Origin of the sequence: Christiangramia sabulilitoris, from assembly GCF_007050985.1 — a bacterium.
Lineage (GTDB): Bacteria > Bacteroidota > Bacteroidia > Flavobacteriales > Flavobacteriaceae > Christiangramia > Christiangramia sabulilitoris.
In genome coordinates, this window is sequence record NZ_VHSF01000001.1 from 57,672 (window position 1) to 115,342 (window position 57,671).

General features: G+C 38.0%; 55 protein-coding genes (2 of these 55 cut by a window edge). 32 read left to right on the top strand and 23 right to left on the bottom strand.

Annotated features, from left to right (window positions below; all coding sequences use genetic code 11):
• On the top strand, positions 1 to 1,188 hold the 3' portion of the coding sequence (capB, locus tag FGM01_RS00230) for a cysteate-C-fatty acyltransferase (RefSeq protein WP_143409115.1). It extends 75 nt beyond the left edge of the window; 1,188 of the gene's 1,263 nt are visible here — the last part of the coding sequence; its start codon lies beyond the left edge, outside the window; the stop codon is at positions 1,186 to 1,188.
• 69 nt (positions 1,189 to 1,257) lie between these two features.
• On the opposite strand, the gene FGM01_RS00235 is transcribed toward capB, so the two are convergent.
• Positions 1,258 to 2,244 (bottom strand): transporter, encoded by a 987-nt coding sequence (locus tag FGM01_RS00235; protein ID WP_243735737.1) that lies wholly within the window; start codon positions 2,242 to 2,244, stop codon positions 1,258 to 1,260.
• 82 nt (positions 2,245 to 2,326) lie between these two features.
• Here FGM01_RS00235 and FGM01_RS00240 point away from each other — a divergent pair, with 82 nt between their 5' ends.
• From FGM01_RS00240 to FGM01_RS00255, 4 genes are all read left to right on the top strand, one after another.
• On the top strand, positions 2,327 to 2,608 hold the full coding sequence (locus tag FGM01_RS00240) for a DUF4834 family protein (RefSeq protein WP_143409117.1): 282 nt from the start codon (positions 2,327 to 2,329) through the stop codon (positions 2,606 to 2,608).
• Positions 2,609 to 2,683: 75 nt separating this feature from the next.
• Positions 2,684 to 5,098, top strand: a complete 2,415-nt coding sequence (locus FGM01_RS00245) for a YfhO family protein (RefSeq protein ID WP_143409118.1) — start codon at positions 2,684 to 2,686, stop codon at positions 5,096 to 5,098.
• Positions 5,099 to 5,118: 20 nt separating this feature from the next.
• On the top strand, positions 5,119 to 6,402 hold the full coding sequence (locus FGM01_RS00250) for a glycosyltransferase family 4 protein (RefSeq protein WP_143409119.1): 1,284 nt from the start codon (positions 5,119 to 5,121) through the stop codon (positions 6,400 to 6,402).
• A 1-nt stretch (position 6,403) separates the two neighbouring features.
• Positions 6,404 to 7,861 (top strand): polysaccharide biosynthesis C-terminal domain-containing protein, encoded by a 1,458-nt coding sequence (locus FGM01_RS00255; protein ID WP_143409120.1) that lies wholly within the window; start codon positions 6,404 to 6,406, stop codon positions 7,859 to 7,861.
• 80 nt (positions 7,862 to 7,941) lie between these two features.
• Here FGM01_RS00255 and FGM01_RS00260 read toward each other — a convergent pair whose 3' ends face one another.
• Complete coding sequence (locus FGM01_RS00260; RefSeq protein WP_143409121.1) at positions 7,942 to 9,228, bottom strand: splicing factor U2AF large subunit; 1,287 nt, start codon at positions 9,226 to 9,228, stop codon at positions 7,942 to 7,944.
• 134 nt (positions 9,229 to 9,362) lie between these two features.
• Positions 9,363 to 12,152, bottom strand: coding sequence for an excinuclease ABC subunit UvrA (uvrA, locus tag FGM01_RS00265; RefSeq protein ID WP_143409122.1), 2,790 nt, complete (start codon positions 12,150 to 12,152; stop codon positions 9,363 to 9,365).
• 234 nt (positions 12,153 to 12,386) lie between these two features.
• Here uvrA and FGM01_RS00270 point away from each other — a divergent pair, with 234 nt between their 5' ends.
• Positions 12,387 to 12,971: an RNA polymerase sigma factor gene (locus FGM01_RS00270; RefSeq protein ID WP_143409123.1), complete on the top strand. Its 585-nt coding sequence runs from the start codon at positions 12,387 to 12,389 to the stop codon at positions 12,969 to 12,971.
• A 250-nt stretch (positions 12,972 to 13,221) separates the two neighbouring features.
• Here FGM01_RS00270 and FGM01_RS00275 read toward each other — a convergent pair whose 3' ends face one another.
• Positions 13,222 to 13,881: an endonuclease III domain-containing protein gene (locus tag FGM01_RS00275; protein WP_143409124.1), complete on the bottom strand. Its 660-nt coding sequence runs from the start codon at positions 13,879 to 13,881 to the stop codon at positions 13,222 to 13,224.
• 31 nt (positions 13,882 to 13,912) lie between these two features.
• On the opposite strand from FGM01_RS00275, the gene bcp reads away from it, so the two are divergent.
• Complete coding sequence (bcp, locus tag FGM01_RS00280) at positions 13,913 to 14,365, top strand: thioredoxin-dependent thiol peroxidase (RefSeq protein WP_143409125.1); 453 nt, start codon at positions 13,913 to 13,915, stop codon at positions 14,363 to 14,365.
• A 37-nt stretch (positions 14,366 to 14,402) separates the two neighbouring features.
• Here the strand turns inward: bcp and FGM01_RS00285 are convergent, their stop codons facing one another.
• The 6 genes from FGM01_RS00285 to porX all read right to left on the bottom strand — a co-directional run bounded on the left by FGM01_RS00285 (position 14,403) and on the right by porX (position 19,107).
• Positions 14,403 to 14,783 (bottom strand): DUF4258 domain-containing protein, encoded by a 381-nt coding sequence (locus tag FGM01_RS00285; RefSeq protein ID WP_143409126.1) that lies wholly within the window; start codon positions 14,781 to 14,783, stop codon positions 14,403 to 14,405.
• A gap of 3 nt (positions 14,784 to 14,786) precedes the next feature.
• The gene (locus FGM01_RS00290; RefSeq protein WP_143409127.1) at positions 14,787 to 15,989 is read right to left on the bottom strand and encodes an alanine dehydrogenase; all 1,203 of its coding nucleotides are present in this window, start codon (positions 15,987 to 15,989) and stop codon (positions 14,787 to 14,789) included.
• 57 nt (positions 15,990 to 16,046) lie between these two features.
• Complete coding sequence (locus FGM01_RS14635) at positions 16,047 to 16,361, bottom strand: hypothetical protein (RefSeq protein WP_243735739.1); 315 nt, start codon at positions 16,359 to 16,361, stop codon at positions 16,047 to 16,049.
• 232 nt (positions 16,362 to 16,593) lie between these two features.
• Positions 16,594 to 16,740, bottom strand: coding sequence for a hypothetical protein (locus FGM01_RS14475; RefSeq protein WP_166435165.1), 147 nt, complete (start codon positions 16,738 to 16,740; stop codon positions 16,594 to 16,596).
• Between the two features lie 282 nt (positions 16,741 to 17,022).
• Positions 17,023 to 17,427 (bottom strand): tRNA (adenosine(37)-N6)-threonylcarbamoyltransferase complex ATPase subunit type 1 TsaE, encoded by a 405-nt coding sequence (gene tsaE / locus FGM01_RS00300; RefSeq protein WP_143409129.1) that lies wholly within the window; start codon positions 17,425 to 17,427, stop codon positions 17,023 to 17,025.
• Positions 17,428 to 17,556: 129 nt separating this feature from the next.
• Positions 17,557 to 19,107 (bottom strand): T9SS response regulator signal transducer PorX, encoded by a 1,551-nt coding sequence (porX, locus tag FGM01_RS00305; RefSeq protein ID WP_143409130.1) that lies wholly within the window; start codon positions 19,105 to 19,107, stop codon positions 17,557 to 17,559.
• A 119-nt stretch (positions 19,108 to 19,226) separates the two neighbouring features.
• Here porX and FGM01_RS00310 point away from each other — a divergent pair, with 119 nt between their 5' ends.
• The 10 genes from FGM01_RS00310 to sucD all read left to right on the top strand — a co-directional run bounded on the left by FGM01_RS00310 (position 19,227) and on the right by sucD (position 28,666).
• A complete protein-coding gene (locus FGM01_RS00310; RefSeq protein ID WP_143409131.1) occupies positions 19,227 to 20,456 on the top strand; it encodes an HD domain-containing protein in 1,230 nt (409 codons plus the stop codon).
• 24 nt (positions 20,457 to 20,480) lie between these two features.
• Positions 20,481 to 21,506, top strand: a complete 1,026-nt coding sequence (gene lpxD / locus FGM01_RS00315; RefSeq protein WP_143409132.1) for a UDP-3-O-(3-hydroxymyristoyl)glucosamine N-acyltransferase — start codon at positions 20,481 to 20,483, stop codon at positions 21,504 to 21,506.
• A complete protein-coding gene (locus FGM01_RS00320) occupies positions 21,499 to 22,896 on the top strand; it encodes a bifunctional UDP-3-O-[3-hydroxymyristoyl] N-acetylglucosamine deacetylase/3-hydroxyacyl-ACP dehydratase (protein ID WP_143409133.1) in 1,398 nt (465 codons plus the stop codon). The genes lpxD and FGM01_RS00320 overlap by 8 nt, the downstream gene beginning before the upstream one ends.
• 5 nt (positions 22,897 to 22,901) lie before the next feature.
• The gene (lpxA, locus tag FGM01_RS00325; protein WP_143409134.1) at positions 22,902 to 23,687 is read left to right on the top strand and encodes an acyl-ACP--UDP-N-acetylglucosamine O-acyltransferase; all 786 of its coding nucleotides are present in this window, start codon (positions 22,902 to 22,904) and stop codon (positions 23,685 to 23,687) included.
• Positions 23,688 to 23,695: 8 nt separating this feature from the next.
• A complete protein-coding gene (gene efp, locus FGM01_RS00330; RefSeq protein ID WP_143409135.1) occupies positions 23,696 to 24,262 on the top strand; it encodes an elongation factor P in 567 nt (188 codons plus the stop codon).
• 10 nt (positions 24,263 to 24,272) lie between these two features.
• Positions 24,273 to 25,205, top strand: coding sequence for a UDP-3-O-(3-hydroxymyristoyl)glucosamine N-acyltransferase (locus FGM01_RS00335; RefSeq protein WP_143409136.1), 933 nt, complete (start codon positions 24,273 to 24,275; stop codon positions 25,203 to 25,205).
• Positions 25,206 to 25,208: 3 nt separating this feature from the next.
• Positions 25,209 to 25,604, top strand: a complete 396-nt coding sequence (locus FGM01_RS00340) for a nuclear transport factor 2 family protein (protein WP_143409137.1) — start codon at positions 25,209 to 25,211, stop codon at positions 25,602 to 25,604.
• 116 nt (positions 25,605 to 25,720) lie between these two features.
• Positions 25,721 to 26,086, top strand: coding sequence for a BlaI/MecI/CopY family transcriptional regulator (locus FGM01_RS00345; RefSeq protein ID WP_143409138.1), 366 nt, complete (start codon positions 25,721 to 25,723; stop codon positions 26,084 to 26,086).
• A 106-nt stretch (positions 26,087 to 26,192) separates the two neighbouring features.
• Positions 26,193 to 27,626 carry a M56 family metallopeptidase gene (locus tag FGM01_RS00350; protein ID WP_166435166.1) on the top strand — a complete coding sequence of 478 codons (1,434 nt, stop codon included), beginning with the start codon at positions 26,193 to 26,195 and terminating at the stop codon, positions 27,624 to 27,626.
• 164 nt (positions 27,627 to 27,790) lie between these two features.
• A complete protein-coding gene (sucD, locus tag FGM01_RS00355) occupies positions 27,791 to 28,666 on the top strand; it encodes a succinate--CoA ligase subunit alpha (protein ID WP_143409140.1) in 876 nt (291 codons plus the stop codon).
• A gap of 68 nt (positions 28,667 to 28,734) precedes the next feature.
• On the opposite strand, the gene FGM01_RS00360 is transcribed toward sucD, so the two are convergent.
• Positions 28,735 to 29,592: a glycerophosphodiester phosphodiesterase gene (locus tag FGM01_RS00360; RefSeq protein ID WP_143409141.1), complete on the bottom strand. Its 858-nt coding sequence runs from the start codon at positions 29,590 to 29,592 to the stop codon at positions 28,735 to 28,737.
• Between the two features lie 189 nt (positions 29,593 to 29,781).
• Between FGM01_RS00360 and fabG the strand changes: the two genes are divergently transcribed.
• The 12 genes from fabG (at position 29,782) to hisIE (ending at position 41,734) form a co-directional block, all read left to right on the top strand.
• Complete coding sequence (fabG, locus tag FGM01_RS00365) at positions 29,782 to 30,528, top strand: 3-oxoacyl-[acyl-carrier-protein] reductase (protein WP_143409142.1); 747 nt, start codon at positions 29,782 to 29,784, stop codon at positions 30,526 to 30,528.
• Positions 30,529 to 30,599: 71 nt separating this feature from the next.
• A complete protein-coding gene (locus tag FGM01_RS00370) occupies positions 30,600 to 32,633 on the top strand; it encodes a VWA domain-containing protein (RefSeq protein ID WP_143409143.1) in 2,034 nt (677 codons plus the stop codon).
• Between the two features lie 16 nt (positions 32,634 to 32,649).
• Complete coding sequence (locus FGM01_RS00375; protein WP_143409144.1) at positions 32,650 to 33,465, top strand: prohibitin family protein; 816 nt, start codon at positions 32,650 to 32,652, stop codon at positions 33,463 to 33,465.
• Between the two features lie 214 nt (positions 33,466 to 33,679).
• Positions 33,680 to 34,543 (top strand): ATP phosphoribosyltransferase, encoded by an 864-nt coding sequence (gene hisG, locus FGM01_RS00380; RefSeq protein ID WP_143409145.1) that lies wholly within the window; start codon positions 33,680 to 33,682, stop codon positions 34,541 to 34,543.
• A 21-nt stretch (positions 34,544 to 34,564) separates the two neighbouring features.
• Positions 34,565 to 35,848: a histidinol dehydrogenase gene (gene hisD, locus FGM01_RS00385; protein ID WP_143409146.1), complete on the top strand. Its 1,284-nt coding sequence runs from the start codon at positions 34,565 to 34,567 to the stop codon at positions 35,846 to 35,848.
• Position 35,849: 1 nt separating this feature from the next.
• A complete protein-coding gene (hisC, locus tag FGM01_RS00390) occupies positions 35,850 to 36,902 on the top strand; it encodes a histidinol-phosphate transaminase (RefSeq protein WP_143409147.1) in 1,053 nt (350 codons plus the stop codon).
• Positions 36,895 to 38,034: a bifunctional histidinol-phosphatase/imidazoleglycerol-phosphate dehydratase HisB gene (gene hisB, locus FGM01_RS00395; protein ID WP_143409148.1), complete on the top strand. Its 1,140-nt coding sequence runs from the start codon at positions 36,895 to 36,897 to the stop codon at positions 38,032 to 38,034. The genes hisC and hisB overlap by 8 nt, the downstream gene beginning before the upstream one ends.
• The gene (gene hisH / locus FGM01_RS00400; protein WP_143409149.1) at positions 38,034 to 38,642 is read left to right on the top strand and encodes an imidazole glycerol phosphate synthase subunit HisH; all 609 of its coding nucleotides are present in this window, start codon (positions 38,034 to 38,036) and stop codon (positions 38,640 to 38,642) included. The genes hisB and hisH overlap by 1 nt, the downstream gene beginning before the upstream one ends.
• Positions 38,643 to 38,881: 239 nt before the next feature.
• Positions 38,882 to 39,607 carry a 1-(5-phosphoribosyl)-5-[(5-phosphoribosylamino)methylideneamino]imidazole-4-carboxamide isomerase gene (gene hisA / locus FGM01_RS00405; RefSeq protein WP_143409150.1) on the top strand — a complete coding sequence of 242 codons (726 nt, stop codon included), beginning with the start codon at positions 38,882 to 38,884 and terminating at the stop codon, positions 39,605 to 39,607.
• A 78-nt stretch (positions 39,608 to 39,685) separates the two neighbouring features.
• The gene (locus FGM01_RS00410) at positions 39,686 to 40,033 is read left to right on the top strand and encodes a four helix bundle protein (protein WP_208012697.1); all 348 of its coding nucleotides are present in this window, start codon (positions 39,686 to 39,688) and stop codon (positions 40,031 to 40,033) included.
• Positions 40,034 to 40,099: 66 nt separating this feature from the next.
• Positions 40,100 to 40,855, top strand: a complete 756-nt coding sequence (hisF, locus tag FGM01_RS00415; RefSeq protein ID WP_143409152.1) for an imidazole glycerol phosphate synthase subunit HisF — start codon at positions 40,100 to 40,102, stop codon at positions 40,853 to 40,855.
• Positions 40,856 to 41,113: 258 nt separating this feature from the next.
• The gene (gene hisIE, locus FGM01_RS00420; RefSeq protein ID WP_143409153.1) at positions 41,114 to 41,734 is read left to right on the top strand and encodes a bifunctional phosphoribosyl-AMP cyclohydrolase/phosphoribosyl-ATP diphosphatase HisIE; all 621 of its coding nucleotides are present in this window, start codon (positions 41,114 to 41,116) and stop codon (positions 41,732 to 41,734) included.
• A gap of 86 nt (positions 41,735 to 41,820) precedes the next feature.
• Here hisIE and FGM01_RS00425 read toward each other — a convergent pair whose 3' ends face one another.
• From FGM01_RS00425 to FGM01_RS00460, 8 genes are all read right to left on the bottom strand, one after another.
• A complete protein-coding gene (locus FGM01_RS00425) occupies positions 41,821 to 42,675 on the bottom strand; it encodes a pirin family protein (RefSeq protein ID WP_143409154.1) in 855 nt (284 codons plus the stop codon).
• Between the two features lie 9 nt (positions 42,676 to 42,684).
• Entirely contained in the window at positions 42,685 to 43,419 is a 735-nt protein-coding gene (locus FGM01_RS00430; protein WP_143409155.1) for an NYN domain-containing protein, read from the bottom strand.
• A 113-nt stretch (positions 43,420 to 43,532) separates the two neighbouring features.
• On the bottom strand, positions 43,533 to 44,687 hold the full coding sequence (locus FGM01_RS00435; protein WP_143409156.1) for a baeRF7 domain-containing protein: 1,155 nt from the start codon (positions 44,685 to 44,687) through the stop codon (positions 43,533 to 43,535).
• Positions 44,688 to 44,824: 137 nt separating this feature from the next.
• The gene (locus FGM01_RS00440; RefSeq protein WP_143409157.1) at positions 44,825 to 45,703 is read right to left on the bottom strand and encodes a cation diffusion facilitator family transporter; all 879 of its coding nucleotides are present in this window, start codon (positions 45,701 to 45,703) and stop codon (positions 44,825 to 44,827) included.
• Between the two features lie 32 nt (positions 45,704 to 45,735).
• The gene (locus FGM01_RS00445) at positions 45,736 to 46,491 is read right to left on the bottom strand and encodes a sulfite exporter TauE/SafE family protein (protein WP_143409158.1); all 756 of its coding nucleotides are present in this window, start codon (positions 46,489 to 46,491) and stop codon (positions 45,736 to 45,738) included.
• A gap of 32 nt (positions 46,492 to 46,523) precedes the next feature.
• Positions 46,524 to 47,474 carry a DUF1853 family protein gene (locus FGM01_RS00450; protein ID WP_143409159.1) on the bottom strand — a complete coding sequence of 317 codons (951 nt, stop codon included), beginning with the start codon at positions 47,472 to 47,474 and terminating at the stop codon, positions 46,524 to 46,526.
• A complete protein-coding gene (locus FGM01_RS00455) occupies positions 47,377 to 47,868 on the bottom strand; it encodes a GyrI-like domain-containing protein (RefSeq protein WP_143409160.1) in 492 nt (163 codons plus the stop codon). The genes FGM01_RS00450 and FGM01_RS00455 overlap by 98 nt, the downstream gene beginning before the upstream one ends.
• Before the next feature lie 10 nt (positions 47,869 to 47,878).
• Positions 47,879 to 50,059: a S9 family peptidase gene (locus tag FGM01_RS00460; RefSeq protein ID WP_143409161.1), complete on the bottom strand. Its 2,181-nt coding sequence runs from the start codon at positions 50,057 to 50,059 to the stop codon at positions 47,879 to 47,881.
• Between the two features lie 144 nt (positions 50,060 to 50,203).
• Between FGM01_RS00460 and truA the strand changes: the two genes are divergently transcribed.
• Complete coding sequence (gene truA / locus FGM01_RS00465; protein WP_143409162.1) at positions 50,204 to 50,992, top strand: tRNA pseudouridine(38-40) synthase TruA; 789 nt, start codon at positions 50,204 to 50,206, stop codon at positions 50,990 to 50,992.
• Between the two features lie 11 nt (positions 50,993 to 51,003).
• On the opposite strand, the gene recQ is transcribed toward truA, so the two are convergent.
• Positions 51,004 to 53,115: a DNA helicase RecQ gene (gene recQ / locus FGM01_RS00470; RefSeq protein ID WP_143409163.1), complete on the bottom strand. Its 2,112-nt coding sequence runs from the start codon at positions 53,113 to 53,115 to the stop codon at positions 51,004 to 51,006.
• A 147-nt stretch (positions 53,116 to 53,262) separates the two neighbouring features.
• Between recQ and corA the strand changes: the two genes are divergently transcribed.
• The gene (gene corA, locus FGM01_RS00475; RefSeq protein WP_143410315.1) at positions 53,263 to 54,342 is read left to right on the top strand and encodes a magnesium/cobalt transporter CorA; all 1,080 of its coding nucleotides are present in this window, start codon (positions 53,263 to 53,265) and stop codon (positions 54,340 to 54,342) included.
• 17 nt (positions 54,343 to 54,359) lie between these two features.
• A complete protein-coding gene (locus FGM01_RS00480; RefSeq protein ID WP_143409164.1) occupies positions 54,360 to 55,502 on the top strand; it encodes a lactonase family protein in 1,143 nt (380 codons plus the stop codon).
• Positions 55,503 to 55,570: 68 nt separating this feature from the next.
• Here FGM01_RS00480 and FGM01_RS00485 read toward each other — a convergent pair whose 3' ends face one another.
• The 3 genes from FGM01_RS00485 to FGM01_RS00495 all read right to left on the bottom strand — a co-directional run.
• Positions 55,571 to 56,440 carry a DUF6268 family outer membrane beta-barrel protein gene (locus FGM01_RS00485; RefSeq protein WP_143409165.1) on the bottom strand — a complete coding sequence of 290 codons (870 nt, stop codon included), beginning with the start codon at positions 56,438 to 56,440 and terminating at the stop codon, positions 55,571 to 55,573.
• Between the two features lie 221 nt (positions 56,441 to 56,661).
• Positions 56,662 to 57,561, bottom strand: a complete 900-nt coding sequence (locus FGM01_RS00490) for a sterol desaturase family protein (protein ID WP_143409166.1) — start codon at positions 57,559 to 57,561, stop codon at positions 56,662 to 56,664.
• 56 nt (positions 57,562 to 57,617) lie between these two features.
• Positions 57,618 to 57,671 carry the 3' end of a DUF6134 family protein gene (locus tag FGM01_RS00495; protein WP_143409167.1) on the bottom strand. Its footprint extends 552 nt past the window's final position, so the window shows 54 of its 606 coding nt (coding positions 553-606); the start codon falls outside the window, past its right edge; it ends in the stop codon at positions 57,618 to 57,620.

Genomic DNA, 57,671 nt, shown 5'->3' on the forward strand with positions numbered 1-57,671 from the left:
TTCGTTTTTCCGAAACTGGAAGGACCAATTTCTAACCGCATGAAATTCCGTGGAAAGGAAGTGATCACATGGAGTATTAATGATTACCTGGGTCTGGCCAATCATCCTGAAGTTCGTAAAGTAGATGCAGAGGCAGCAGCCGAATACGGTTCTGCTTATCCTATGGGAGCTAGAATGATGAGTGGTCATACAGACCTTCATGAAAAGTTGCAGGATGAATTAGCATCTTTTGTACATAAACAATCTGCTTACTTGTTAAATTTTGGATACCAGGGAATGGTATCTACTATAGATGCTTTGGTTTCCAAACAGGATGTGATCGTGTATGATGTAGATGCACATGCCTGTATCATTGACGGAGTTAGATTGCATTTAGGTCAGAGGTTTACCTATAAGCATAACGATATGGAAAGTATCGAAAAGAACCTGCAACGTGCCACCAAGATCGCTGAACAGACCGGCGGAGGTATTCTTCTTATTTCTGAAGGTGTTTTTGGAATGCGTGGTGAGCAGGGGAAATTGAAAGAGATAGTTGAGCTTAAGAAAAAATATAATTTCAGATTATTTGTGGATGATGCCCACGGTTTTGGAACTCTTGGTAAAACAGGAGCCGGGGCAGGCGAGGAGCAGGGTGTTCAGGACGAAATAGATGTATATTTCGCCACTTTTGCTAAATCACTGGCAAGTACCGGTGCCTTTATCGCTGGTGATAAGGAAATCATGGATTACCTAAAGTATAACCTTAGATCACAGATGTTCGCCAAATCTCTGCAAATGCAGTTGGTCGTTGGGGCACTGAAACGTTTAGAAATGCTAAGAACTATGCCTGAGCTTAAGGAGAAGCTTTGGGAAAATGTAAATGCACTTCAAAACGGATTAAAGGAAAAAGGATTCGATATTGGAACTACGCAGAGTTGTGTTACTCCGGTTTATCTAAAAGGTAGCATTCCAGAGGCTATGGCTTTGGTGAAAGATCTTCGCGAGAACCATGGTGTTTTCTGTTCTATCGTGGTTTACCCGGTAATTCCAAAAGGATTGATCCTGTTAAGGATGATCCCAACAGCGACACACACTATGCAGGATATTGAAGAAACTCTGGTCGCTTTCTCAGCAATTCGTGAAAGACTTGAGAATGGTACTTATAAAAGACTTTCCGCTTCTGTAGAGGCAGCTATGTCTAATAAGTAATCAACAAAACAATATAAAAGAAAAGGTCCTGCAAAATGCGGGACCTTTTTTATTGGAGGTTAATGCCGTTTAATTTCCGTCGCCGTCATCGGTTTCTTCCCGCTCCCGGCTTAATTTTCTGCTTCTCTGCCTTCTTTTATTTCCTTCGTTGGATTCCTCCAGAAATTCATCAACTTTATGCAGGTCTAATCTATAGGATACTCCCGCAGCAACCTGCCATTTGGAAGGTGTGTCTTTAAAATTAACCAGTCCGGAGATGTCGAATTGAAAATTTTTACCAATTAAATAAGCTCCACCCGCTCTTAATATATCATCTGCATATATATCGCTCTTAATGGTCTGGTATTCTCCAAAAATAGCCAGGTTCTGGCTTAAAGTATGGGTAAAGGTAATAATACCTGTATACGACCTGAATTCTTCGGTCAATTTATCGGCAATAAAATTCAATACCAGAACCCAGCGACCCCAGTTATTTTGAGTAATCAGCGCTGCCTTGGGGCTGAACTTGTTTTCTCCTTCATACAGGTAGGGATTATCTCCTAAAGAGAAATTTGCTCCCGCATAGATAGAAACAGCCGGTATAAGAGTTTTCCATTTGAACCGCTGATTTGCCTTCCAGCTATATAAATTCGGTTTGTCTGGTTCCAGACTTCGGTATGGATCAAAGATCAAATACTTGGCGCCAATAGTATTTGCCCTAAAATTACTGATCTTGCCTTCGCTGGTAGTACCGAGAAAATTCCTGAAAATATCCTGTGATTCATAAGCGCCGGTGAGATTCAATTCAAGATTTTCAAACAGCAGTCCATAGCGCAATTGATAGTCAATACCCCAGAGATCTGTATCTGTACCTAATCCCGAATGTTCTTCATTACCAAAATAAAGACCAGATTCCAATTGAATTACATTAGTTCCTACGGCGAAGGCCCCCTGAGACTGTCCGGGGCGGTTTGAATTTATGGTTTCGGTATATTGAGCGTGCAGGTTGGAAGCAATAATTAGAAATAAGCTAAATATGGCTGTTTTACGCATGATTGGTTGGCTTGTTTCTCTCAAAGATAGAAGATTTATTATAATTTTATAGCCGAAGCTTCTTTCATTCTGAAGGCTTCTTTTTATTTTTGCAAAAAGATTTAGAATGTTAGAAGCATCATTATCCGGGGTTTTAAAAACGGTACTTATAGTTCTGTTAGTATACTTCGGTCTAAAAATATTCTTTCGTTTTTTTGGTCCGCTTATTCTGAAATGGTTTATGAAAAAGATGGGACAAAAATTTGAAAAGCAATTTAATCAGCAATTTGGAGGAGCTCAAAGACCTCCTGAAAAAAATGGTAAGGTCACTATCGATAAAAAACCTAAGGGAAATAAGGAATCCAATAAAAATGTTGGGGAATATATCGATTACGAAGAAATTGATTAATTTCGGATTTTAACAAGCTCCGGTACGGGGCTTGTTCGACACAAAAATTGTGGTTTAAAATCAAAAGTCCGATTAATGGCTAAATTGAAGCAATTCTTACCTCACCTGTTAGTTCTGGCAGGTTTTATTCTATTATCCCTATTTTATTTTAACCCCGTTCTTCAAGGCAAGGAAATATTCCAGAGCGATATTATCCAGTACATTGGGATGGCCATGGAGCAAAATGATTTCCGAGCGCAAACAGGAGAAGAGCCATACTGGACAGATGCAGCCTTTGGAGGTATGCCAACCTATCAATTAGGGGCCTACTATCCCCATAATTATGTGAAAAAACTTGATTCCGCCTTGAGGTTTCTTCCCCGGCCGGCAGATTATCTATTCTTGTACTTTATAGGGTTTTATATCCTGTTGCTTTGCATGAAGGTAGATTATAGACTGGCTTTTCTTGGATCTATTGCCTTCGGTTTCTCAACCTATTTAATTATTATCCTGGGTGTAGGCCACAATGCCAAGGCGCATGCGATTGCGTATATGCCCATGGTTATTGCAGGTATAATTGCGATCTTCAGGAATCGTAATATCTGGAGCTTTTTATTGTTAACGGTGGCCATGGCCCTGGAGATACAGGCTAACCATTTCCAGATGACCTATTATTTGTTACTGCTAGTAATAATATTAGGAATTGCCTACCTGGTAGATGCCTATCGTAAAAAGCTGTTTCCGCAGTATTTCAAATCTTTAGGAATTATGGTAATTGCGGTTGTTCTTGCTATAGCCGCAAATGCAACCAATTTACTTGCCACAAGTGAATATGCCCGATTTAGTACCCGTGGAGAATCAAACCTTACTATACAGCCAGATGGCAGTCCCAAACAAAATGATGGCTTAAGTTTCGATTATATTACGGAATATAGTTATGGTATCATTGAAAGTTTTAACCTGATGGTTCCCAGGTTCATGGGTGGAGGAAGTTCAGAAAATATAGGTAAAGATTCCAACCTTTATCAAGCATTGAGAGAAATTGGCGCTTCTCCAGTACAGGCCCAGGGTTTTGCTGAAAATGCCCCAACCTATTGGGGAGATCAACCCTTTGTGGGTGCACCTGCCTATATTGGAGCATCAGTGATATTTTTGTTTGTTTTTGCCTTATTCCTGATAAAGGGAAGGTTAAAATGGTGGGTCGTCGGGGGCAGTATACTGGCTTTAACGTTAAGCTGGGGAAAAAATTTCGGGTTTCTTACAGACTTCTTTATCAGTTATGTTCCCTTGTATGATAAGTTCAGGGCCGTCTCATCGATACAGGTTATACTGGAACTATGCCTCCCATTGTTCGCTGTAATCGGTCTCCATAAATTGTTTTCTGAAAAGATTGAGGACGACCAGAAATTATATGCTTTAAAATGGTCTGCAGCTACAACCAGTGGAATATTGCTGGTTTTTCTGTTATTTAAATCCGTCTTATTTGATTTTGCCGGGGCAAATGATAGTATGTATGCCAGCCAATTTGGGATGGACTTTATGAATGCTTTGGAGGAAGACAGAAAAAGTATATTCAATTCAGATGTAATTAGATCCCTGGTATTAGTACTGCTTTCCGCCTCACTCATTTGGGGGTATCTCCAGAAAAAGCTCAATCAAAACCTGGTAATCGCTGGTTTTTGCATAATGATCTTAATAGATCTGGTTAGTGTAGATCGCCGGTATGTAAATAATGATGACTTTGTGCAGGCCCGTGAAATGCAGCAACCATTTCAAAAGCTGGCAGCAGACGAGGCTATTCTGCAGGATACTACTCATTTTAAAGTTTTCGATGTTTCAGGAAGTCCTTTTAATACTGGTAGAACTTCTTACTATCACAATGCGATAGGGGGGTATCACGCCGCCAAACCGGGCAGGATCCAGGATCTGTATGATTTCTATATTTCTACCAATAATATAGAGGTCCTAAGTATGCTTAATGTAAAGTACTTTATCATTCCTACAGAAGATGGAACCCAGGCCCAGCAAAATCCGAATGCTTTTGGTAATGCCTGGTTCGTGGAAAATGTAAAGTGGGTGGAAAATCAGGATGAGGAAATTCTTTCCCTTAAAGAGGTTAATCTTAATAATACGGTCGTGATCAATACCGAATTCAGGGAAAAGGTAAACATGAATTTCAATTTTGATCCTGATGCCAGTATTGATCTGGTTGGTTATAAACCGAATGAATTAAAGTATAAATATTCAGCAGATAAGCCTCAATTTGCGGTATTTTCTGAAAATTATTACCAGCCGGGTTGGCAGGCATACCTTGATGGCAAACCTGTATCACATGTTAGGGTTAACTATGTGCTAAGGGGAATGAATCTGCCAGCAGGAGCGCATGACCTGGTTTTTAAATTTGAACCCCAGGTTGTGAAAACAGGAAGTACAGTCGCTTTAGTGAGTTCGATAATAATAGGGTTGGTTCTAATTGGTGGATTAGGTTACGAGCTTAAAAAGAGAAATTGATCTCCAGATTAAATAACTGAATGAAGAAAGTTCTCATTATCACATATTACTGGCCTCCAGCAGGTGGTCCCGGAGTTCAGCGCTGGCTGAATTTTGTAAAATATTTGGGTGATTTTGAGGTAGAGCCGGTAGTTTATGTCCCCGAGAACCCCCATTATCCAATAATAGATAAAAGCTTTGTAGAGGAGATCCCCAAAGGTGTTCGGGTGATCAAAAATAAAATTTTTGAGCCCTATTCAATTGCGGGAATTTTTTCCAGGAAGGATACAGAAACTATTAGTTCTGGAATAATAAAAGATGAAGAAGAGCAAACTGCTTTGCAGAAAGCCATGCTTTACATCAGGGGAAATTACTTTATTCCAGATGCACGTAAATTCTGGATAACTCCATCTGTAAAATTTTTAAAAGAAGAGATTAAAGATGGGAATTATGATGCGATCATTACCACAGGGCCACCTCATAGTTTACATTTAATAGCCTTAAACCTTAAAAAAGTTATGGGCCTAAACTGGATCGCAGATTTTCGCGATCCCTGGACTCAGATTGGTTACCATGACAAACTAAGACTTAATTCTACTGCCAGGAAAAAGCATGAAGATCTGGAAAAAGAAGTTCTAAATACAGCCGATCAGATCATTACCACCAGTTTTACTACCAGAGAGGAATTTGTAAATAAAACATCAAAGCCAGTTACTGTAATTACAAACGGATATGATGAGGCTGGAGGAAATAAAGATGTGAAAAATCCTAAATTCCAGGTGGCACATATCGGTTCTTTATTGGCCGGTAGAAATCCTGAAAATCTTTGGAAGGCTTTTCAGGATTTGCTCGAGGAGGATAAAAGGTTTCAGGAATATTTTGAATTTAGTCTCGCCGGGAAAGTAAGTGAGACAGTTTTAAAAAGCATTGGATCTTATGGATTAGATAAATTCCTGGTTAATGAGGGTTATGTAGACCATTCCAGAGCATTAGAAAAGCAAAAGGAAGCGTCTGTTCTACTTCTTATCGAGATAGATTCAATTGAAACGAGAGGTATCATCCCGGGGAAGCTATTTGAATATATGGCATCTGGGAATCCCATTTTAGCCGTTGGACCTGAACAATGGGATGTTGAAAAGATCATTCAGGAAACAAATTCAGGGCACTGCTTCACGTATCAAGATATTTCAGGTATAAAAGATCATTTAAAAACTTTATTTCAGAAATACATGAATGATGAGCAAATGAGTGCTTCCAAGAATATTGAAAAATATCACCGTAAAACATTAACCGGTGAGCTTGCTCAATTAATTAAGCAGTTCTAAAATGGGAATAATAATTAATCAGTCCTTAAAAAATATGTTGACCACTTATGTTGGTTTCGGGATCGGGGCGGTTAATACCTTATTTCTTTTTACCTATTTTCTTAGTAAGGAGTATTACGGCCTGGTAAGTTTCCTCCTTTCTGCGGCAAATCTTATCTGGCCATTTCTGGTTTTCGGGGTGCATAGTACCCTAATCAAGTTTTTTACTTCTTATAAAACGAGAGGAGATCAGGACAGGTTAATGAACTTTGTTCTGGTTACGCCAGCGATAGTTGGTGGTTTATTGGGAGTTGCAGGGTTGATCTTTTACGAATATTTACTGAATTATTTCGAAGGAGAAAATTCCCTGGTTCAGCCATATGTCTGGCTTATATTTATTGTTGCAATGGCTACGGCCTACTTTGAAGTCTTCTTTTCATGGTCTAAGATCTATTATAAAAGTGCTTTTGGAAACCTTATGAAAGAGGTTTTTCACCGGTTTTGCATAAGTGTATTACTGCTGGCAGTTTCATTCAATTGGATAAATGTCCAAACTTTTATATATAGTATTTCTGGGGTATTCGTTTTTCGGACTGTGCTAATGGCTATTTATGCATTTTCTCTACACAGACCCAGATTCAGTTTTAAATTTCCAAGGAACCTTTCCCCGGTAATTAAATATTCATCCCTCATTCTCTTAGCAGCTTCTGTGGCCACGGTCTTACTGGATCTTGACAAGGTAATGATAGAATACTATCTGCCTATTGAAAATGTCGCTATATATGGTATAGCCATTTATATAGCTACGGTAATTTCGGTTCCTCAAAAGGCCATGCACCAAATCACTAATCCACTAACTGCCGAGATGCTCAATAAAAAAGACAAGGCCGGCCTCAGGGAACTTTATGAGAAGAGTTCTTTGAATCTTTTGATCGTAAGCGGACTTATCTTTATCTGGATAATTTCCAATGTAAATTCATTATATGAATTAATTCCAGATGATTACGAAATAAGTCTGCTCATCATCCTGCTTATCTCTCTGGTCAAACTCTATGATAATATTCTTGGCAATAATAACAGTATATTATTTAATTCAGATTATTACCGGATAGTACTCGGGGTAGGGGTAATACTTGTAATCCTGGCGTTTATTCTGAATATGTTATTCATTCCCGAATTTGGAATTGAAGGAGCAGCACTGGCCAGTTTTATAGCATTTGGAATATATAATACCTCTAAGATCTTTATTGTTCTGAAAAAATTTAAAATTCATCCTTTTACTGCAAAAACGAGATGGACTCTTCTGGTAATCCTGATTTTTAGTCTGGGTTTTTATTTTATAAGCCTCCCGTTTCATCCGGTTTTAAACATTCTTATTAAAGGGATCCTCGCAGGTATTTTATATATATTTATTGTTTATTATTTCCGTTTCTCACGGGATATAAACCTTTTAATTGATCGGTTTACAGATAGGGCCTAAAACGAGAAAACCCTATCAGCTTGGGAGCTTCAAGGGTTTTCCAACTAACCAACCAAAAAATTAAATTATGAACTTGTCATCTATAATCTATTATCCATATTTCGTGCCGAACTTCTCCTGGAAGTAGATTTTTTTGATCTAACCGACTCATTTCTTGTACTTCCTGCAGAAGTTCTTTTATTAACATGAACATCACTTCGCCTTTTTTGACGATTTACAGTTGAATTCCTTTCAGAATTTCTGGAACTTTTTTCAACCGTTCTGCTTCTTTGAGCAGGAGCTGTTTTGTTAACCCTGGTATTGCTCCCGGATTGAACAGATCTTTGTCCAGTTCTTGGAGAAGCCTTTTCAAGCCTACTTGATCTTCTGTTCTCAACGGTAGCAGAAGGTTTTCGCTCACGCCTTTTTTCATACCTGTCGCTATTCGATGTTTGTTTAGTTCTGGTTGAATTGTCAACTCTATTCGCTCTACCCTTAGAATTAGTACTGCGTTCAGTTCTGTCACTGTAGATACGCTGATTTCTGTCTGAGGTATTTCGTTTTTCAATTCTTCTGCTATCAGTTCTTACCTTATTTTTTCGGTCAGAATAAGAACGTTCTCTGGCAACACCTTTCCTGGTAGCAGGCGCATTATACTCATTTCTACTTCTAACATGAGCGATATCCCTCCTGGAATCGGTCCTTCTTCCATAGTTATAAGATTTTACCCGTTGCGAAGGCCTGTAAAAATTTCTTTGCCTTCTTTCTTTCACATAATAATTATTGTAAACCGTCACATATTGATTATAAGATATCCTGCGAGGTTCATAGAATGCTCTGTAAGGCCTTCCAAATACAACACTAACATTTACATGGGGACGCCTGTAGTAATCATGCCATGGTCTGTAAACATAATGCCTGTTATAATGATTAATAAACCCTGAATAATGCGTAATGCGATGAGCGTGATTATAATGTATGTGTAAATTTCCTACCCTGGCAAGTCTTCCAAAATTATTATAGTTAAGGAATATATTTCCTGCCTGTATAATTCTACCATAGTAATCGTAGTAGATAGGAACATTTTCAATCTGTATAACCGCGCCATAATCGTCATACTGTACATATGGCTCATAGTTATAGCCGGCATTATAACTAATATTCACATTGGGAGTTGAAATATGAACTGAATTACCTCTCCTGAAATCCGGGTTAAAGTAAAAATCAAATTCACCATTCGGGTAAATCGCGAATTCTACTCCACCCTCAACGAAAATGAAAGAATCGTTATAATTATAATAATTAAAAGTGGCAGGTTTAGATATAACAGAGGCCGATACTGACCATCCGATAAAAAAGAGTGCGAAAATAAGGGTCAGGTTTCTCATGGTAGTAGTGTATTTAATTAAGAACATTTTTCTTAAGAAATACAAAGCACGTGCCAAAGTCTGAAAAGCCAGATAATTGGGCAGTTACCAATGATTCTGAACAGTATTAAAACATTGAGATACAGTTAATAACGTTAATTAAGTTTTTCCTGTAGATATTTTGAAGTATAGGAATCCTTATTTTTTCCAATTTCCTCTGGTGTACCCTGTGCGACTAAGTATCCGCCATTTTCCCCACCTTCCGGTCCAAGATCTATCACGTAATCTGCACATTTTACAAGGTCCATATTATGCTCAATCACTATTACAGTATGCCCTTTAGATATCAATGCATTGAAAGATTTCAGAAGCTTTTTGATATCGTGAAAATGTAAACCTGTGGTAGGCTCATCAAAGATAAACAGAGCTTTAGTTTTAGTAATTCCCTTTACCAGGAAAGATGCCAGCTTGATTCTTTGCGCTTCGCCACCAGATAGGGTAGAAGAGCTCTGTCCCAACTGAACGTACCCGAGCCCTACATCTTGCAGCGGTTTTAATTTTTTAACTATTTTATGCTCGTTATGGTTCTCGAAAAAGCCGGTAGCATCATCAATGGTCATATTTAGAACATCATCAATGTTTTTTTCATGAAATGTAACTTCTAGTACTTCTTTTTTAAATCTTTTCCCGTTACAGGTTTCACACTCCAGATGTACATCGGCCATAAACTGCATTTCGATGGTAACCTCACCTTCACCCTTACAGGTTTCACATCTACCGCCATCTACATTGAATGAAAAATGTTTTGCTTTAAAACCTCTTAGTTTAGCCAGGCGCTGCGCTGCAAAAAGATTCCGGATATCATCGTAGGCCTTGATATATGTAACCGGATTTGATCTGGAAGACCTGCCAATTGGATTCTGATCTACAAATTCTACAGTTCCCAAAGTTTTAAAATCTCCTTCTACACCGCTAAACTGCCCTGCTTTTTCACCATATCCACCTATTTCTTTTTGAACGGCAGGATATAAAATTTTCCTTACGAGAGTACTTTTTCCACTTCCCGATACTCCGGTAATAGCGGTAAATATTCCCAGCTGGAATTCTATATCAATATTTTTCAAATTGTTTTCCCGGGCACCCAGTACTTTTATTCTGTGCTTTGAAGTTCTTCTTTTTTTAGGTACTTCAATTTCCATTTTACCATTAAGGTAGCTTGCGGTTAATGAATCAGATTTTAATATATCCTTCAATGTCCCGGTGGCTACTACATGACCTCCATTGGTTCCTGCCTCAGGACCAATATCGATAATTTCATCTGCGGCGTTCATGATCTCTTCATCATGCTCCACGACAATTACCGTATTACCCAGATCCCTAAGATTTTTCAACACTCCTATTAACTTTTCTGTGTCTTTGGGATGCAGGCCAATAGATGGTTCATCAAGAATATACATAGAGCCAACCAGGCTGCTACCTAACGAAGTAGCGAGGTTTATTCTCTGGGACTCACCGCCAGAAAGCGTATTGGATTTTCGGTTAAGGGTAAGATAATCCAGACCCACGTTAGAAAGAAAATTAAGTCGATTCCTAATTTCGGTCAATAAGCGTTTTGCGATCTTTTCGTCATATTCATTCAGTTCAAGATCATGGAAAAAAGCCCTGACTTTATTCAAGGGTTTTTCAACCAAATCTGTAATGCTGTGATCCTTGATCTTTACATACTGAGCTTCTGGCCTCAATCTTTTACCCTTGCAGGCAGAACATTTTGTTTTTCCACGATAACGGGAAAGCATGACTCTGTTCTGTATCTTATATGCTTTACTTTCAAGAAATTCAAAAAACTGATTCAGACCTTCAAAATATTGGTTACCATTCCAGATGAGATCCTTTTGCTCATCACTAAGCTCGAAATAGGGTTTGTGAATTGGAAAGTCGAATTTATGTGAATTATTAACCAGTTGATCACGGTACCAACTCATACTATCGCCTCGCCATGGAAAAATTGCATTTTCGTAAACAGAAAGTGCTGTATTTGGAATTACAAGTTCCTCGTCAATACCTATAACATCTCCATAACCTTCGCATTTAGGACAGGCGCCATAGGGGTTATTAAAACTGAAGAGGTGTACATTCGGTTCAAGGAAACTAATCCCGTCCAGTTCGAATTTATTACTGAAATGCCTTTTGCTGTGGTCAGAAAGTTTTTCAATATACAATTCGCCTTTTCCCTCAAAAAATGCAGCTTCGACGGCATCTGCCAACCGGTTGTAGAAATCTTCTTCGTCCTTAGTAATAATCCGGTCAACCACCAACCAGGTATTGTCATCTTTCGCTTTTTTAAGGTCGGTCTCATCTATTCTAACTACTTCTTCGTCCAGCTTAATTCGGCTATATCCCTGTTGAGCTAAGACGTTGATCTTTTTTTCCAGCGAGCGACCCTCCTCAACATGTATGGGCGCTAATAAAAGCAGCTTTTCCCTTTCCGGAAAAGACTTTACATAATTTATTACATCTGTAACCGTATCTTTTTTAACTTCATTTCCGGAAACCGGGGAATAGGTTCTACCAATCCGGGCGTACAATAGTTTAAGGTAATCATAGATTTCTGTAGAGGTGCCTACGGTAGATCTGGGGTTGGTGGAATTTACTTTTTGTTCAATAGCAATAGCAGGAGCAATACCTTTTATATAATCTACTTTCGGTTTATTTAGTCTTCCCAGGAATTGCCGGGCATATGAACTAAGACTTTCCACATAGCGACGCTGACCTTCAGCATAAAGCGTGTCGAAAGCAAGACTTGACTTACCGGAACCAGATAATCCCGTGATCACAACCAGTTTATTCCGGGGAATAATGGCATTGATATTTTTTAAGTTGTGCAGCTTGGCACCTTTAATTATAATATTCTGTTTTGGGTCTACTTTACTAAGATCTGTTGTCATGCTATTTTTCTGCTAAAGGCGCAAAGTTACTCATAATGAAGCGGGAAAGAAAGCTTCTAAAAAGCTATAGTATTGTTAAAAAATTAAGGTTTTGTTTGCATTTGTAGAATTTATCTTACTATATTTGGTGCATAACCCGAAAATATAAGTTGCCTATTCAACACAGTTACTTTTTTTAAACTAAATAACCTAACCCGCAGGAGTCCTACAATCCTGTATTTTAAAGTAACTGTTATGAATAACACTAAGGTAACTGACGCCTCTCTCGTTCGTAATTATCTTGATGGAAAGGAAAGCGCACTTGGCGCACTCATCAATCGACATCAACATCGTATTTACAGTTTTATTTATTCTAAAGTCTTTGACAGGGATATCGCTGAAGATATTTTTCAGGATACCTTTATCAAAGTAATCAGAACCCTGAAAAGAGGGAAGTATAATGAAGAAGGTAAATTTCTTCCCTGGGTAATGCGAATAGCACATAATCTCGTAATTGATCATTTCAGGAGAAATAAAAGAATGCCGAAATTTGACAATAGCGGAGATTTTAATATTTTTTCAGTCTTGAGTGACAATAGTCTGGATGCTGAAAGACAACTTATTAAAGACCAGATTGAGACCGATGTAAGGGAATTGATAAAAGAATTGCCAGAAGATCAACTCGAAGTTCTTACAATGAGGATCTACAGGGATATGAGTTTTAAAGAGATATCAGAACGTACCGGAGTAAGTATTAATACGGCTTTAGGTAGAATGCGCTATGCCCTCATTAACTTACGTAAGATCATAGAAAAGAGAAATTTAATTTTGACTAATTAGGCGAAGCAATATTCCTTCATTTGAGACGTTATTTTATAAAACCATCATAAAATAATAGCAAATGGGGAAAATTTACTTTAAAAATTCTTCAAAAGAGGAAAATACAGAACGTATTAAGCCGAAAAAGGAGACGATTGAATTTCTTTTAAATTATTCAAAAGCACTTCATATTTCGGAGTATAAGATGACGAAATTTGAAACAATTTTAAATTAATCAGTTAAGACCTGAGAGCTCAGCTCGCAGGTCTTTTTACTTTTTATACTTTTTCCTGTATTCGCTAAGTACACTTTTTCTGCCTATGGTCCTGGTTATGATATCCTTTTCCAGGTCCCAGCCTCTGGCCGGTGAATATTGCCTTCCATACCAGATGATCTGAAGATGTAATTTATTCCAGAGATCCCTGGGGAATAATCTTTTAGCATCCTTTTCGGTCTGCACCACATTCTTCCCATTAGTTAAATTCCACCTGTACATGAGTCTATGGATATGTGTATCTACTGGAAAAGCAGGAATATTAAATGCCTGGGCGACAACAACACTTGCCGTTTTATGACCCACGGCAGGTAATTCTTCCAAAGCAGCCAAATCTGCTGGAACTTCACCATTATATTTTTCAAGTAAAATTTTTGATAGGCCATGAATTCCTTTAGACTTCATTGGAGACAAGCCTACCGGTTTTATGATCTCACGAATTTCCTCTACGCTGAACCTAACCATTTTCTGGGGAGTATCGGCTATTTCAAATAATTTAGGGGTGATTTCATTTACTTTTACATCGGTGCTTTGAGCAGAAAGTAAAACGGCGATCAATAAAGTATAAGGATCCTTATGGTCTAATGGGATCGGTATTTCGGGATATATATCATTTAAAGTATCAATTACAAACTGAACCTTTTCCTGTTTGGTCATAAAGTTTTAATTTAGGGCAAAAGTAATAATTATGACAACATTGAAGGAAGGGGATAAGGCTCCCGATTTTAAAGCCGAAGACCAGGATGGAAATGAGATCAAATTATCTGACTATAAAGGAAAGAAGCTGGTTCTTTTTTTCTACCCCAAGGCAAGCACTCCCGGCTGCACTGCAGAAGCTTGTAATTTAAGCGATAATTATGATGTTATGAAAGCTAAAGGATATGAGATCCTTGGGGTGAGTGCCGATTCCAAAAAGAGACAACAAAATTTTAAAAATAAATACGACTTTAAATATCCTTTACTTGCAGATGAAGAGAAAGAGGTAATAAATGCCTATGGCGTATGGGGTCCAAAAAAGTTCATGGGGAAAGAATATGATGGGATTCATAGAACCACCTTTATCATAAATGAAGAAGGCAAGATAGAAGAAGTTATTAAAAAAGTTAAGACTAAAGCTCACGCGGAGCAAATTCTTGAATAACCTCTTTTTATAAGCTTAAAATTAAAAGGCGGGTGTTTTACCCGTCTTTTAATATATATGCCTGTTTTATCGTAGCGATACTATCACAATTCTCGATCTCCAGTTCTATGGTCTCTGCATTAGAACCACCGGAGATAAAATAAATATTACAAGGTGTAGCCTCTGTATCACTTTTGTTGAAATCTACATCGCCATTTTTTAATATTTCAGAAACCAGGGAAGTATCGATATTCCGGGTTTTAAAGAATTCCATTGAATTCTCAGAAAAGTTTCTTTCCTTGATCTTGATATTTTTCAGAACCCTGGCATTAGGAGAGTAATCACAGGAAGTCTTTTTACCTCCTAAAAAAAAGATAAGAATTACGATTCCAAAAAAAAGGCCTAATCCATAATAGGCCAGGCGATGAACAAACTTCATATTTTAAAAGATCAATAGGTTTATATCACGGTAAGAAAGATTAAACCAGTCTGCAATAGATTTGCTGGTTAAAATACCGTGGTAAAAATACAAACCATTGCGCAAACCCTTGTCAAATCTCAAAGTATTTTCTAAACCGCCTTCTTCTGCAATATGCAAAAGGTAAGGAGTAAAGATATTACTTATTGATAGTGAGGAGGTACGCGCGTATCTCGAAGGAATATTCGGTACACAATAATGTATCACATTGTGTTTAGTGAAAATAGGCTGATCATGAGAGGTAATTTCGCTGGTTTCCACACAACCACCCATATCGATGCTCACATCGATTATTACAGCTCCACGTTTCATGGATTGCACCATCTCTTCGGTTACTAAAATTGGCGAACGATCCTTTCCCCGTACTGCACCTATCACCACATCAGCTCTTTTAAGAGCTTTCAATAGGTTTTTAGGCTGAATGGTACTGGTGTAGAAAGTATTGCCCAAATTAGCCTGTATGTTTCTTAATTTGGTAAGTGAGCTATCAAACACCTTGACGCTTGCTCCCAGTCCCAGGGCAGATCGTGTAGCGAATTCCCCCACGGTACCTGCGCCAATAATTACGATTTCTACGGGAGGAACGCCACTTATATTCCCAAACATTAAACCGTTTCCTTCAGCATGATTGCTCATGATCTCAGATGAGATAAGCACCGACGCGGTACCGGCAATTTCACTTAAAGCTCTTACAATAGGATAGCTACCGTCATCATCTTTAATAAATTCAAATCCAAGCGCAGTAATTCTCTTCTCTGCCAGCTTCTGAAAATATTCTTTACATTGAGTTTTGATCTGTAGGGCAGATATCAATATAGTTTGCGGATTGATATATTCCAGTTCTTCGGCTGAAGGTGGTTCTATTTTTAGGATAGTAGGGCAGGAGAAGACTTTACGAGTATCTTTCGTAATCTCGGCCCCGGCATCTGAATAATCCTTATCACTAAACCTGGCCCATTTCCCGGCACCAGACTCGATCATTACCCGGTGACCGTGAGCGGTAATTGCAGCCACCGCATCTGGACTAAGACAAATTCGCTTTTCCTGGTAAGCTGTTTCTTTAGGTATTCCTATAAAAAGTTCTCCCTTACGTTTGTAGATTTCAAGGGTTTCTTCCTGTGGTATTAGTTGGTCCTTTGTAAAAGGTGAAACCTGCTGTTTTCCCATTTAAATAAGTTAAAGCAGTTAAATTACAACTAAAATTATTAACTGAAGAATTCTGGATTATAGTTTACGGTAGTAGTCTTCTATCAGGATATTGGATTGATCGATCCCGTTATCCTCATCTTCTTCCTGGAAACTTCTAACTTCCTTCATTTCCTTATCAGATATGTTTGAGAAGACGGAAATTTCTGTTTCGTCTAACTCTGAAAGGTCAATACCGTAAATACGATCGAAAACTTTGATTCGAACCAGGTATACGATTGATAGGATAAAAATAAAAAAGGGAGCCATATATATTAAATCTCCGTTATCCATGCCTATAACATGTTGGTAATAATCTTCGTAAAAGGCAGCAACCAGCTGAAAACCATACATAACTAGAGGAACCAAAATGACATGATACCACCAATGCTTGCAGGTAAAAAACCATATAATTAGTAAAAGAAGCGGTACTAATTTTGAGGTATATGTCCAGGCAGCGGTAAGGACATCTTGATAGTAGTTACTCTCATATGTAAAAAAAGAAGTTTCCCAAACACGAGTGCTTGGGAAAATTTCATATAGATAAAATAAATAAGGACTAAAAGCGATACAAATCGCAATTATACTACCCGTGAGTAGGAACCCTGATGAGCCTCCTGTCGACAGCTTGCTTTTTAATTTCATCTTTATTAGTATCGTCGTTAGAACTTGAAGTTACAAAAAAACTAGCTCCAAATATTGCTGCTGCGAAAAGTACTGCTTTAAGTTTCATAATTATAGGTTTTAAGGTTTGTTATTTCGTTCTGTTTTCTGAAACAAACATATAACAACTTAAAATCCTGTAGGTTAAAACATTAGTCGTACCTTTGCGCTTTTTTTTTGGCCAAAAAATTGGCTAAAAATCGCGAAATAAACTTTAAATATGTTAGGTTAAATTTATTTATAAATCGTTCAATGAATATATTTTTTAAAATTGACTTTATAAAACAATTGTAAAAGTAAAAATTTTCTTACAAGCAAGTTTTGCGGCTAAATTTCTTCAAATTTAACTTTGTTAACAAAACTTTAACGTTCTTCTGTCCTCAGAATCTACCTTAATTGACAATTTTTGGGTGTTTTCCCCCAGTAAATTTTCAATTTTTTCCGGCCATTCTATCAAATTCCACGAACCTGAGTCCAGGTAATCTTCAATACCCATATCTAAAGCTTCTGTTTCCTCTTCGATTCTGTAAAAATCGAAATGATAAACAGATCCCTGGTCTGACTCGTAATGATTAACTAATGAAAATGTTGGACTGGAAGCAATATCAGCTACGCCTAGTGCTTTGACAAGCTCCTTAATAAGAGTCGTCTTGCCGGCACCCATTTCGCCGTAGAAAAGCAAAGTTTTGCTTTTGGTATTACTTAGAATGTAATCTACAGCTACATCCAGTTCGTGAAGTTGATAGGTTAACTCCATATGTTCAATAAATCAGATTTGGGATTGTAAAGATATATAAAAATTGGATAAACTACCACACTTGCCTGAAAATCAGAGGGGTATATCTTTTTAAAGTGTCTTTCACCGATAAAAAATGCCTTTTATCGGTTATTTAGGATTAAGGACTACAAAGGGTATTACAACTTCTTCCAGGGAAACGCCTCCATGTTGATAGGTATTCTTATAGTAACCAACGTAGTGATTATAGTTATTAGGATAAGCAAAGAAAAGATCTTCTTTGGCGAATATATAAGAACTACTCATGTTAATAGTGGGAAGATATACCGATTTTGGGTCTTCGATCGCCAGTACATCCTTTTTATCATAGGTAAGGCTCTTGCCTGTCTTATATCTCAGGTTTAAACTTGTATTCTTATCACCAATCACTTTAGATGGATTCTTTACGTTGATTGTTCCATGATCTGTGGTTATAATCAATTTAAATCCAGATTGCTGTGCTTTTTGTATGATCTCTAATAATGGTGAATTCTTAAACCAGCTCTGAGTCAGGCTCCGGTAAGATTTATCATTGGAGGCCAGTTCCTTTATCACCTCCATTTCGGTTTTTGAATGCGAAAGCATATCCACGAAGTTGTATACAATTACCGTCAGGTCATTGGCTTTCTGGGTCTTGAAATTGTCAACAAGTTTTCTTCCAGCCTTTAAACTGCTAATCTTATGGTATTCATATTTAAGATCTTCTCCCAATCTTTTTAATTGCTCCTGGAGAAATTCAGATTCATAAAGGTTCTTTCCGCCTTCTTCGGTATCATTTCTCCAGTATTTTGAAAAAAGCTTTTCCATTTCGCTGGGCATCAGCCCGGAAAATATGGCGTTTCTCGCATATTGTGTGGCCGTGGGCAGTATACTGTAATAGGTGCTCTCCTTTTCTTTTTTATAATATGGGTTTATTACCGGTTCCAGTACTTTCCATTGATCATATCTTAAATTATCCACCACAACTAACAAAGTGGGCTGATCTTTTTTCAGTTCGGGAAGGATCTTCTTTCTGAATAATGTATGGGACATAACCGGTGGTTCAGCATCTTTTTCAAACCAGCTCTGATAATTCTTTGAAATAAACTTAAAGAATTGATTATTCGCTTCCTGTTTCTGGGATTCAAGGATCTCGACCATACTGGAATCTTCAATATCTTCCAGTTGAATTTCCCAATAAACCAGCTTCTGGTATAATTCAGCCCATTCCTCATAGGAATTGATTTGAGACATTTCCATAGCGATCTTTCTGAATTCCTGTTGATAATTCGAGGTGGTTTTTTCAGAAATTAAGCGGGAGTGGTCCAGGTTCTTTTTAAGACTCAGAAGTATCTGATTTGGATTTACAGGTTTGATCAAATAATCAGCGATCTTGGAACCTATGGCTTCTTCCATAATAAATTCTTCCTCGCTTTTAGTGATCATTACTATAGGTATGGTCTCTCGCTTCTCTTTTATTTCAGCGAGCGTCTCCAAACCTGTGAGTCCGGGCATATTTTCATCCAGAAAGACTATATCAAAATTTTCACTTTCAATCTGTTCAAGGGCTTCTGTACCACTTTTACAGGTGCTAACATCATAATTCCGGGATTCTAAAAACATGATATGTGGTTTCAATAAATCTATCTCATCGTCTACCCATAAAATTTTGATGTTGTCCATATAGTCTTTTTGAATTGGATTTTAAATAACTAAGCTTGCGGTCATGCACTAAAAATACTGGGTTTACCACAGCTCGTTACATATATGTATATTTGTTTTGAATTTTAGAAAAATAAAGCTTGGCTTCACAAACTAAACTCAAAATATTAAACGATCCAATTTACGGTTTTATTACCATCCCGAATGAGCGGATCTTTAAAATAATTGAACATCCTTATTTCCAAAGATTACGACGCATCTCTCAAATGGGGATGTCATATCTCGTTTATCCAGGTGCTCATCACACCAGGTTTCATCATGCCCTGGGCTGTGTGCATTTAATGCAAAAGGCGGTGAGGGTGCTTCGTTATAAAGGAGTTAAGATTTCAGACAAAGAAGAAGAGGCGCTGTTAATTGCGATCCTGATGCATGATATTGGCCATGGTCCTTTTAGCCATGCAATGGAACATAGCCTTGTAGAGGGGGTAGATCACGAGACCATATCGTTGCTTTTCATGGAAGAAATGAATGCCAACTTTAACCAAAGTTTAACTCTTGCCATTCAGATCTTCAAAGGTTCTTATGAGCGCAAATTTATGAATCAGCTTATATCCAGCCAGATGGATATGGACAGACTGGACTATTTAAAAAGAGATAGTTTTTATACCGGTTCGGTAGAAGGTAATATTAATAGTGAACGTTTGATCACCATGTTGAATGTGGTGAATGATGAGCTGGTGGTAGAAGAAAAAGGAATCTATTCTGTAGAGAAATTTTTAATTGGACGCAGGTTAATGTACTGGCAGGTTTATCTTCACAAAACCAGTTTAGTGGCAGAACAGCTTTTAATTCGGGTCCTTATCAGAGCCAAAGAGTTGATAGGTGAGGGGAAGAGGCTTCATGCCAGTGGCTCGTTGATGTATTTCCTTGAAAATAAAATTACCAGGGAGGATTTTGATTCTAAAACCCTGGATATGTTTTCAAGACTAGACGATAATGATGTGCTGTCTGCCATGAAAGAATGGATGTATTCTGATGATTTCGTGCTAAGCAATCTTTGTGAGATGATCATTAACCGAAACCTCTTAAAGGTAAAAATTAAAAAGAACAAACCCGCTAAAGAGAAACTGGAGAAACGTTCAAAGGCCCTGCAGAATAAATATGGTATTTCAGAGAAAGAGGCATCTTATTTTGTATTTGAAGGTGAGATTGCAAACCTGGCATACAAAAGAGAAAACGATAATATTAACATCCTGCATAAGAACGGTAAGATCAATGATGTAGTTAAGGTATCTGATCAGTTTAATCTGAAAGCGCTTACAAATACCGTCACGAAATACTATATGTGTTATCCAAAAGTTAAAGATTAACGCATTTTTTTTACTTTTGCCAGAATGAAGTTTACTGCAGAGCAAATAGCCGAAATATTAGAAGGTAAGGTCGAAGGCAATCCTGAGACAGAAGTTTCAGAACTAGCCAAGATCGAAGAAGGGTCTGAAGGTTCACTTACTTTTCTAAGTAATCCTAAATATACTTCCTTTCTATATACCACCAATGCATCGATCACTATCATCAATGATGATTTTGAAATTGATCAACCGGTAAATACCACCCTGATTAAGGTAAAAGATGCTTATAAGGCGTTTTCAACCTTGCTGGAATACTACAATCAGATTAAACTAAACAAATCTGGTATTGAAAATCCAAGTCATATATCAGAATCTGCAAAATATGGTGAAGGTCTTTACCTGGGTTCGTTTTCATATATCGGTGAAAATGTAAAAATAGGAGAGAATGTAAAAATTTATCCTAATGCTTACATTGGAGATAATGTAAAAATAGGTGATAATGTGACCATCTTTGCTGGAGTGAAAATATATTCTGAAAGTCTTATAGGTAATCACGTGACCATTCATAGCGGGGCGGTAATAGGCGCCGACGGATTTGGATTTAGTCCCGGTGAAACTGGTGAATACAGTAAAGTGCCGCAAATAGGAAATGTGGTCATAGAAGATCATGTGGATATTGGTGCTTCAACTTCTATAGACCGGGCTACTTTAGGCTCGACTATCATCAGGAAAGGTGTAAAACTGGATAATCATATACAAATCGCCCATAATGTTGAAATTGGCGAGAATACAGCAATTGCTGCTCAAACAGGTATAGCTGGTTCTACCAAGATTGGTAAAAATTGTCTTATAGGAGGACAGGTGGGTATTGCCGGGCATCTTAATATAGGGAACCGTGTAAAGATCCAGGCCCAGTCTGGAATAGGACGTGACATAAAAGATGACGAAATGTTGCAGGGTTCTCCTGCCATAGGCTATAGTGATTATAATAAGTCCTATATACATTTTAAAAATCTTCCCAAAACCATGAACATAATTAACCAATTAGAAAAAAAGATTAATAATGGCTGATAATATTTCGAAACAAAGAACCATTCGAGAGGCGGTATCTCTTGAGGGTGTTGGCCTGCATACGGGTAAAGAGGTTAAACTAACCTTTAAACCCGCTCCGGAAAATACAGGTTACGTGTTTAGGAGGATAGATCTGGAAGGAAATCCAGAGGTAGAAGCAGATGTAACTTATGTAGTTAATACACAAAGAGGGACTAATCTGGATAAGAATGGTGTGACTATTCAAACTTCAGAACATGTTCTTGCAGCCTGTGTAGGACTGGAAATAGATAATCTGTATATTGAATTGAATGCCTCAGAACCACCTATTATGGATGGTTCATCCAAATTTTTTGTGGAAGCCCTTGAAAAGGCGGGAACAGTGGAGCAGGAAGCTGACAGGGAAGAATATGTGGTAAGTGAAGTGATTTGTTACCGTGATGATAATGGTAGTGAAATTATAGCCATGCCTGCAGATGAATATCAGGTTACTACTATGGTGGATTTTGGTACCAAAGTACTCGGAACTCAAAATGCCTCGATTGAGCATCTTTCAGAATTTAAAACAGAAATTGCAGATTCCAGAACTTTTAGTTTTTTACACGAGATCGAAACTTTACTGGAACATGGCCTTATTAAAGGCGGTGATCTAAATAATGCCATTGTTTACGTAGATAAGGAAATAAGTGAAGAAACCTTAAAGAAACTCAGGGTTGCATTTAATCGTGAGGAGATTGCCGTAAAACCTAATGGTATCCTTGATAATTTGAACCTGCATTATCCTAACGAAGCGGCCAGGCATAAATTACTGGACGTTTTAGGTGATCTGGCGCTGATTGGTACCAGAATTAAAGGTAAAATTATTGCTACCAAACCGGGACATCACGTAAATACAGAGTTTGCCAAAAAGCTTTCGAAGATTATCAAGGCAGAAAAAAGAAATAATGTACCTAAGATCGACCTTTCACAGCCGCCACTTATGGATGTGAATGATATTATGGATACATTGCCGCACAGATCTCCATTTTTATTGGTAGATAAGATCTATGAGTTAACAGATTCGCATGTGATTGGAATGAAGAATGTGACGATGAATGAGCCGTTCTTCGTGGGGCATTTTCCGGGCAAACCGGTTATGCCTGGAGTGTTGCAGGTAGAAGCGATGGCGCAGACAGGTGGTATACTTGCGTTGAAATCTGTACCAGATCCTGAAAACTATCTTACATTTTTTATGAAGATCGATAATGTGAGGTTTAAGAGACAGGTAGTACCAGGAGATACGTTAATATTCAAATTAGAATTACTGGCCCCGATTAGGAGAGGTATTTGCCAGATGCAGGGATATGCCTATGTAAATGGTCAACTGGCCACAGAAGCCGTTTTAATGGCACAAATAGTTAAATCAAAATAAATAAAATGAACCAACCCTTAGCATATGTACATCCGGGAGCGAAAATTGCCAAAAATGTGGTGATCGAACCTTTCGCGACGATACATAATAACGTAGTGATTGGAGAAGGTACCTGGATTGGTTCCAATGTTTGTATAATGGAAGGTGCCCGTATCGGTAAGAACTGTAGCATCTTTCCGGGCGCAGTGATATCTGCGGTTCCGCAGGATAAAAAATTTAATGATGAAGATACGCTTACCGTGATTGGTGATAATACCACCATCAGGGAGTGTGTGACTATCAACAGAGGAACTACAGATAGAATGAAAACGGTAATTGGGAACAATTGCTGGATCATGGCTTATTGCCACATCGCTCATGATTGTATTGTAGGGGATAATTGTATTTTTTCAAATAACAGTACTCTTGCGGGTCATATTAATGTAGGAGATCATGTGATCCTTGCAGGTATGGCCGCAATTCAACAGTTTTGCAGTATTGGTAATCATGCTTTTGTCACCGGGGGATCTCTGGTGAGAAAAGATGTTCCTCCGTTTGTAAAAGCAGGACGTGAACCTTTAAGTTATGTGGGTATTAATTCCATTGGTTTACGTAGAAGAGGTTTTACAACCGAAAAGATCAGGGAGATTCAGGATATTTACAGAATATTGTACCAGAAAAATTATAACAACTCCCAGGCAGTAGCTATTATTGAAGCTGAAATGCAGGCTACCGCAGAAAGAGATGAAATATTAGAATTTATTAAAAACTCACAAAGAGGTATCATGAAAGGATACTTCAGTTCAAATTAAAAAATAGAATGGCATCAACTAGCGATATTAGAAACGGACTTTGCATTAGGTATAATCATGATATTTATAAGATCGTGGAATTCCTTCATGTTAAACCGGGTAAAGGTCCTGCATTTGTAAGAACTAAATTAAAAAGTGTTACGACAGGAAAAGTTCTTGACAATACTTTTTCGGCTGGTCATAAGATCGAAGATATTAGGGTGGAAACTCACAAGTTTCAGTTCCTTTATGAAGATGGTGAATTCTGGCACTTCATGAATGTAGAGGATTATACGCAAATAAGACTTACTGAAAGTGCCCTGGATATGCCTAAGCTTTTAAAAGAGGGGGAAGTAGTTACAATCCTTATCAATACCGAGGATAATATGCCACTTTCTGTAGATATGCCTGCCAGTGTAGTTCTTGAAGTTACTCATACCGAGCCGGGGGTAAAGGGAAACACGGCTACCAACGCCACGAAACCTGCTACTGTTGAAACAGGTTACGAGGTAAATGTTCCCCTGTTTATAAACGAGGGAGATAAGATCAGGATCGAAACTGATAAGGGAACTTATAAGGAAAGAATTAAAGAATAATCTGCCTTAAATGAAATTTCCCCGCCAATATTCTTTAAAGGAGATTGCCAGCCTGGTCGACTGTAAATTTGTAGGAGATCAAGATTTTCCTGTCCAGGGAATGAATGAAATACATGTGGTAACTCCCGGAGATATAGTGTTTGTAGATCATCCTAAATACTATGAGAAGGCATTAGGGTCTGCTGCGACGATCATTTTAATTAATAAAGAAGTAGCATGTCCTGATGGTAAGGCGTTATTGATTTCAGATGATCCTTTCCGTGATTTTAATAAACTCACCAGGCATTTTAAACCTTTTCAGGTGACGCTGAAATCTATTTCTGAATCTGCAGAAATAGGGGAGGGTACGGTCATCCAGCCAAACGCGGTGATAGGGAATAATGTGAAGATCGGAAAGAACTGCCTTATACATGCCAATGTGAATATTGGAGACGATTGTATTATTGGAGATAATGTAATAATCCATGCAGGAACTGTTCTCGGGGCAGATGCTTTTTACTATAAAAAGCGGGAAGAAGGTTTTGATAAATTGCTTTCCGGAGGTAGGGTAGTCATAAAAGATAATGTTGAAATTGGCTCTAATTGTTCGATAGACCGCGGGGTAACCGGCGATACGACCATTGGAAAAGGCTCAAAACTTGACAATCTTATTCAGATAGGACATGATACTGTGATAGGTGAAAAATGTTTAATAGCTTCGCAAGTAGGTATTGCAGGTTGTGTAGTTGTGGAAAACGAGGTAACTATATGGGGACAGGTAGGAATTAGAAGCGATGTGACCATTGCTACCGGAACGGTATTGATGGCTCAATGTGGAGTATCCAAAGATACCAGTCCAAATACCACTTATTGGGGAACACCGTTTGGTGAGGTTAGAACTAAGTTGAAAGAGTACGCGGCAGTCAAGCAACTGCCCGGGATTATAAAAAATATAAATAAGTAAGATATGGGTTTAAGAACAAAGGAAATTGTTAGAAAATTCTATGAATCCAATTTCTATAAGGATGAAAGTGTTTTGAGAAGTTATTTGCATCCTGATGTTGAACTTTCCTGGTATGGTACTACCGGTCTTAGAAAACTTGACCTGGAGGGTATCGCTCAAATTAGTGAAAAACTTGCTGAGTCCTACGAATCTCTTCGCGCAGCGGTAGATAAAGTTATCGCAAAAAGCGGTAATGCAGCTATTCATTTTACTTATTATGTTAGAACTATTGAAAATCCTGATGAAGAAATGCCCCTTGGACATTTTATTGCCATGTGGGAATTGAAGGATGGGAAACTTTATAAAGGAGTTCAAATAAGTCAGCTGGGTGAGGAAATTGACGATAATCCCTGGTCTTAATAAAAAATAATCAATGCGCCCTTAACTTAGTTGTTAAGGGTTTTTTTATTTTTTTTGCATTCTACATTTGTAGAATAAATATTTTAATTCTACATTTGTAGAGTAAAACAGAATTGATGGAATTATCTAATGCAGAAGAACAGTTAATGCAGATTCTTTGGAGAAAGGAAACGGCTTATATGAAGGAGCTGCTGGAGGCATACCCTGACCCCAAGCCGGCCCTTACCACGGTTGCAACTTTATTGAAGCGTATGCAGGATAAAAACTTTGTGGATTATATTCAAAAAGGCAGGTCACGGGAATATTTCCCGAAAGTTTCGAAAAAGAAATATTTTTCCAAACAAATGAATGGAATGATTAAAAATTTCTTCAACGATTCTACGGCACAATTTGCTTCATTTTTCACCACTGAATCAGACCTGAGTGAGAAGGAATTAAGAGAGCTTAGAGAGCTAATAGATAGGCAATTAAAGAACAAATAAGATGTGGGAATATATTATAAAATCGGGATTGTGTCTATTTGTTTTGTACAGCTTTTACAGATTTTTCCTGGAAGATGAGCAATTCAATTTTTTCAAAAGGTTTTATTTGCTCGCAATCCTTTTAATTTCCTTCATTTTACCTCTTATAAGTTTTAGCTACACCGTGGAAGTTTACCAGGAGTCTTTACCTTTTTCAGAGAATTTTGCATTATCTCCTGATAACCTTACCAATTCTGCTGAAAAGAACATTTCTTATAACTGGATCCTGTTGGCCTATTTGCTGGGATTAATAATTTTTGCAGGTAGGTTTATCAGTAATTTAAAATCCATGTTTCAGGAGATCAATGAAAATGATAAGTATGACCAGGGACATTATATTCTGGTTTTAATGAAGAAGAAGTTAAGTCCCTATTCATTCCTTAAATATATCTTTCTGAATAAAAAAGAATTTCAAAATAAGGAAATTTCAAATGCGATAATAGAACATGAGAAGATTCACGTAGACCAGAAACATTCCCTGGACCTATTATTCATTGAATTTCTCCAGATTATCTTCTGGTTCAATCCTGTATTCATCTGGATAAAACGATCCATAAAATTAAACCATGAATATCTGGCAGACCATGCAGTGATAAAAAACAACATGAGTGCGCTGCAATACTCGAAAATCTTATGCAATTATAGTTCGGGACACTATCATAATACCTTATCAAGTCCCATGAGTCAATCATTAATCAAAAAACGAATACTTATGATTTCAAAAACGTTCTCTTTCAAAAAAATGCTTCTTAAGTTAAGCATGTTAATTCCTGTACTTGCAATTTGTGTGTATTTCTTCAATAATGAAATAAAAGCAAATACAGTTTTGGTAACAGATACTCAAAATGCTCACTTTAGAGAAGCATTTATTCAGGATAATAATACATTATCGGTAAAGATTGAAGAAAGTTCACTGTATATAAATGGTAAGGAAATAAAGGTGGCAGGACTTCAGGAGCACTTAGATAATTTGATGGACAAAAAGAGCGATGACGAAGTTCGGGAAATGGGTTTAAAAGTAAAAATGATCAATCCTGAAGAAGGATTTGTCGAAAAAGTCAATAAAGCCTTCGGTAATAGTAGAATTGCGAAGATCTCGGGCATTGCAATATTACCTCCGCCACCTCCGATGCCGGCAGAACCTGGATCAGCTCCAAAACCTCCAAAGGCTCCGAAGGCACCTAAAGCAGGTAAGACAGCAAAAGGTTCCGCTAATGTAGATTCAGAAAGAGTCATGGAAATTGAAGTGATTGAGGAAGATGGAGAGAAAAAGACCGTTAAAAAGGAAATAATAAAAGTCAAAGGTGATTCTCCGGCTCCACCACCGAATCCATCCGAGGAAATAGATAAGATTCAGTCAGCAGGAGGAAGCTTCTACTATAATGACAAGAAGATCAGCGCTGCTAAGGCCAAAGAAATATTAGAAAGTAAAAATGATATAAACATTGAAGTGAAGATGATTGATGGCGGAACTCAGAAAATGAGTATTAGCGATAATTAATCCTTTCAAACAATTAGAAGATCCCGTTCCTTAAGGTTCGGGATTTTTGTTTTCTTGTCGAATTTATAGGAATTTTAAGGTTTTTTACAGCAATAATCTACAAAATGACTTTAGGGTTTATATTTAAAAACATACTTTTGTAATCCAAAATTCAAAAGACACTTATGAGCGTTTTAGTCAATAAAGATTCTAAAGTTATCGTGCAGGGTTTTACCGGTAGTGAAGGTACATTCCATGCGGAACAAATGATAGAATATGGTACAAATGTAGTTGGTGGGGTTACTCCGGGCAAAGGAGGACAAAAGCACCTTGATAAACCTGTGTTTAATACTGTATCTGATGCAGTTGAGCAAACCGGGGCAGATGTATCCATCATTTTCGTGCCGCCGGCTTTTGCTGCAGATGCGATCATGGAAGCTGCAGATGCAGGTATAAAAGTGATTATTACTATTACCGAAGGAATTCCTGTTGCCGATATGGTGAAGGCTTCAGATTATATTAAAGACCGCGACTGTAGATTAATAGGTCCTAACTGTCCTGGTGTTATTACTCCGGGTGAAGCTAAAGTTGGGATTATGCCAGGTTTTGTATTCAAAAAAGGTAAAGTAGGTATCGTTTCTAAATCCGGGACTCTTACCTATGAAGCTGCAGACCAGGTTGTAAAGCAAGGTCTTGGTATAACTACAGCTATTGGAATTGGTGGAGATCCAATTATTGGGACCACTACTAAGGAAGCTGTTGAACTGCTTATGAACGATGATGAAACTGAATGTATTGTAATGATTGGTGAGATAGGTGGTCAGTTAGAGGCTGATGCTGCTCAGTGGATCAAGGCGAATGGTAATAAGAAACCTGTTGTAGGTTTTATTGCTGGTGAGACTGCTCCTGCAGGACGTACTATGGGTCATGCCGGTGCGATCGTTGGAGGTAGCGAAGATACAGCTCAGGCTAAAAAGAAGATTCTTAAGGAAAATGGCATTCATGTTGTTGATTCTCCTGCAGAAATAGGAATGAAAGTAGCAGAAGTACTTAACTCTTAAGAGTAGAAATTTAATATTAGGATCCCTCTTTTCTTTACTGAAAGGAGGGATCTTTTATGTTATGGATTTCAGGAATGCAGGTTTTCTATCTTAAGGAATTCCAGTAATTCTTCAGGATGGTCTGTCTGAATTATATCTACTTTTTTTCTTTTGATTAATTGTCTGAAACCGGTCTTGTCTTTTTCCTGTAGCCGGTCATATTTATTGAGAGCGTTTACCCATATTTTTATTCCTTGTTCCTGAAATCCCTTTCTTAATGAGGAAGTATAAGGTTTGGGTCGAACCTGAATGATATCTATATAATTATACTTCATCACCTTTCTTATTTTCTTTTTAGTACTCACCACAGGCATTAATTTTATTGCAGGATTATACTTGTGGATCTTTGGAATAAGCTGAATATTTCTGATGCTAATTATGACAGAATCTTCCATATGATATTTCTCAATCATATCTGCCAATTTTTTAATCACGTTGAAATCCTGGATTTTAAGATCCAGATTGAGTATGATCCTGTCTTTAGATAATTTTAATACTTGCTCTAATGTTGGAATTTTTTCTGTTGTAAGCTTTCTCTGGAACAAAAGATTAAAATTTTCTATTTCCCCGAGAGAATATTCATTCACTGCGCCTTTACCGTTAGTAGTTCTGTTCAAAGTTTCGTCGTGAATCAGGACGAAAACACTGTCCCGGGTTAAGCGCAGATCAGTTTCGATAATGTCTATTCCGTTTTCAATACTAGCTTCAAAAGCACTGAGTGAATTCTCCGGATGAAAGGAATGTGAACCGCGATGGGCAACCACCAGGATAGTATCTGAGGTTGAATACAGCTCGGCAATTGTATCTTTTTCATTTGAATTAAAACAACTATAAATAGTCATTAGCATCAAAAAACCTAAAAGATGATGTAAGGTTAAATCTCTCACGGCGGTTAATTCACTTATTAATTAAACTGTATAGGCTAATGGTCTCTACAATTTACAAGTAATATGTTAAGCGCAGGAATTAAATTGCATTGCCTGGAAAAATGATAAAAGCAAGTTGGGTCTAAAATTTATTTAATGCCTTTCAGGTTTTGTTATATTTGGGTCGTCAATTAACCAAGATCATTTGATATGAAATTATTAGAAGGAAAAAATGCTATAATCACCGGGGGTAGCCGCGGGATAGGAAAAGGGATAGCCCAGGTATTTGCTAAGCATGGAGCCAACGTGGCTTTTACATATAATTCATCTTCACAATCTGCAGAGGAACTAGCAAAGGAACTGGAAGAGCAGGGTGTAAAAGCAAAAGCTTATCAATCTAACGCTGCGAGTTTTGAGGAAGCTCAGGAACTCATTAATAGTGTCGCTAGCGAATTTGGATCTATAGATATTGTTGTGAACAATGCCGGTATTACTAAAGATAACCTGCTTATGAGAATGAGCGAAGAGGATTTTGACCGGGTGATCGAAGTAAATCTAAAATCGATCTTTAATATGACCAAAGCGGTTCAGCGCACTATGCTGAAACAACGCAGCGGTAGCATCATTAATATGAGTTCTGTAGTTGGTGTAACCGGAAATGCCGGGCAGGCGAATTATGCAGCTTCCAAAGCCGGAATTATAGGTTTTTCGAAATCTATGGCTCAGGAGCTCGGTTCACGGAATATTCGAACAAATGTGATCGCTCCGGGATTCATTGAAACTGAAATGACTGCGAAGCTGGATGAGAAAACTGTGCAGGGATGGAGAGATTCAATTCCATTAAAAAGAGGAGGAAGTCCTGAAGATATTGCCAATGCTTGCGTCTACCTGGGGAGTGATCTAAGTTCTTACGTTACCGGGCAGGTAATCCATGTAGATGGAGGTATGCATACTTAAAACCTGTGTTTGATCTAAGATTGTGAATTAATTCTTTTTAATTGTTAACTTCACAATTCTAACAGATCTCGATGGAAATAAGCACAATTTTATATATAACCCTGGCACTTTTTGTAGCGCTGGGGTTTGCTTTTTTTCAGTATTTGTTCAAAAATGAGAATAAGCGAAAAAAGGATTATATATTTTTTGCTCTCAGGGCGGCCTCCGTGTTTTTAGTTTTACTGCTCCTTATAAACCCTGAAATTCGCTCGGTGGAATATGAGATCGATAAACCAGAATTAATATTACTGGCAGATAATTCCCAGTCGATTTCTTTTTTAGGGGAAGCCGAGAGACTGAAGGAAATCCCCGCTTTATTCTATGATAATGATCGCCTTCAGCAAAACTTCAATACTAAAACCATGTTTTTTGGAGAACGATTATCCCTGGATGATTCTCTGAACTTCGAGGACAGGCAAACAGATATTTATACTGCACTTACAGAAACCTCAGATCTTAACTCTCATGAAAATTCTGTAGTGGTTTTATTAACCGATGGTAACCAAAGCCAGGGTCGGGATTTTCGATATTTCAATAAAAGATCTGGCAGTGAAATTTTACCGGTTATTGTAGGAGATACCACCAGGTACAAGGATTTGAGCATTGATAAAATCAATGCCAATAAGTATGCTTTTTTGAATAACAGGTTTCCCGTAGAAATTTTCTTTAATTATTCCGGAAAAGATAATATTGAGGCTGAAGTGACTATCAAATCTGGAGAGACTATTATCTATCAGGAAAAGCTAGAGTTATCTCCCGACGTTTCCTCAGGAATAATTAGAACAGATCTGCCTGCCAGTTCCCTTGGAGTAAAAACCTATGAAGTTGAGATTCAACCTGGGAAAAGTGAAAAGAATCTTATAAATAATATTCGAAAATTTGCTGTCGAAGTTATTGATGAACGTACGTCAGTTCTAATTCTAAGCGATATTTCACATCCAGATCTGGGTGCGTTGCAGAAGTCTGTACAAAGCAATCAGCAACGATCTGCAACAATTAAATATCTTGGCGATTCAAATTTTGAAATTTCAGATTATCAATTAGTTATATTGTATCAGGTTAACAGCAAGTTTAATTCTGTGATCACAGATATTCTTGAAAATAACTACAACTTTCTCATCATTACAGGATCTAAAACAGACTGGAATTTTTTGAACAATCTGGATCTGGGCTTTAGCAAAGCTTATACCAATCAACCCCAGGAAATTTTTCCTGTATATAATCCAACCTTTAGTTCTTTTGCTTTCGAGGATATTGGCTTTGATGATTTTCCACCTTTAATAGACAAATTCGGATCGGTAAAATTTGATTCAAAAGTCTACAATGTTTTGCTTACTCAGGAATTACAAGGGGTGCAAACCGGTGAACCATTAATGGCCGTTAGCCAGCAAAATCCGAAATCTGGTTTTCTGCTTGGAGAAAATCTATGGAGATGGCGGGCGAAATCCTACCTGGATCAAAATTCCTTTAGTGAGTTTGACGATTTTTTGGGGAAGCTGATACAGAATTTAAGCGCTATAAACCGCCAGCAGCGATTAACTATTGATGCTGAGAATTTTTACTATGCAAATCAAAATGTTGTGATATCTGCCCAGTATTTTGATGAAAATTATCAGTTTGATGCCGGCAGAAATTTAAAAATCAATGTAAGAAATAACGGTACCGGAGCAGATTTCAACTCAGATTTATTATTAAAAAATAATTTTTACCAGTTCGATGGTGGTGATCTGCCGCCGGGGAATTACTCCTACAACATATCAGTTCAGGGAGAGAACCTCTCAAAATCAGGAAATTTTGAGGTGATCGATTATAACAGTGAACAGCAATTCGTTTCCTCTAATCTGTCTGGTATGCAGTCATTTGCGAGTAACAATGATACAAGGCTCTATTTCCAGGATCAGGTAGATGACTTAATTAATAGCCTGCTGGCCGATGATAAGTTTAAACCCGTTCAAAAAAGCCGTCAAAAAACAGTACCTTTGATAGACTGGTATTACCTGTTGTTTATATTGATTTCTATTCTTGCCGTTGAATGGTTTTACCGAAAATATTTAGGACTAATTTAAATTTCAATTATTATATATGGAAAGATTACCCAAGATTGGCATACCATTATTTATTGGTGTTGTCATATTAATTATTATTATCGCTAAATCTACAGTTACTATTGATTCCGGTGAGGCCGGAGTTTTATACCGAACCTTTGGTGGTGGTGTGGTTACAGATCAACCGCCATTATCTGAAGGATTTCATTTTGTGGCTCCATGGAACAAAGTATTTGTTTATGAAGTTCGTCAACAGTCTATTGATGAAGAAATGCGTGTACTTTCTTCCAATGGACTTGAGATCAGCCTGGATGCTTCAGTTTGGTTTCAACCGGAATATGATGCATTAGGAAAGCTACACCAGGAAAAAGGAGAGGCTTATATACAGCGTCTGCTTCAACCTGCGATCCGTTCGGCAACCAGAGCTGTGGTAGGTAGGTATAATCCCGAGCAACTTTATGCTAGTAAAAGAGAAGCAATACAAAAGGAGATTTTTGACGAAACAAACCTTTTACTGGAAGATCAGTATGTTCAGGTAAATGAGGTTCTTGTTAGGGATGTGTCTCTACCTTCTACCATTAAGGAAGCGATCGAAAGAAAGCTAAGACAGGAGCAGGAATCCCTGGAATATGAATTTAGATTGACCAAGGCTGAGCAGGAAGCTGAACGTCAGCGTATCGATGCTGAAGGTAAGGCAACTGCCAACCGTATTCTTAGTGAGTCCTTAACAGATAAAGTACTTAAGGAAAAAGGTATTCAGGCCACAGTAGAACTGGCTAAATCACCAAATGCAAAAGTGGTCGTTATTGGTTCTGGAGATGACGGAATGCCGATAATTTTAGGTAATAACTAATAAACAATTCTTAAAAATTAAGTTTCAGGTTTTATTTCTGATAATTTTATTTAGATTTGAACTCACAATGAGAAACTATACAGTACATCATCATCATTTTTCTTTCCACGCTCAGGCGAGGTGATTGTGATATGTTGTAACTTTAACTAAAATATCATAACCCGTTTGAGCAATCAAGCGGGTTTTTTTATTTCTAATACTACCAAACAAAATCATGAGTAAAGAAAAGTTAAGAATAGCAGTTCAGAAATCGGGTCGATTATTCGAAGACTCCATTGGAATCCTGAAAGACGCCGGGATATCTATAGATAATGGAAAAGAACAGCTTAAAGCATCTTCAAGAAATTTCCCGCTAGAAGTAATGTATCTTAGAAATGGGGACATCCCGCAGTATCTTAGAGATGGAGTGGTAGATGTTGCTATTATCGGCGAAAATGTTTTGATCGAAAAAGGTCAGGATATCATACGCGGAGAAAAGCTGGGTTTTTCAAAATGTCGCGTTTCCCTGGCGGTACCAAAATCTTTCAACTACAATAGCATTAAGGATCTGGATGGTCTAAAGATCGCTACTTCTTATCCTAATACGGTAAATGAGTTTTTAAAAGAGAAGGGGATTTCTGCCGATCTGCATATTATTAATGGATCTGTTGAGATCGCTCCAAATATTGGCCTTGCCGATGCTATTTGTGATATTGTGTCCAGCGGAAGTACCTTATTCAAGAATGGCCTGAAAGAAGTAGAAGTAATGCTGAAAAGTGAAGCAGTATTGGCTATTTCTCCTGAAATTTCTGAAGAAAGAAAGAAGATCCTGGAGAAGCTGCAATTCAGAATGAAGTCTGTGTTGAATGCAAGGACTTCTAAATACATTCTCATGAACGTTCCTAATGAGAAGCTGGAGGATGTAATAAAATTATTGCCTGGAATGAGAAGCCCAACGGTTTTACCTTTAGCGGAAGAAGGCTGGAGTTCTGTTCATACTGTAATAAATGAAGAGCGTTTTTGGGAAGTCCTTGATGAGCTTAGGGATTTTGGAGCTGAAGGAATCCTGGTTGCACCAATTGAAAAAATGGTAATTTAATAACTGCTGAATATTAAGAGTATGAATAAGATATTAAATCCGTCAAGAGCAGACTGGCCTGAGATCCTGAAAAGACCTACTCAGACGGTTGCCGATATTGAGCAAACTGTGAATCAGATCTTTGATGAGATTAGGGTTAAAGGAAATGCTGCAGTTGCAAAATATACCGAGCTGTTTGACGGTATTAAATTAGAAGATCTGAAGGTTTCAGAAGCCGAGGTTCAGAATGCTGATAAGGAAATTTCAGAAGAATTGAAGTCGGCTATTAAACTGGCGAAATCCAATATTGAAAAATTCCATGCTGCACAGAGAACCGATAAGGTAAGTGTTGAAACTACGAACGGAGTTAAATGCTGGCAGGAAAAGAAAGCGATCCAGAAAGTTGGGCTTTATATTCCCGGTGGAACCGCTCCTTTGTTCTCTTCTATATTAATGCTGGCTATTCCGGCAAGACTTGCTGGTTGTAAGGAGATCATTTTATGCACACCACCAGATAAGAATGGAAATGTGAATCCGGCAATCCTTTATGCCGCTGAACTTTGTGGGGTAACTCAAATATTCAAAATAGGAGGTATACAGGCCATTGGCGCGATGACCTTCGGAACAGTAGATGTTCCGCAAGTTTATAAGATATTCGGACCTGGAAATCAGTTTGTGACTGTTGCTAAACAACTCGCGACGAAATACCAGGTAGCTATTGATATGCCGGCAGGACCTTCAGAATTACTGGTATTTGCAGATGACTCGGCAAATGCGGCTTACGTCGCTTCAGATCTGCTAAGTCAGGCAGAACATGGTGTAGATAGCCAGGTGATCATGGTTTCGACTTCAGAAAAGCTGATAAATGCAGTTTCAGATGAGATCGAGTCGCAGGTACAGGAGTTACCCAGAAAAGCCATAGCAGATAAGGCTATAGAGAATTCCAGGTTGATCCTGGTAAGTTCAAAAGAAGAAGCCTTGGAACTCATCAATGAATATGGCCCAGAGCATTTCATTATCTGTTCTGAAGATGAAGATTATTTCGTGAAGGGTGTTGTGAATGCGGGCTCTGTATTCATAGGGAACTACACCCCTGAAAGTGCTGGAGATTACGCTTCCGGAACCAATCATACCTTGCCTACCAATGGCTACGCCAAGCAGTATAGCGGTGTAAACCTGGACAGTTTTATGAAGACCATTACCTTTCAAAAGATCACCGAAGAGGGTATTAGAGAAATTGGACCATCCATAGAATTACTAGCCGAAGCTGAAGGTTTACAGGCCCATAAGAATGCAGTAAGTCTAAGATTAAAAGACCTTAAATAAAATGCGGAATTTCGATTTAAATACACTGGTTCGGCCTAATGTTGCAGGTCTGAAGCCATATTCTTCAGCCAGGGATGAGTTTAAAACTCAGGGCGCAGAAATGATCTTTCTGGACGCTAATGAGAATCCGAATGATAATGGGTTTAACCGATACCCAGATCCGCAACAAGCTCAGGTTAAGGAAAAGCTTTCTGAAATTAAGAATGTCGCTCCGTCCAATATCTTATTAGGTAATGGGAGTGATGAAGTTCTTGATCTTATTTTCAGGGCTTTCTGTGAGCCTGGAAGAGATAATATTATATCACTTCCACCAACCTACGGCATGTATAAGGTTCTTGCAGATATCAATGATATTGAAAACAGAGAGGTTTTATTAAACCACGATTTTGAACCAGATGTTACTGCGATCTTTGAACAGGTAAGTTCCAGAACCAAGATCATTTTTCTATGTTCACCGAATAATCCTTCCGGGAATTCATTTGAAGAGAATACGATAGAAGCAATTCTTAAAAGATTTGATGGGTTAGTGGTGATCGATGAGGCTTATATAGATTTTTCAGAAAAAGATAGCTGGATAAACAGGCTGGAAGATTTTCCTAATCTAATCGTTACGCAAACTTTTTCAAAGGCTTTCGGTAAGGCAGGGATCAGGCTGGGGGTATTATATGCTTCAGAAGAAATTATCTCTGTTCTGAATAAGATCAAACCTCCTTATAATGTAAATCAACTAACTCAGAGTGAGTCTCTTGAAACTTTATTCGATCTGGATAAAATAAAATCACAAGTATTTGATATTAAGAATGAAAGAAAGCTTTTATTTAAACAATTACTTGAAGTTAATTTTGTTTCTAAAATTTACAGGTCAGACGCTAATTTTCTGTTATTGGAAGTGGATGATGCGAATAAACGCTACGATCAATTTCTTGAAAAAGGAATCGTGTTAAGGAACAGAAGCAGCCAGCCTTTGTGTGAGAATTGCCTGAGGATAACCATTGGGACCAAAGAAGAAAACAAAAAACTAATTGAAGTATTTAAAGAATTAGATAATGAATAAAGTATTATTTGTAGATCGTGACGGGACATTGATCCATGAACCTGAAGATTATCAAATCGACAGTCTGGATAAATTAGAGTTTTATCCCGATGTTTTTACCTACCTGGGTAAGATCGCCAAAGAGCTGGATTATGAGATCGTAATGGTGACCAATCAGGACGGATTGGGAACTGATAGTTTTCCGGAAAGCGATTTCTGGCCAATTCAGAATTTCATTATCAAAACTTTTAAGAATGAAGGCATTGAGTTTAGTGATGTTTTGATAGACAGAACCTTTGCGAAAGAAAATGCTCCTACCAGGAAACCTAATACCGGTTTGCTGGAAAGAAAATTTATGGATAACGCAGATTATGACCTTAAGAATTCTTTTATGGTAGGCGACCGACTAACAGATATTGAATTCGCCATGAACTTTGGTGGTCAGGGAATTTTCATTGATAATCATGAAGGCCTTGGTGCAGATGAAGTGGAAAATGATAAATCTGAAGTTGAGGATAGAATTGCTTTAAAAACCGATTCCTGGAAAGAGATCTATGAATTTCTGAAACTACAGGATAGAACGGCATCTATCGAGAGAAAGACCAACGAAACAGATATTAAGATCGAATTGAACCTCGATGGAACCGGAAAAAGCGATATAAGCACCGGTATCGACTTTTTTGACCATATGCTTGATCAGTTAGCCCGTCATGGACAGATGGACCTTAAAATCGCTGTAAAAGGTGATCTGGAGGTAGATGAGCATCATACTATCGAAGATACCGCGATTGCGTTGGGAGAAGTCTTTAGTAAAGCGCTAGGAAATAAGCTGGGTATTGAGCGATATGGATTCTGTTTACCTATGGACGATTGTCTTTCACAGGTCGCCATTGATTTTGGCGGAAGGAACTGGCTGGTTTGGGAAGCAGATTTCAACAGGGAAATGATTGGTAAGATGCCTACAGAAATGTTCTATCATTTCTTTAAATCCTTTACCGATGGCGCTAAAGCAAATTTGAATATTAAAGCGGAAGGTAAAAATGAGCACCATAAGATAGAAGCTATTTTTAAAGCCTTTGCGAAAGCTATAAAAATGGCGGTTAAAAGAGACACCGAAAAAATGATCTTACCATCTACAAAAGGAATGCTTTAATGAAAATAGTAATTATAGATTACGGAGCCGGGAATATCCAAAGTATCAAATTCGCAATAAAACGACTTGGATACGAGGCGGATCTTAGCAGCGATGCTGAGGAAATCCGGAATGCCGATAAAGTTATATTTCCGGGAGTAGGCGAAGCTGGAAGTGCCATGAGAATGCTACGATCAACTGGCCTGGATAAGGTAATACCAACGTTGAAACATCCTGTTCTGGGTATCTGTTTGGGAATGCAGTTAATGTGCAACTATTCCGAAGAAGGGGATACAAAAGGGCTGGGGATTTTTGATGCTGATGTAAAACGTTTTGATAATTCGGTAAAAGTCCCACAGATTGGATGGAACCAGATCACAAATCTTGATTCACATCTTTTCGATCATGTTGAAAACGGCGAATACGTTTACCTTGTACATAGCTATTACGTTCCTGAGTGTGCAGATGAAATTGCCAGAACTGAGTATGGTGTAAACTATTCTACGGCATTACATCGGGGTAATTTCTACGGAGTCCAGTTTCACCCTGAAAAAAGCAGCAAAACAGGCGAGCAGATACTAAAGAATTTCTTGAAATTGGAGCTGCGAACGAAGAGCGACGAAGTTTGAAATATGAATTATTGAAAATGAAATTTAGTGTAGTTAAAATATACTAAATATAGCACGTCATTTTGAACTTGTTTCAGAATCTCAGAATTCCGTAAATCATTATAGTAAAAAAAGTCCTGAATTAAATTCAGGGATTTGAAATAGATTTAAAAAAAATAGATTAAAATGAAATTTTTACTTCAAACCTTGTACCTCGTATTTCAGAATTCGTACTTCCCACTTCTAAATTCTAACTTCATATGCGAATAATACCGGCAATAGATATCATCGAAGGTAAATGCGTAAGGCTTTCAAAAGGTGATTACAATACCAAGAAAATTTATAATGAGAATCCTCTGGAGGTAGCCAAATCCTTTCAGGACCACGGAATTGAGTATTTACACCTCGTAGACCTTGATGGCGCAAAGTCTAAACATATAGTGAATCATAAGATCCTGGAACAGATCGCTTCAAAAACCGACCTTAAAGTTGATTTTGGAGGTGGATTAAAATCTGATAAAGATCTTGAGATCGCTTTCGAAAGTGGAGCTAACCAGATAACCGGTGGTAGTATTGCCGTTAAAGATCCTGAAATATTTCAAAACTGGATCCAAAAGTATGGTAGTGATAAGATCATTCTGGGAGCCGATGCAAAGAATAGAAAGATAGCGGTTTCGGGCTGGCTGGAAGATTCAGATAAGGAGATCATTCCTTTTATTCAGAACTATGAAGAGAAAGGTGCGAAATATGTGATCTGTACAGATATTTCTAAGGATGGAATGCTGGAAGGCCCGTCATTTGATCTTTATGAAGAGATCCTGTCTGAAACTAAAAATATCAATCTTATCGCATCCGGTGGAATCTCAGAATTTGATGAATTACCAAAACTTGCAGAACTGGGTTGTGAAGGAGTGATCATAGGAAAAGCGATATATGAGAATAGGATTAGTTTGAAACAATTGGAAAATTATATTTTGAAGTTTTGAATTACGAACGACGAACGATGAACGATGAACGATGAAAAATAGAAGAAAAAGCGAACAGTAAAGTTTTAAAAAGAAATAATGCAGGATTTAAAAAAACGAACCAAAACCTTTGCTTTGGAATGCTGGAATTTATGCCGACTCATTCCAAAGACCAGGGAATGTGATGCTATAGTTAGACAGTTAATAAGGTCATCAAGTTCAGTTGCGGCAAATTATAGAGCTGCTAATCGTGCTAAATCTGACAGAGATTTTATAAATAAATTGAAAATTGTAGAAGAAGAAGCAGATGAAAGTCAGTTCTGGCTTGAATTTTTATTTGAAACTTTTGAGAATAATCATGAAGAAATTCAGCGTCTCATAAAAGAGTCGGATGAGTTAATTGCTATTAGCGTTGCTTCGATAAAAAAAGTAAAAGCAAGAATATGAAAAATTCAGATTATCAAATAAAAAGATTCACTCGTCGCTCGTCGATCCAACTTCAAAATTCATAAGATGCTAACGAAACGAATTATACCCTGTCTTGATATCAAAAATGGAAGGACAGTTAAAGGAGTCAATTTTATTGACCTTAGAGATGCGGGAGATCCGGTGGAACTCGCCGCGGCGTATGCCGAGAAGGGAGCGGATGAACTGGTTTTCCTTGATATTTCGGCTACCGAAGAAAAACGAAAAACCCTGGCTAAGCTTGTTCTGGACGTCGCTGAGCAACTCAATATCCCATTTACCGTGGGTGGCGGAATCTCTTCAGTAGAAGATGTTGATATATTGCTTAAGAATGGAGCAGATAAGGTTTCTATTAATTCTTCCGCAGTCAAAAATCCTGACCTAATTAACCAGCTTTCCGATAAATTTGGAAGTCAGTGTGTAGTGGTGGCCATAGACGCAAAGAATATCGATGGAAAATGGAAAGTTCACCTTGTAGGGGGGAAAGTTCCTACCGATCTTGATCTTTTTGAATGGGCTAAAGAAGTTGAGCTTCGCGGAGCAGGAGAAATTCTCTTTACTTCAATGGATCATGATGGTACCAAAAATGGCTTTGCCAATGAAGCTCTGGCCAGACTGTCTGAGGAACTGAATATTCCTATTATTGCTTCTGGAGGAGCAGGAAATATTCAGCATTTCCAGGATACATTCCAGAAAGGTAAAGCAGATGCGGCTTTAGCTGCCAGTGTTTTCCATTTTAAAGAAATAGAGATCTCAGATCTCAAGAACCAACTAAAAACAGCCGGAATACCGGTGAGAATATAATTTAACGTCATGCTGAATTTATTTCAGCATCTCAGAAAGCAAAAGATCCTGAAACTCCCGAAGCTTCGAGACAGGATGACATAAAGAATAAATTTAAGATGAATATAGATTTCAATAAGAATAATCTTTTAAGCCGTCACCCTGAACTTGTTTCAGGGTCTCAAAATTATATATGAATTCAACAGATGCTGAAACTCCCGAAGCTTCGGGACAGCATGACGCAATTAAAAATAGCTTTTCGAATAAGAATCAAAAATTATGAATATAGATTTCAATAAGAATAGTGATGGTTTAGTCCCGGCAATAATTCAGGATTCAAATACCAGAAAGGTATTGATGTTAGGCTACATGAATGAGGAAGCCTTCCTGAAAACCAATCAAACAAAGAAAGTTACTTTCTATAGCCGGACTAAAGAGCGATTATGGACCAAAGGCGAGGAAAGTGGTAATTTTCTAAACCTGGTTAATATAAAGCTGGATTGCGATAATGATACACTTCTGGTGGAAGTAGATCCTGAAGGTACTGTTTGTCATAAAGGCACTGATACCTGCTGGGCTGAAGAAAATACCGCTAACTATGGTTTTCTTTCAAAACTGGAAGGTATTATTGCCAACCGACAGAAATTAAGTGAAACAGAGCCTCAATTGCGTAAGGAAAATGAGAACAGTTATGTAACATCACTTTTTGATAAAGGCATTAATAAGATCGCTCAGAAAGTAGGGGAGGAAGCTGTAGAAACTGTGATCGAAGCAAAGGATGATAATGATGATCTCTTTTTAAATGAGAGTGCCGACCTTCTTTTTCACTATTTGATCCTTCTGAAAGCTAAAGGATTTGGTTTAAAGGACATTGTTAAGGTTTTAGAAAACAGACATTAAGAAAAAACTCCCGAATCCCGGGAGTTTTACTTTTTTATTCAAAATTGAAATGGTTTCCGAACAGTTCGTAATAATCTGTTTTAAAATCATTCTTCCCAGCTTCCCATTTTACCAGATCTGTAATCTTCATACGCCTGCCTGATTTCCTCCTCAGAATTCATCACGAAGGGTCCTCCAAAGACCACTTTCTCATTAAAAGGTTCTGCGTGACCAAGTAGTAGAATACTTTTTTCTTTAGCTATTATATTCAGCTTTTCATCATTTCTGGAAAATTCTGCAAGGTGTAATTCTGGAACATTGATCTCGTTCACTTCCAGTTCGCCCTTAATAACATAAAAGAAAATATTATGGGATTTTGGGATCTCCAGCTGGATTTTGGAATCCTTTTCAAAATGTACCAGGGAAAGGTCTACCGAGGTTGGAGTATCAAAAGCTCCTCTTATTCCTTTAAAATTCCCGGAAACTACCTGGACCTTAATAGTTTCTTCCTCGTTCTGCCAGATCGAAATCTTGTCTTCCTGTAATCCGCGGTAATGCGGTTGCATCATTTTTAGCCTCCTGGGGAGATTAACCCATAATTGCAGGATCTCCAGTGGACCTCCTTCTTTTTTGAAATCATCTGAAGAAATCTCAGAATGTAAAAGGCCGCGACCAGCAGTCATCCACTGCACTCCGCCACTTTCTATCACACTGTAATGCCCATCACTATCCTTATGGGCTATATCGCCGTCAAGGATAAAAGTGACCGTTTCTATACCACGATGCGGATGTGGTCCAAAGGGAAGCCCGTTATTATTTGGGGGATAGACCTGTGGGCCATGATGGTTTAGAAATATAAAAGGATCTATCATTTGCAGATTACCAGTGGGTAAGGGAGACCAGGTCTCAAGATCACCCATCGGCCTGTATTCTGCTTTATGTAGTTTCTTTATATTCCTCATTGGTATATCTTACTTATTTCTCACGTAAATAAGCTTGAATTTTGAATTGGAGTTCTCCCTTGATTCTATCTCGAATTTATCTATAGAATTGATCATGGGAGTCAGCTTTTGAAATCCGTAGTTCCTGGAATCAAAATTAGGTTGCTTTTTCTGAAGCAAACTTCCCACATCGCCCAAAAATGCCCATCCATCCTCGTCGGCGACATCAGAAATCGTTTGTGAGATAAGCCTAACCACACTAGGTGTGATCTTATCCAGATTTTGTTTTCTATTATCCTTCTCCCTGCTTTTTCCGTTCTCAGATTCCTTGGTATTATGCTTTAAGATTTCAATATATATGAACTTATCGCAGGCAACAATAAATGGATCCGGAGTTTTTTTCTCTCCTATCCCGATCACTTTTTTTCCGGCTTCTCTAAGCCTGGTAGCTAAACGGGTGAAATCTGAATCGCTGGATACAAGGCAGAACCCGTCAACCTTGTTTGAATAAAGAATATCCATGGCATCGATGATCATTGCAGAATCTGTCGCATTTTTTCCCTGGGTATAGCCATATTGCTGAATGGGATGTATGGCATTCTCCAAAAGGACATTTTTCCATTTGTTTAGATGCGGTTTGGTCCAGTCTCCATAAATTCTTTTAATTGTTGGGTTGCCATATTTGGCAATTTCCTCCATCATCTCCTTTACGTGGGCAGAAGGTATATTATCGCCGTCTATAAGTACAGCTAAATTAGTTTCCATTAATTATGTTTTATTTGGGCGACTAATGTAAAGATTAAAATATTAGTCCCTTCTTTTCGAGAATAAAATATCTTAAAAAGGGCCTGTAAGTTAGTTACAGGCCCGGTTTCATGCTAGAATCTCAATAATGCGTTCATTTTAGATTTTTTCTGCGGCATGAATTCATGCTCTACCAGATAGACTTTTCCACCCATCTCAATGGTTTTCTTGGCGGCAAGATTTAATAATGAAGTACTTCCATTTTCATTATTTTCGGCAAACTCCACTTTCATATTTTCTTCATTATAATCGCCCCAGACTTCGGCTCTGTTTTCAATAAAAAGAGTATCAACTTTTCCCTGATGCACCGCAGCAATTATATCGCTGATGGCTGAAGTGGTATTTTCTGTAGAACTGAGCTCCTTGTATTTTTCAATTTTTTCGTCCCGCGTATCATTTAAAAATGGCTCCATTACCTCAATTGCTTTCTGATGTATTCCCATAAGATCTGAATCGTTTGGATTACCGGGAATCACGGCATCAACCAAATGATTATAAGTATTAGCGTCTTTATAAATAGGGAACATATAATCCTGGCAATAAACTACCAGTGGCAATTTTTCCCTGTTCAGATATTCTTTTAATCCCTGATCTACAGCTCTGAAGAATTGTTTTATCTCTGTTTTTTCATCTCTTTCACTTCCTCCATGGCCATGAAATTGAGTCTTTTCACCTCCTTCTCCCTGAGTCCTGAACTGAAGGGCTTTTTCCTTATAATCAAAACCAACCCTTTCTTCCAGTCTGGAAGGAGTTAGATCTTCTATTTCTACGGGAGCAATGCTGTACTTTGATGCTTCAAATAATTTTACATCTTCCAGCTGGATCGCCAGAATATTGAATTTACCATCTCCTGTCATGGCATGTACCAGAGGTTTCACATAAAATTCTTCAGATATATAATGATAATCATCGAAATTTACAGGGAGAGTATAATTTTGAAAATAGTCTTCTGAGGCAAAGATCGCCAGACCATCTGACTGATGACGCCAGAAATCCCGGTTTTCCAGTAGATTTTCTATAGGCTTTGCTATGTTGTTTATGACATTTTCCTGAACATTCTGTTCTTTTAATTCTTTTCTAATCTGCACCCATTTAGAATGTAAATGCTTTTTGTTTTTGCCTTCTAAAACTTCTTTTCCAGCTCTTTGGGTAGGAATAAAAATGGATACGCAAATCTCGTTTTTATAATTTGCCAGTTCCTTAAAATCTTTTTCATTGATCATCGACATAACTTTATTTATTTCGGTTAATTATACAGATTAATATACGCTTAAACCGCGCGACATCAAAGCCGGCAGCCGCTCGTTTGTGCTAAATGTTTCTTAATTAATCTGAAAGAAAATCAAAAGTGAACCGGGAATCCTTTCTAAAGTTCATCATCAGGTTCCACATGGATAAGGACATCTGCGATTTGCGGAATATTTTCAAGGATCTCATCTTTGACCCGGTGAGCAATATCATGGCCGGTTTTTACGCTGATGTCTGATTTTACTGCGATATGAAGGTCTACATGGTAAGTCATCCCGGTCTTCCGGATAAAACACTTTTCGGTGTCTATAACCCCTGGATGCGCTATTGAAATTTTTCTTATTTGCATTTCAATATCCATATATCTGTGTTCATCCATTACCTCACCCAATGCAGGTCTGAAAATGAGATAGGCATTGAAAAAGATAAAACCTGAAGCAAACAAAGCTGCCCAGTCATCTGCATTTTCGTAACCTTTTCCCATAACCAGGGCAACAGTAATGCCAATAAAAGCCATTAATGAGGTAATCGCATCACTGCGATGGTGCCAGGCATCGGCCTTTAGGGCCGTGCTATCTGTTTCTGTGCCTTTTTTAGAAATAAAACGATAAAAGATCTCTTTCACCACTATGATTACAGCCAGTACTATGAGCGTATAAGGTTCAGGGACTTCATGTGGAGTCTGGATATTCTCTATACTGGCGTAAGCGATAATAGTTGCTGAGACGATAAGAAAACCAACTATCATGAAAGTAATAAGGGGTTCTGCCTTGCCATGACCATACGGGTGATTTTTATCGGCAGGTTTGGTGGCATATCTTAAGCCTAAAAGTACCAGCAGGGAGCTAAAAACATCTGTAGTTGATTCAATTGCATCGGCAATCAGGGCATAAGAATTTCCGAAAATTCCAGTAATCGCTTTCACGATTGCCAGGAATGCATTTCCGAAAATACTGAAATAGGAGGCTTTAATGGCTTCCCTGAAAGCGGGTTGCATATTTTTATTTTGTTATGATCATTAAATTTAAATTATTTCAGCTGGTTATAGATCATCAAAATTCCGCTCAATACCATAAAGAATATCAGAAGCTTCCTAAAGTTGCTGTTCTTCATTTTTGAAAGGAATTTTTTTCCGATGATATTACCAATAATAGTTCCCAGGCCCAAAGCGATTCCGTAGATCCATAATTCGTTATGTAATAAACCAAAGAAAGCATAACTACCTATCTGCGAGATTCCCAGGAAAAAAGAATTTACCGTCTTGGTAGCGATCAATTCTTCTTTGTCCAGTCCAAGATTCAAATAGAAAGGATTAAGCACAGGACCAAGACCTCCCACGATAGTTCCCAGGATGGAGACTATAAACCCCAGGGGTATAAAAAACCATAGTTTTACCGGGAATGATCTTTCCTTTTTTCCAAACCTGTATTGAAAAACGGTACTTATTAAAAAGATCCCAACCAGGATCTGCAGCCAGGAAGATTCGGCTTTAGTGAAAAACCATCCCGCCACCCAGGCTCCAGCCATAGCCGCCGGAACATAGTATAAGAAAACGCTCCAGTTTATATATTTCCAGAACAGGATCAATCTCGCCGGTCGCCCTATGAAAGTACCAAGGTTGATGATGGGCGCTGTTTTAATGGTTCCCAGCATAAAATTTACAAGTGGTACCAGGATCAAAGCTCCGCCGCCGCCAGATACCGTAGAGATCGTAAATGAAATAATACCCGCAAAAAAAAGAATGACCAGATAAAGAAGATTAATATCCTGTAATAATTCCTGCATATATTATTCGTTGTTTATCATTCAAAGATCAATTACCACCAAACAATAAAATATCTATGATATCCGGTTTGGGTTTTCATCCAGACCATGGGTGATCTTTTATCCGCCAGCATTGATTGAATGTTATCCATCAACTCAGGATAAGAGTACCAGTTTTGGTTTTTTTCAGGGCTGCAGCTCCATTCTTTCTTTTTCGGACTATAAAACAAATGGTCTTTCCATGGCATATTTTGAAAATCTGTAAGATTGTAATAATTCCCCATCACTCCAATAGCATTTTTTGTCCTGGAATTTTGCGGAAGGTATAAATGAGCCTTAAAACAGAGTTGTTGTTCAATTTCATTGACCTCAATACCCAGGTCGTCTAAATATTCTGAAGTTTCTGGTTTGAATATTAATGGAAATTGCCTCGTTTTTAGTTTTTCCAGTTTTTCATAAAAACTATCCCGGCGGTTGGGTCCAATCCACCGTTTAATTTCAGTTTCAAAAGAAGGGTCATAGATATAAAGTTTATAAACCAGCTCTACATGTATCGTTTTTGATCTTTCGTGGTCGAAGATAAGAAAGTCCAGTTCTCCCAGAGTCTGCTTCCGGTCGATTATCTGTATATTAGAAGCTGTTAGGTCATAGCGCTTGCTATGGCGAATTGCGATCTCAAAGAAACTCTCCATCCTTTTTCCCAGGACAGAATTCCTGGGATGTTCCAACTCTTCTAGCTCTGCAATGATCTCTTTTGTTATTTCAATTTCTGGAAATTCAAAAGTCTTATAGTTACATGAAAACCTATCCTGAAAAATATCAGGAGTATTAAGAAAGCCTTCAAATTGATCTGGAACGCTAATAGCTTTTAAATTTAGGTTATGGGTGTTTAAAGGCTTTTTTGAATTAGTCTTCCTTAATGGGAATCCAGATCTTTTCCTTAGATTCAGGATTGTCAGGACCTTTATAATCCTTACCCAGAACTTCAAAATGGGGGCGGTCATCCAGGCTGTACTTTGAGGATGGTATCCAGTCTTCGAAAATAAATTTAGCGGTGTCTGAAAATTGCCTGGAAGTGCCTTCATGAGTGAACACCGCATACAGGCCGGCAGGTAATTTTAATCCTTTAAGGCCTTCATCGATTGTGGAATAATCTTCAACCTCTACAGCGGCCCATTTTTCAAATACAGACTGGGAATTAAAATGTCCCGAAATAAAACCATCGTCGTAAACCTGTACAGAAAATAGATCCTGACTTTTGGTATTATCAATACTATCTTTCTTGTCCATAAATCTTTTCCATAAAACCGCAGTTTTATCATCGGCCAAACTAGTGTGAAGACTAACACCCACCAGTTTTTTTGCTTTCATCTCGATAATATCAGGTTCTTTCATCATCTTATTTTATTTATTCCTTGATCAGGTCAATTTTATAATTAGCTGGAGGGGTGGCGCCCTGTAAATGTTCAACAAAATAATCCCATCTTCTGCGCATCATATAGTAAAAATCATCGCCGAAACTATGTCGTGCATGCGGGAAAATAATGAGGTCAAAATCTTTATTTGCTTTAATTAAGGCATCAACCACCAGATAAGTATTGTAGGGAGGGACATTGTCATCCATAGCACCGTGGGCTAGCATCAACTTACCCTTGAGATTTTGTGCATATTGAGCATTAGCATCCTTGATATAAGCAGAAGCACTGTCAGGGGTTTTCCCCATTAACCCAATATATCTTTCTCCCCAGTCATCTTCATAATTCCGGTTGTCATGATTTCCTGATTCGGCAATTCCCACCTTGTAAAATTCCGGATATTTAAACATGGCGGCAACACTGGCTGAACCACCACCGGAATGACCCCAGACACCAACCCTTGTTGTGTCTAAATAAGGGTATTTTTCTGACAGTTGCTTTATTCCGCTAATCTGATCTGGTAAAGTATTTTCCGAAAGACTGCCATAACAGGCATCATGGAAAGATTTTGAACGGCCCGGATTACAGGTTCCTTCAATTGCAACCACAATAAAACCCAATTCTGCTAAAGCCTGGTGATCTCTGCGGGAAGAATCAAATGACCAGGTTTTAATACTTCCACCCTGCGGTCCGGGGTATATATAGTTTACTACCGGATATTTTTTAGTGCTATCAAGACTAGTTGGGGTAAACATTAAACCATACAGGTCCCATTGTTTGTTGGCAGATATCACTTCAAACTCCTGGGGTGCCTTCCAACCGGCCGCTAATAAAGCGGAAATATCAGCTTCTTCAAGTTTAGCGATTATTTTTCCATTTTTCATTTTTAAAACTGCCGTATTAGGCAGGGTGGGCGTCGAATAATTATCAATAAAATATTCTTTTTGCGGAGACCAGGTGATGCTGTGATTGGCAATTTCGGGAGTTAATTCCTTTAAATTACGGCCATTGAGATCAATCGAATATAGATGACTGAAATATGGATTTTCGTTTTTATTCTTTCCATTGGCAAGAAAATAAATTCGCCTTTTTTTTTCATCAATATAAGAAACCTCGGTAACAACGAATTCACCTTTAGTAATCCTGTTTTTGAGTTTACCTGTGGATGCATCATACAAATACAGGTGACCATAATCATCCCTTTCTGAATACCAAATGATTTCATCCTTATCATCCAGATAACTCCAATTGATCTTTTCCTGTCCTGATTCATATTGGGTAGGCACTATTTCTTCGAATATTTCGCGCACCTCACCGGTGATGGAATTTGCCACCCGAACCTTTGCTATTTTATGGTCCCGGGATGTTGAAACAAAATATAATCTTGAGGAATCGTTACTCCACTCATTATCATCAAAAGAACCTGAACAATTAATGTTATCGCAGAGAGTTCCCCGCCGTGGATCTGATGGTATTTTCAATTTAATTACCTCATTATTTTCTGTATCGATGATGACCCGCTCAATTTGAATAGCCTTTTCATCTTCAGGCAGGGGATATTTCCATTTTTGGAGCTTTGGAGCCCCGATATTGGTTGTAACGAGGTACATGTCGCTTACATGTCTTTGATCCTGTCTATAGGTGGCGATCTTCTTAGAATCTGGAGACCATAAAAGTACGGGTTTATCGCTTTTTTTCCAGCCGGCGTTATCTGTCGCGTAACCATAATTTTCAATACCATCTGTGGTAAGCTGAGTTTCCCTGCCGGTTGTGAGATCCCTCATCCACAGGTTCCATGCTTTGATATAGGCAACCTTGTTACCGTCTGGTGAAACCATTTCGGTATTCGGAATATATGTCCGGCTTTTTTCGTTGGGAAGATCTTTAACATCCAGTAAAACTTCAAGATCTTTTGATTCTCTTTTTTCTCCGTTTTCTACATTAACCAGGACATACAATGGCCCTGCCTGAGTGGAGACCTGGTACCAGAAATACTTTTCATTCAGCCAGGTAGGATTTACAGATTTTCTATAAATAAGATCATCTGTATTCCCTTCCAGAAACTTCACAGCCCGGTCATACTCTTCTGAAGTCAGCTTTTCCTTTTCTGTTTGAGAATTTAATTGAAAACAGAAAATCTGCAAAAGGAATATTAGAAGTAGGGCTCTGTTCATTTTTATGAGATTTGAAACAGCAATATAAAAAATAAATCAGGCATAAATTTCTAATAGATCACTTTTCAGATAAGGTCCTGCAGTTAGTTCTGGATCAGAATTCATTCTACTTATTAATCAATATATTTGGCCAAAATTCAAGATTTGTTCAGGAAAAGATTTTACTATTTAGTAAAGATCCAGTATTTAGGATATCGATTACACGGGTGGCAGAAACAGCCAGACGTAAAAACTGTGGAAGGACTAATCACCAAAACCCTGGGTTGGGTAATGCCTCACGCTAAATGTAAAATTCTTGGTACCAGTAGGACAGATGCCATGGTATCTGCCGAGGAATCTGCTTTTGAACTCTTCCTTGATCATGAACCCTTGAAAGATCTGGAAGAATTTCTAGTTGAGTTTAACAAGAATTTGCCTCAGGATATACGAGCTCTAAGCATTGAAACGGTGGATGAAAAATTCAACATCATCCAGCATTCCAAAACCAAGGAATACTCCTATTTATTTAGCGTAGGGGATAAATTCCATCCTTTCTGCGCTCCCTTTATGGCAAATTTTCAGGAGGATCTGGATATAGTAAAGATGAAGAAAGCAGCTAAATTATTCCAGGGAAAACATAATTTTAAAAATTATTGCGTCAGAGTTTCAGAAAACAGCACCTTCGAAAGGGAGATGTTAAAATCTGAATTGGTGGAAAATACCGAGTATACCGCCAATTTTTTTCCGGAACAATCCTATATTTTTCATATTCATGCTGCCGGATTCCTTAGACATCAAGTACGTCTCATGATGGGTAGCCTCGTTTTAGCAGGCCGGGGAGAATTAAGTCTTGAAGACATTGAGAATAGCCTTAAACCCGAGACACCTGAATTACAAATGGATTATATCGCCCCGGCATCCGGATTAATTTTAAATAAAATTGAATTTGAATAATTGCTCTAAGCTTAATTCAGATTTTCTTTCTCCAATATCTTCAGTGATATTTTGATGGTTTCATAAGGGATGGCCTCTTCAAAATGTTCGTAATAACTTTTCAATGAATTGGGATTATCCAATTCTTTTTGAGCATTTCTAATGGATTTCAGTTCAGAGTTGGGAACGAATTGATGCAGATTGATCTCCTCACCTTCATCATATAATTTCATAAGATGAGTGAAGATAGTATTTTTAGCAACCTCACGCTCCCGGGCGATCTCCTCAACGCTCATTCCCCGCTTATACATGTTAAGTGTCTCCTTCAAAGTATTACCTTTTTTTGTTTTTTTACGAGGTTTGGTTTCTCTTTTTTCCTTGCTAAAAGCTATGATCTCTTTAATAAACCTAAAGCCATAATCTTCCATCTTTTTTCTTCCCACTCCATTAATAAGCATAAATTCTGAATCTGACATGGGACGTTGTTTTTCCATATCCTTTAAGGTCGCATCGTTGAATATAAGGTATGCGGGAATATCTTCTTCACGGGCAATTTCCAGGCGCACTTTTCGCAATCTTTCAAATAAAGAATTTTCAGTGATCGCGGCTGTATCCTTTTGCGCCTTTACTTTTCTTTCTTTTACATCTGCGAGGTAAACTTGTTCTTTTTCAAAAAGTACCTTTTTTGCTTGTTCTGTTAGTTTAAGATGGTTGTTTTGATCGAAAGCGATCTCTACATAACCCAGGTTGATAAGCTGTATAATGTATTGCTGCCAGTGATTCCAGGAAATATCCTTTCCAATTCCATATGTACTGAGCTCCTGGTAATTATTTCGCCTTACCACTTCATTTTGGGAACCACGCAATACATCGATAATTGCTGAAATTGGCTCACTGCCTTTCAACCGAAATATGCAGGAAAGAGCTTTTTGAGCTATGATCGTACCTTCAAAGAATTCCGGGGGATTTCTGCAGATATCGCAATTTCCACAATCTTCCTGCAGGTATTCCCCAAAATAACTCAAAAGAATCTTTCGTCTGCAGCTAAGAGCTTCAGAATATTGTTTCATACGATCCAGCTTGGCCAGCTGAACTTCTTCATTTTTTGCATTTGAAGCAAATTTCTGAAGCTGGATCACATCGGCATAACTATGGAATAAAAGCGTGTCTGAAGCTAAGCCATCTCTTCCAGCCCTTCCAATTTCCTGGTAATATCCTTCGAGATTCTTAGGCATATTATAATGTATTACCCACCTGATATTCGATTTGTCGATCCCCATACCAAAGGCGATAGTAGCACAAATGATCTGCTTTTCATCATTTATGAAATCATCCTGGATCTGTGATCGCTCCAGGTGGTCCAGACCGGCATGATAAGCTTCAGCCTTAAATCCTTTGGCTTTAAGTTTTGAAGCCAGTTCTTCTGTCGTTTTACGGCTTAGACAGTAGATGATTCCACTTTCATTTTTGCGATTCTTTAGAAAATCTGAGATCTGTTCAAATCTTTTAATGCCAGGTTTAACCTCGAGGCTTAGATTCTTCCGGTCAAAAGAAGCCACATGTTTTTTGGCGTTGGGAATATTCAGCTGTTTGCAAATATCGTTTCTTGTAGCTTTATCTGCCGTGGCCGTAAGGGCCAGAACCGGGGTAGAGGGAAAGCGGTTCTTTAAATATCCCAGTTGGGTATAGGCAGGACGAAAATCGTGTCCCCAGCTGGAGATACAGTGTGCCTCGTCTATGGCAATAAGGCTAACCCTACCGTCTGTTAGAAATCTATCCACGAACTGAAGACTTTCCGGAGCTACATAAAGTAATTTTATCTCCTTTTTATCTATTCTTTGAAATATAGCCTGTTTATCTGCTTCTTCCTGGCTACTGTTTAAAAATGCCGCGGGAACACCATTGGCGTTTATTCCATCCACCTGATCTTTCATTAAAGCGATCAAAGGTGAAATTACCAAAGTGATCTCGGGAAGTAAGATTGCCGGTAACTGGTAGCAAATGGATTTTCCACCACCAGTTGGCATAATTACCAGATTGTCTTTTCCCTTAAAAACAGACTCAATTATTTTCTTTTGTAAAGGTCTAAAACTTTCATATCCAAAGTACTCCTTCAGGGTATCTAACAGCACGGTTTCTTTCATAGCTACAAAGGTAAAATTAAGCGCAGATTAATGGCCAAACTTTACGCTGTTTTCCGCCTGAAATTTTTAGAAAAGGATGAGCGAATTGCACCTATTGCTATTGTGTTAGCGGATTATTCTTACATTTATAAAAATATAAGACTGTCCATGGCCAAAAGGAGAAAATTAATGTTAAGGCGTCCCAAGACTACAAAATCTGCCAACCAGATTCCGGGAACCATGACCTACGTGGGGAACAAGGAAACGGTAGAAACGAAACTCGATGTTATAGACTATAATGCCGACCGCTATGAAAGATTTAGTTCTACAACCCCCGAAGATGCTTTTAAGTATACAGACGAAAAGAGTATTACCTGGTTCAATATAGATGGATTAAGCAATGTAGAGGAGATCGAGAAATTGGGTGATTATTATGAGCTTCATCCCTTAGTTATGGAAGATATCGTAAACACAGGCCAGCGTCCCAAAATAGAGGAATATCAGGACTACCTGTTTATAGTGGCCAAAATGCTTTACTATAAGAATGGAGAAATAGAGAATGAACATTTAAGTATGATCGTGGGTAAAAACTATGTACTCACTTTTCAGGAGGCAGATGGAGATGTCTTTGAGCCTATCAGGGAGCGAATAGAAACTGCCAAAGGAAGGATAAGAAGCCGAAGCGCAGATTACCTCATGTTTGCACTGCTGGATTCTATCATCGATAATTATTTTCTGGTGATAGATGATATGAGCGATCGAATCGAAGCCCTGGAAGAAAGTCTCTTTACATCAAGACCCAGTGATGATATAACTTTTGAAATTCAGGATCTTAAGCGTAATATTCTAAGGATTAGAAGGGCAGTTTTCCCATTGAGAGAGGTGGTAAGTCGCCTGGAAAAGATGGATTCTGAACTAATTGACGCAAACACCGGAAATTTTATCAGGGATCTGTATGACCATATTATTCAAATTTCTGAAAATATAGATATATACAGGGAAATGATCTGGGGTTTAATGGATATGTATATGACTACCATTAGTAATAAAATGAACGAAGTGATGAAGGTGCTAACTATCATGGCGAGTATTTTTATCCCTTTAACTTTTATAGCCGGTATCTACGGAATGAATTTCGAATATATGCCAGAACTTCAATGGAGGTATAGTTATTATGTACTTTGGGGAGTCATGATCGTGGTGTTCTTGCTGATGCTGTGGTACTTTAAAAGGAAGAAGTGGTTGTGAATTTTAAATCTGAAATTATGGGAAGATATTTAATTATTTGTTTGTTAGGTTTGTGCCTGATTAATCCTTCTCATGCCCAGGGTGATCTCATGCAAAAAAAGGATTCGTTAAATAAGATTTACGTAGGCACCTATACTAAAAAGGAAGGCCACGTGGATGGTAAGGGTCTGGGAATTTATCTTTTGGATCAAAATTCTGATACCGGTCATTTAACTTTCGTTTGTACCGCGGCAGAATTAATCAACCCATCTTTTGTCAAAGCAGGCAAAATGGGAAAGTATGTATATGCAGTGAGTGAGCTTGGCCCGGCAGACGCGAATTCAGGTTTTGTATATTCTTTCGAAATACAGGATGATGGATCGCTAAAAAACATTGGAAAACTAAGTACCGGTGGTTTGGCACCATGTCATATAGCTCTAGACAGATCTGGGAAATTTGCCTTTGTAAGTAATTACCTTGGAGGAATTGTGATGGTTTACAAGGTTACTTCTAATGGTTCGCTAATCAAAAGCCAGGAATTGAAACTTGAGAACTCAGGATCTGCGCATGCCCATTCTGTAAAAGTGAGTGGTGACAATCGTTATGCCTACATCGCCGATCTGGGGAATAACATGGTCTGGATCTACAATTTCAATAATATGAATGGTACCCTCGAGCCACATCGCCAGAAATTTATAAAACTTAAGGATGGTGCAGGCCCTCGTCATATAAGTTTCTCCAGGAACGGTAGTTTTGTATATACGGTCAATGAATTGAACAGTACGGTAAGTGCATTCCGGGTAAAAAATGATGGAAGCCTAGAGCACCTTAATGATATTTCAACCTTGCCGGAAAGTTACAGGCATTCAAATTCGGCAGCAGATATACATATACATCCTTCAGGTAAATACCTTTATACTTCCAACCGGGGCCATGACAGTATCGCCATTTTTGAGATCAATCAGGATTCTGGTGAACTCTCACATGTAGACTATGTACCGGTGGCCGGAAAGACACCCAGAAATTTTGCTATTTCACCTTATGGCAAATATTTATATGCAGCCAGCCAGGATACCGGAAATATCACTACCTATAAGATCAATGAAAATACCGGCAAGCTCAAGCCTCAGGAACCTGTATTTCAGATCAAAACTCCGGTTTGTCTTGAGTTTGTTAAGTGATTGTGCCGGGTAAGGGGCATCACTAAATACAATTGAAATTTTAATTAATTTCTGATGTAACTGAATCCCTAATCCCGGAGACGAAATGCCATGCCCACCTGTAAGCTAAGGTTATCGATAAGATTTGAGTCGAGGCTGGAATTCGGAATCAGATTATTCTGAAGATCATAAGCTTCAAAATCATTCAGCTGATAGTTCCCTATTTTTCCAAAAATTACTATGCTTTTAGAAAATTGTTTTTCTATAAAAACAGAGGTATTAAGTGTTTCTTTCCGGAAATAGTAAATCCCCGGATTTTTATGAACCCGGTAGGAGTTCAACGTCCAGTCGCTTTCAATACCGGTGTACCAACATTCTTTTTTCAGGATATATTCAAATCTGATATTGGAGGGGATGAGAACATAAAGATTCCATTTGTTATTAGGTATCCAGTGTAGTCCACCTATGGGAAATATCAGAGTTTTTTCAACTTCCTGGTTAAAATACATCCCGGCGAAAAAGTTCAGTTTTTCACTTCTTTTATTAGTAAGCAGAAACCAGCCTCCCGTTTGGGCATATTTGATGAGTGGATTGAATTCATCTGAATTGAATTTAAATCGCACCTGAGTCAACAGGCTCCATTTTTTATTTTTCCAGAAATGAAGATAACCGGCTCCTATAAAATTGGCGTAAAGATCTAAGTCGTCTCCGGCTATACTAATGTCCTGAAATTTAAAGATCTCGCCGGAATAGAATACAAGCAGGTAATCTTCATTCTTTATTTGATGACCGTAGTTGAGCCTGGCCGAAAACTTAACAACATTATAATTCTGCTCGCTGCCTGGCCTATAGTTGACATTTTCATACGACAGATTTCCAACATCAAAAAATGACTGCCCCAAGCTATGCATGGAAAATGCAGTCATTGTAATTATTAGAAATAAGGTACTGAATTTCATAAGAAAAGCGATTAGTAATTTCAATGGTCTTTTAAAGTTAAATAGGAATGGCTTAAGTACTTAACTCATTCGTCCTTTTTTCACCAAATCTATCCAGAGCTTTTAAGCTTTTCCATTCATTTTGAATGCTTTTTCTTCGATTGTTGTGTTTGCAATTTTTGCATTTACAACTTGAATTTTTTAGACTACACATATCTTATTATTTAAGTATTATTTGATTTTCAATTTTTTGAGAACTCAGACTTAGCTTGTCTTAAATAGGTTCCATTCTTTACCTCACCCGGAGATTTAAAAAGAATATCCCAGCGTTCCCCGAAAGATCGTACGGAAGCCATTTTTTTGAAAATATCTATCCAAACATGGAAAACTAAATAGATTGGATTGAAGGTTTTAGGCTGATCTAATATTCCAAATTCTGGTTTTTCATTTTCGTCTAATTCCTGAAACGTGTTGAATATTCTGTCCCAGATAATTAATGCCGATCCGTAATTTTTATCCAGGTACTTATAATTTCTGGCATGATGTACCTTGTGATGGGATGGTGTTACAAATATATAGCTATACCATTTTGGTAACTTTTTGATGGTCTGGGTATGCACTGAAAAACTGTATAAAAGTGCTAGCTGATGAACGATATAGAATATCACCGGATGAAACCCTAATAGGCTTACAGGGAGATAGAATACTATTTTAATTCCTTGGGTCCAGGATTGCCTGAAGGCCGTAGATAAATTAAATTGTGTAGAATTATGATGAGTAACATGAGTCGCCCATAAAAAGTTTATCTCATGAGATAGCCTATGCGACCAGTATCTTAAGAAGTCTAGTACTATGAAACACAAAATGGATGTGGCAAGGTTCACAGGAATACTCCATGGGACTATATTATATAACCATATGATTAGTATAAAAAATGCCGTTTTGGTAAAAATGCCTTCTACCAAATGTACCAGGCCAATGAATAGAGAAGTTAGGAAATCTTTACCTTCATACCTGTTCTTATTATGCCTTATGCCAAGAATTACCTCAAATAATGCCAGGCCAATTAATATTGGTGCAACATATAGCAATAAATTCGGGGAGTTCTGTAAAACTTCGTCTAGTTCGATTTGCGTTTTCATGAGTGACAATTTTTGAAAATTGGAAATTAGAATTAATCCTTATGATGATTCGGCATCTATTCTCTTAGCAACTTAACCTGGAAAAAACTACCTGCTACGTCTACCTTTAC

What these genes read in the sequence shown, in the direction of transcription:
- bcp (WP_143409125.1), top strand. Translation starts at nt 13,913, where the DNA reads ATGACAACATTGAAGGAAGGGGATAAGGCTCCCGATTTTAAAGCCGAA.
- FGM01_RS14635 (WP_243735739.1), bottom strand. Translation starts at nt 16,361, where the DNA reads ATGTATGGTTTTCAGCTGGTTGCTGCCTTTTACGAAGATTATTACCAA.
- hisIE (WP_143409153.1), top strand. Translation starts at nt 41,114, where the DNA reads ATGAATATAGATTTCAATAAGAATAGTGATGGTTTAGTCCCGGCAATA.
- porX (WP_143409130.1), bottom strand. Translation starts at nt 19,107, where the DNA reads ATGGACAACATCAAAATTTTATGGGTAGACGATGAGATAGATTTATTG.
- FGM01_RS00450 (WP_143409159.1), bottom strand. Translation starts at nt 47,474, where the DNA reads ATGACCGCCCCCATTTTGAAGTTCTGGGTAAGGATTATAAAGGTCCTG.
- hisF (WP_143409152.1), top strand. Translation starts at nt 40,100, where the DNA reads ATGCTAACGAAACGAATTATACCCTGTCTTGATATCAAAAATGGAAGG.
- lpxD (WP_143409132.1), top strand. Translation starts at nt 20,481, where the DNA reads ATGAAGTTTACTGCAGAGCAAATAGCCGAAATATTAGAAGGTAAGGTC.
- FGM01_RS00340 (WP_143409137.1), top strand. Translation starts at nt 25,209, where the DNA reads ATGGGTTTAAGAACAAAGGAAATTGTTAGAAAATTCTATGAATCCAAT.
- FGM01_RS14475 (WP_166435165.1), bottom strand. Translation starts at nt 16,740, where the DNA reads ATGAAACTTAAAGCAGTACTTTTCGCAGCAGCAATATTTGGAGCTAGT.
- FGM01_RS00375 (WP_143409144.1), top strand. Translation starts at nt 32,650, where the DNA reads ATGGAAAGATTACCCAAGATTGGCATACCATTATTTATTGGTGTTGTC.
- efp (WP_143409135.1), top strand. Translation starts at nt 23,696, where the DNA reads ATGGCATCAACTAGCGATATTAGAAACGGACTTTGCATTAGGTATAAT.
- FGM01_RS00255 (WP_143409120.1), top strand. Translation starts at nt 6,404, where the DNA reads ATGGGAATAATAATTAATCAGTCCTTAAAAAATATGTTGACCACTTAT.
- uvrA (WP_143409122.1), bottom strand. Translation starts at nt 12,152, where the DNA reads ATGACAACAGATCTTAGTAAAGTAGACCCAAAACAGAATATTATAATT.
- FGM01_RS00270 (WP_143409123.1), top strand. Translation starts at nt 12,387, where the DNA reads ATGAATAACACTAAGGTAACTGACGCCTCTCTCGTTCGTAATTATCTT.
- FGM01_RS00275 (WP_143409124.1), bottom strand. Translation starts at nt 13,881, where the DNA reads ATGACCAAACAGGAAAAGGTTCAGTTTGTAATTGATACTTTAAATGAT.
- FGM01_RS00260 (WP_143409121.1), bottom strand. Translation starts at nt 9,228, where the DNA reads ATGAGAAACCTGACCCTTATTTTCGCACTCTTTTTTATCGGATGGTCA.
- FGM01_RS00445 (WP_143409158.1), bottom strand. Translation starts at nt 46,491, where the DNA reads ATGCAGGAATTATTACAGGATATTAATCTTCTTTATCTGGTCATTCTT.
- hisB (WP_143409148.1), top strand. Translation starts at nt 36,895, where the DNA reads ATGAATAAAGTATTATTTGTAGATCGTGACGGGACATTGATCCATGAA.
- FGM01_RS00440 (WP_143409157.1), bottom strand. Translation starts at nt 45,703, where the DNA reads ATGCAACCCGCTTTCAGGGAAGCCATTAAAGCCTCCTATTTCAGTATT.
- lpxA (WP_143409134.1), top strand. Translation starts at nt 22,902, where the DNA reads ATGAACCAACCCTTAGCATATGTACATCCGGGAGCGAAAATTGCCAAA.
- FGM01_RS00435 (WP_143409156.1), bottom strand. Translation starts at nt 44,687, where the DNA reads ATGTCGATGATCAATGAAAAAGATTTTAAGGAACTGGCAAATTATAAA.
- hisG (WP_143409145.1), top strand. Translation starts at nt 33,680, where the DNA reads ATGAGTAAAGAAAAGTTAAGAATAGCAGTTCAGAAATCGGGTCGATTA.
- FGM01_RS00480 (WP_143409164.1), top strand. Translation starts at nt 54,360, where the DNA reads ATGGGAAGATATTTAATTATTTGTTTGTTAGGTTTGTGCCTGATTAAT.
- FGM01_RS00490 (WP_143409166.1), bottom strand. Translation starts at nt 57,561, where the DNA reads ATGAAAACGCAAATCGAACTAGACGAAGTTTTACAGAACTCCCCGAAT.
- fabG (WP_143409142.1), top strand. Translation starts at nt 29,782, where the DNA reads ATGAAATTATTAGAAGGAAAAAATGCTATAATCACCGGGGGTAGCCGC.
- FGM01_RS00410 (WP_208012697.1), top strand. Translation starts at nt 39,686, where the DNA reads ATGCAGGATTTAAAAAAACGAACCAAAACCTTTGCTTTGGAATGCTGG.
- hisH (WP_143409149.1), top strand. Translation starts at nt 38,034, where the DNA reads ATGAAAATAGTAATTATAGATTACGGAGCCGGGAATATCCAAAGTATC.
- FGM01_RS00460 (WP_143409161.1), bottom strand. Translation starts at nt 50,059, where the DNA reads ATGAACAGAGCCCTACTTCTAATATTCCTTTTGCAGATTTTCTGTTTT.
- hisC (WP_143409147.1), top strand. Translation starts at nt 35,850, where the DNA reads ATGCGGAATTTCGATTTAAATACACTGGTTCGGCCTAATGTTGCAGGT.
- FGM01_RS00430 (WP_143409155.1), bottom strand. Translation starts at nt 43,419, where the DNA reads ATGGAAACTAATTTAGCTGTACTTATAGACGGCGATAATATACCTTCT.
- corA (WP_143410315.1), top strand. Translation starts at nt 53,263, where the DNA reads ATGGCCAAAAGGAGAAAATTAATGTTAAGGCGTCCCAAGACTACAAAA.
- FGM01_RS00455 (WP_143409160.1), bottom strand. Translation starts at nt 47,868, where the DNA reads ATGATGAAAGAACCTGATATTATCGAGATGAAAGCAAAAAAACTGGTG.
- FGM01_RS00425 (WP_143409154.1), bottom strand. Translation starts at nt 42,675, where the DNA reads ATGAGGAATATAAAGAAACTACATAAAGCAGAATACAGGCCGATGGGT.
- FGM01_RS00285 (WP_143409126.1), bottom strand. Translation starts at nt 14,783, where the DNA reads ATGAAGTTTGTTCATCGCCTGGCCTATTATGGATTAGGCCTTTTTTTT.
- FGM01_RS00320 (WP_143409133.1), top strand. Translation starts at nt 21,499, where the DNA reads ATGGCTGATAATATTTCGAAACAAAGAACCATTCGAGAGGCGGTATCT.
- FGM01_RS00250 (WP_143409119.1), top strand. Translation starts at nt 5,119, where the DNA reads ATGAAGAAAGTTCTCATTATCACATATTACTGGCCTCCAGCAGGTGGT.
- hisA (WP_143409150.1), top strand. Translation starts at nt 38,882, where the DNA reads ATGCGAATAATACCGGCAATAGATATCATCGAAGGTAAATGCGTAAGG.
- sucD (WP_143409140.1), top strand. Translation starts at nt 27,791, where the DNA reads ATGAGCGTTTTAGTCAATAAAGATTCTAAAGTTATCGTGCAGGGTTTT.
- tsaE (WP_143409129.1), bottom strand. Translation starts at nt 17,427, where the DNA reads ATGGAGTTAACCTATCAACTTCACGAACTGGATGTAGCTGTAGATTAC.
- FGM01_RS00335 (WP_143409136.1), top strand. Translation starts at nt 24,273, where the DNA reads ATGAAATTTCCCCGCCAATATTCTTTAAAGGAGATTGCCAGCCTGGTC.
- FGM01_RS00345 (WP_143409138.1), top strand. Translation starts at nt 25,721, where the DNA reads ATGGAATTATCTAATGCAGAAGAACAGTTAATGCAGATTCTTTGGAGA.
- FGM01_RS00245 (WP_143409118.1), top strand. Translation starts at nt 2,684, where the DNA reads ATGGCTAAATTGAAGCAATTCTTACCTCACCTGTTAGTTCTGGCAGGT.
- hisD (WP_143409146.1), top strand. Translation starts at nt 34,565, where the DNA reads ATGAATAAGATATTAAATCCGTCAAGAGCAGACTGGCCTGAGATCCTG.
- FGM01_RS00240 (WP_143409117.1), top strand. Translation starts at nt 2,327, where the DNA reads ATGTTAGAAGCATCATTATCCGGGGTTTTAAAAACGGTACTTATAGTT.
- recQ (WP_143409163.1), bottom strand. Translation starts at nt 53,115, where the DNA reads ATGAAAGAAACCGTGCTGTTAGATACCCTGAAGGAGTACTTTGGATAT.
- FGM01_RS00370 (WP_143409143.1), top strand. Translation starts at nt 30,600, where the DNA reads ATGGAAATAAGCACAATTTTATATATAACCCTGGCACTTTTTGTAGCG.
- FGM01_RS00485 (WP_143409165.1), bottom strand. Translation starts at nt 56,440, where the DNA reads ATGAAATTCAGTACCTTATTTCTAATAATTACAATGACTGCATTTTCC.
- FGM01_RS00290 (WP_143409127.1), bottom strand. Translation starts at nt 15,989, where the DNA reads ATGGGAAAACAGCAGGTTTCACCTTTTACAAAGGACCAACTAATACCA.